This is a genomic window from Streptomyces sp. NPDC052721 (genome assembly GCF_040678315.1).
Lineage (GTDB): Bacteria > Actinomycetota > Actinomycetes > Streptomycetales > Streptomycetaceae > Streptomyces.
Genome location: NZ_JBFATL010000053.1, coordinates 1 through 50,304, shown reverse-complemented (window position 1 = coordinate 50,304; position 50,304 = coordinate 1). Strand labels below are relative to the sequence as shown.

The window sequence follows — 50,304 nt, the reverse complement described above, 5'->3', positions numbered from 1 at the left end:
ATCCAGTACGAGGGCCGGGGCCCGGCACGCCGAGAGCACGCACCTGACGCCGCGCGGCCCGCCCTCCGGGCGGACGACGGGAGTTTGACGACAGGGCCTAGGAGGCTCCGGCCGGGCGGGCCACCGTGATGATTTCCGGGGAGGTGTCCGTCAGCGGGCCCCGGTCGAAGTCGCCGTACTGCTCGACGGTCGTCAGGCCCGCCCCCGCGAGGAAGGCCTCCAGCGTCGCGGCGTCCAGGAAGCGCAGGACGCTGTGGTTGACCCGGGGGGCGGGCCAGTGGGGGCCGGCGTAGGTCTCGGTGAAGTGGACCCGGCCCCGGTCCAGGCCCTCGCCCCGCACCTCGTGCCAGACCCGTACCGGCGTGCCGTCGGCGGCGGTGATCTCGTGCACCCGGTCCGGGGTCCACCGCTCCCAGGCGCGGGCGCCCGGATTGCGGGTCTCGAACACGAAGCGGCCCCCGTTCCGCAGGGCCGCGCGGGCGGCACGCAGACAGACCCGGATCTCCTCGTCCGTCACCAGCTCCTGGAAGGCGTGCCCGGTCATGACGACGAGGTCGAACTCCCCCTGCCACCGCCGCACCCGCACATCGCCGAGCACCCACTCGACGTCCGGACGGGCCCGCCGCGCCCGGACGAGCATGGCGGCGGCCGGATCGAGGCCCATCAGCCGCCCCCGGTGCCCCTCGGCCCGGGCCCGCCGCAGTAACCGGCCGGTGCCGCACCCGATGTCCAGCACGGAGCCGGCCTCCCGCAGCAGACCGAGGTAGAAGTCGTCACCCGGTCCCCAGGGATTGAGGCTGTCGTACAGCGCGGCGAGCGAGAGATCGGCAAAGACGTGATCCACCACCGCGGCAGTCTGACACACGGTGTTGAACGGTGGGTCAGGAACCGGCACTTCTCGAAGTCCTCGTCCCGGAAGGGCCGTTGACGCAGACCGGCTCGGCAGGCGGACCCGCGGACAGCGGCCGCCCGGAACGCGGAAGAGGGCCCGTGCCTGGGGAGGCGCGGACCCTCTTCCCCCTGGAACGGACGATCAGGGGCTCGGGTCAATGGGCCGTGAAAGTCCGATCCGCGAGGGGGCGGCTGACGGAAAGGGGTGTGTCAGGCCGCCGCCTCGGGGTCCTTGGAGAGACGGGGGGCCGGGATCACGGGCACCGTCTCCGGGTAGTGGCACGCCGTCAGGTGGCCCGGCTTGTTGCCCTCCGCCTGCACCAGCGGCGGTGCCTCCGTGGCGCACTTCTCGGTCGCCTTCCAGCACCGGGTGCGGAAGCGGCACCCGGAGGGCGGGTTGATCGGCGACGGCACATCGCCGGTCAGGCGGATGCGCTCGCGCGGCTCGTCGTCCACCGTGGCCTCGGGTACGGCGGAGAGCAGGGCCCGCGTGTAGGGGTGGCGCGGGTTGTCGTACAGGTCCTCGCGGTCGGCGATCTCGACGATCTTACCGAGGTACATGACCGCGACGCGCTGGGAGAAGTGCCGGACGATCGCCAGGTCGTGGGCGATGAAGACGAACGCGATGCCCAGTTCCCGCTGCACCTTCTGGAGCAGGTTGACGACCTGGGCCTGGATGGAGACGTCCAGGGCGGAGACCGGCTCGTCCGCCACGATCAGCTTCGGCTCCAGCGCGAGCGCGCGGGCGACACCGATGCGCTGGCGCTGGCCGCCGGAGAACTCGTGCGGGAAGCGGTTGTAGTGCTCGGGGTTGAGGCCGACGATCTCCAGGAGTTCACGCACGCGCTTCTCCTGGCCGCCGGGCGGGGTGATGCCGTTGATCTCCATCGGACCGGAGATGATCTTGCCGACCGTCTGCCGCGGGTTCAGCGAGGCGTAGGGGTCCTGGAAGATCATCTGGATCTCGGAGCGGATCGGCGCGAGCTGCTTGCGGCCGGCGTGCGTGATGTCCTGGCCGCGGTAGGTGATCGTGCCGCCGGTCGGCTCCAGCAGGCGGGTGATGAGCCGGCCGGTGGTCGACTTGCCGCAGCCCGACTCGCCGACCAGGCCGAGGCTCTCGCCCTCGGCGACCTGGAAGTCCAGGCCGTCGACGGCCTGCACCGCGCCGACCGTCCGCCGGATCGGGAAGCCGCCCTTGATCGGGAAGTGCTTCGTCAGCCCGGAGACGTCCAGGAGGGGGTTCGTGTTGCTCATGATCGTGAAGTCCCGTCTCGTGACCGTCAGTTGTGCCGGGTTCCGGCGAAGTCGGCGAAAAGTTCCCGCTTCTGTTCCGCGGTGAGGTGGCAGGCGGCGCCGCGGCCGTCGGCCACCTCCAGCAGCGGGCTTTCCTTGGAGCACAGCCCGCCCGCGACCTTCTCGACGAAGGCACACCGGGGGTGGAAACGGCAGCCCGACGGCGGGTTGAGCAGCGAGGGCGGCGAACCGGGGATCGGCGTCAGCGGCACGTCCACCGGCCCGTGCAGGCTCGGCATCGAGCCCAGCAGGCCCAGCGTGTAAGGGTGCTGCGGGTCGCGCAGCACCTCCTCCTTGGTACCGCGCTCCACGCACCGGCCGCCGTACATCACCAGCACGTCGTCGGCGATGTCGGCGATCACGCCGAGGTCGTGCGTGATGAAGATGATCGCCGTGCCGAACTCCTGCTGGAGGTCCTTCAGCAGGTCCATGATCTGCGCCTGGACCGTCACGTCCAGGGCGGTCGTCGGCTCGTCCGCGATCAGCAGCTCGGGGTCGCACACCAGCGCCATGGCGATCATCGCGCGCTGGCGCATACCGCCCGAGAACTGGTGCGGATAGTCGTCCACCCGCATGTCCGGCTGCGGGATGCCGACGCGCCGCAGCATCTCGATCGCCCGCTTGCGGGCCTCGGACTTGGAGCAGCCCGTGTGCTTGCGGTAGGTCTCGCCGATCTGGGTGCCGATCGTGTGGTACGGCGACAGCGACGCCAGCGCGTCCTGGAAGATCATGGACATCTTGTTGCCGCGCAGCCGCTCCAGCTCCTTCTCGGAGGCGGTGAGCAGCTCCTTGCCGTCCAGCACGATCTCGCCCTCGATCGCGGTGCGGTCACGGTCGTGGAGGCCCAGGATCGTCAGGTTGGTGACGGACTTGCCGGAGCCCGACTCGCCGACGATGCCGAGTGTCTGGCCCTTGACGAGGTCGAAGCTGAGTCCGTCGACGGCCTTGACGATGCCGTCCTCGGTGGAGAAGTGGACCCTGAGGTCCTTGACGGAGAGGAACGGCTGCTGATCGGTGCTCGTCACGGGGACGCTCCTGGGGGGTGATGCGAGGTGGCGCCGGGTGGGGCGGGTGGAAGGGGACGGCGGGGCGGAGGTCAGGCGAGCCGGATCCGCGGGTCGATGAGGGCGTAGACGGCGTCGACGACGATGTTGAAGATCACGATGGCGCCGGCGGACAGCAGGGTGACGCCGAGCACCATGGGCAGGTCGCTCTTGTTCACGGCGTCGAGCGCGAGCCGGCCCACGCCCTGCAGACTGAAGACGGACTCGGTGATGATCGCGCCGCCGATCAGCGTGCCCAGGTCGACACCGAAGATGGTGACGATCGGGCCCATCGCACCACGCCAGGCGAAGCGGAGGAAGACGTTGCGGCGGGAGAGTCCCTTGGCGCGGGCCGTGCGGACGTAGTCCTCACTGAGCTGCTCCACGAGCTGCGAGCGGGACATACGCGTGTAGTTCGCGGTGAAGATGATGGCGAGGACCAGCCACGGCAGCAGCAGGCCGGAGAGCCACTTGACCGGGTTCTCGGTGATCGGCGTGTACGACGGGTTGTCGAGGATTCCCAGCTTGAAGACGAGGAAGTACATCGCGAGGTACCCGACGAAGTAGATCTGCAGCGAGGAGCCGAGCAGCGAGGCCGAGCTGGCCACCTTGTCCTGCCACTTGCCCTGCTTGAGGGCGGCGATCATGCCGGCGCCGACACCGATGACGAGGAAGACCACGGCCGCGCCGAAGGCGAGCGAGAGGGTCAGCGGGAGCCTGTCCATGATCGTGCCCAGGACGGGCTCGCGGTTGGCGAACGAGTAGCCCAGGCACGGAGCGCTGCAGTCACCGAAGTCGCCGTAGCTGCGCCCGACGAAGATGCCCTTCAGCCAGTACCAGTACTGGACCGGGATCGGGTGGTCGATGCCCAGGTTGTGCCGCACCTGCTTGAGCATGTCGGGCGTGCAGTTCTTGCCGCAGGACATCATGGCGGGGTCACGCGGGATGGCGTAGAAGAGCCAGAAGGTGACCGCGCTGATGATCAACAGGATGACCAGCGCGCCGAGGAGTCGGCGGACGAGGAAGCGGAACATGGGGCGTGACTTTCCGGACGGGGCGCCGTCGCCGGGGAGAGGGGTGGGCCGGAGGGGCGGCCACGACGTGGCCGCCCCCGGGGGGTCGTGCGCGCTTACTTCTTGGCGTACAGCTTGCAGAGCGCGATGCAGGTGTTGCCGGCGTCGAACACGACGTTGCCGACCTTGGACCCGTACATCCAGTTGCGGATGGAGTGGTAGTCCGGGACGACCGCCGCCAGCTCCATGATCTGGCGGTCGACGTTGCCCCAGGCCTTGTTGGCCTGCTCCGGGTCGGTGATCTTCGCCGCGGCGTCGATCGCCTTGTTGACGCTCGGGTCGTTCAGCTGGGCGTAGTTGCTGCGGCCGTCGCCGATGTTCTTGCCGCTCCAGCAGGGGTAGAAGACCGAGTAACCGTTCGGCCAGTCCGGGCTCCAGCCGGCCGCGAACAGGTCGTAGTCGTTGTCGATCTTGCCGATCTGGGTGTAGAAGGTCGACTTGTCGACCTGCTTGTTGACGACCTGGAAGCCGGCCGCCTCCAGGGCGTTCTTGATCGCGACGGCCTGCTTCACCGAGTTGTCGGAGTGCTGGTAGGCGATGACCAGCTTCTGGCCGAGCTTGCCGGCCTCCTTCAGCAGGGCCTTGGCCTTGGCCGGGTCGCCACCGGGCTTCTTGTCCGTGCCGTAGAGGTCGAACTTCTCGTAGCCGGGGGTCACCGGGCTGAGGATGGAGGTGGCCAGCTCGCTGGTGGCCTTGCCACCGCGGATGGTCTGCAGCTGCAGGTGCGGCCAGGCCCAGTTGATGGCCTGGCGCACCTTGACGTCCTTGATGCGCGTCGTGTTGATCGGCCAGTAGTAGGTGACCGTGTCGACCTGGGTGAGGACCCGCTGCTTGAGCTTCGGGTTGGTGAGAACCTGGGCGATGCGCTCCGGGGCGACCTCGTTGAAGATCGACATCGTGTACTGGTCGTTCCCCTTGTCCGCGATGTAGCGGTCGGTGGAGGCGATCAGCTCGAAGCCGAACTGGAAGACGTACTGGTCCGGGTAGGCGTTGCGGATCGGGTCCGTCTTGGCGTCCCAGTGCTCGTTGCGCACGTAGGTCAGCGACTTGCCGATCTTGCGGTCACCGATCTTGTAGGGGCCGCAGGAGAACGGGCGCTTGTCGTACTTCTCCTTGGTGTCGTGCTTCTTGGACACCAAGGAGTAGCCGCGCATGGCGAGGGTGTAGTTGAAGTCCGTGCGGGGCTCGGTCAGGTGGAAGGTGACCGTCTTGCCGGAGATCTCGATCGAGTCGAGGTGCTTGCCCTGGTACGGACCCTTGTACTTGTCGCCACCGACCAGCCACTGCTGGACGTAGCGCGGACCCTCGGTGACGAAGCTCGCGAAGAGGCGCTCGAACGTGTGACGGATGTCGTCCATGGAGACGTCGGAGCCGTCTTCCCACTTGATGCCGTCCTTGAGGGTGAACGACCAGGTCTTGCCGCCGTTCTTCATGGTTCCGGCGTCGGTGGCCGCGTCGCCGACGAGGGTGCAGCCGCCCTTCTCGTCGATCTTGTAGCCGGTCAGACCACGCATGATCGGGACGGTGATGGCGCCCTCGGTCGAGACGTAGATCTGCGCCGGGTCCATGTGGTCCATGTCGAACTGGTCGAGCGAGTAGATCGTCCCGCCCTTGACGGCGCCCGCGACCTCAGGAGCCGGACCGGTCGAGTCGGCCTTGGTGCCGACCGGGATGTTGACGGTCTTGGACTTGCTCACCGACGGCACGTCGTCATGGCCGGAGCCCTTGGAGTCACCACTGCTGCAGGCGCTCAGCACCGAGGTGGAGGCTGCCGCCACGCCAGTGGCGATCAGGAAGTTTCTACGAGAAAAGGACATGCTGAGCCTGCCTAGAAGGTTGATCGGAACAGACGGGACCAGCCGGGTGTCTCCGCCCCGGGCCGGGTGGAACTGCGTTGCTAGCGCTTCGACTTCGGGTCGAGCGCGTCGCGCACGGAGTCGCCGAGCAGATTGAAGGCGAGGACGAAGATCACCATGGCGAGGCCCGGGAAGAGCAGGAAGGTGATGTCCTCGGTGTAGAACGTGGCGCCGCGGCCGATCATCACGCCCCAGTCAGGAGTGGGGTCGGTGACGCCGACGCCGAGGAAGGCCAGTCCGGCCTCGGCGGTCACGTACGCCGGCAGCATGAGCGTGGACTGGATGATGATCGGCGTCCACAGGTTGGGCAGCAATTCCTTGAACACGATGCGCATCGGGGACGCGCCCGTGACCTTCGCCGCCTCGACGAACTCCCGCTCACGCAGGCCGAGCACCTGGCCGCGCAGCAGACGCGCGATGGACGCCCAGCCGAAGGCGGAGAGCACGACGATCAAGGAGAAGACGACCAGCCCGGTCGGGATGTTGTCGTCCGGCTTGACGAAGATGCCGTAGACGACCGGCATGAAGGCGATGAAGAAGAGCGTGGACGGGAACGACAGCAGGATGTCGATGACCCGGCCCACGAGGTAGTCCGTCTTGCCGCCCAGGTAGCCGGCCGTGACGCCCACCACGACGCCGACGATCGTGGTCAGAAGCGTGGCGGCCGTGGCGATGCCCAGCGAGTTGCGGATCGCGTAGAGCAGGAACGTGAAAACGTCCCGGCCGAGCTGGGGCTCGATGCCGAACCAGAACTCGGAGCTCATGCCGCCGTTGGGGCCCGCGGGGTAGGAGAACGCGTCGAGGAGGCTCGGGTCCTGGCTCGCGTACGTGGTGTACGGGTCCTTGCCGTACAGCTTCGCTATGAGCGGTGCCGCGACACCGATCACGAAGAAGAAGATGACGATGCATGCGGATACGACGCCTGTCCGGTCGCGCTTGAAGCGCTTCCAGGCCAGTCGTCCCGGGGAACGCCCCTCGCCGCCCTTCGGGTCGCCGGAAGTGGTTGCCTTCTCGACGGACTCGTCGGTCACCTCGAGGGGGACAGCCGCAGATGGAGTTGGGAGGGTCATGGTGCTCCTGGCCCAAGGGAGGGTCTGATGACTCCGCAGGGCGCTCCCCTACGGGCTACGCCGGACTTTTTCAACGCAATTCATTCAAGGTCAATAAATTCTCGGTCGCCTTGGTTGTCTCTTTACCTTCTTTACCCGCCCTTGATCATTCCGTAGCTACGCGGGTAGCGCGCCGTAATCAATCCGTGCTTCACATCGGACTAACTGGACTAAACGGGCAAGGAGTTCGATATGCGGACGGTGGAGTGTCGACATGCGTACATCGGCCCGTCTCAATCCAACGTTTCGGCATCGTTACTCGAAGATCTATTGCGCTCGCCACGCAAGATCATCAAGGCGGTGGAGAGGGGGGTGCCTGCATTCGGATGACGTGTCCCCCCAAAGGCCGCTCAATCGGGCGGCGGACATGCGATACGTGCCTTATGTGACGATATTGGCCGGTAATGGATCAGCGTCGCGGAGGAGGCACGCCATGCGGGGAGTCACGCATGCCCGAGGGGCCGTGTGCGCGGTCGCGCTGGCCCTCGCCGCCACCGGCTGCGGGGGCGGCGGCTCAAGCGGCGGCGGCACCGGCAGCGCGGTGCTCAGCTCCTCCTGGGGCGACCCGCAGAACCCGCTGGAGCCGGCCAACACCAACGAGGTGCAGGGCGGCAAGGTCCTCGACATGATCTTCCGGGGCCTGAAGAAGTACGACCCGAGGACCGGCAAGGCCACCGACATGCTCGCCCGGTCCATCGACACCGAGGACTCGCGGAACTTCACCGTCAGGCTGAAGCCCGGCTGGACCTTCTCCAACGGAGAGAAGGTCACCGCCAGCTCCTTCGTGGACGCCTGGAACTACGGCGCGAGCCTGAAGAACAACCAGAAGAACGCCCTTTTCTTCGGCTACATCGACGGCTACGACAAGGTCCACCCCAGCGGCGGCAGACAGACCGCCGACACGCTGTCCGGGCTGAAGGTGGTGGACGACGACACCTTCACCGTCCGGCTCAACCAGAAGTTCTCCACCTTCCCGGACACCCTGGGCTACGCGGCCTTCGCCCCGCTGCCGCGTGCCTTCTTCACGGACCACGCGGCCTGGCTGAAGAAGCCGGTCGGCAACGGTCCGTACACGGTCGCTTCCTATATGAAGGGCTCTCAGATGTCCCTGCGGAAGTGGGACCGCTACCCGGGTCCGGACAAGGCACGGAACGGCGGTGTGGATCTCAAGGTCTACACCGACAGCAACACCGCCTACACCGACCTGATGTCCGGCAACCTCGACCTCGTGGACGACGTGCCGGCCGCCCAGCTGAAGAACGTCAGGACCGACCTGGGCGACCGCTACATCAACACCCCGGCCGGCATCCTCCAGACCTTCGCCTTCCCCTACTACGACAAGGCCTGGGACAAGCCGGGCATGGAGAAGGTCCGCACCGGCCTGTCCATGGCGATCAACCGCGAGCAGATCACCGACACGATCTTCCACGGGACCCGCACCCCGGCCACCGACTGGACCTCGCCCGTCCTCGGCGTGGCCGGCGGCTTCAAGGAGGGCCTGTGCGGCAAGGCCTGCGAGTACCACCCGGAGGAGGCCAAGAAACTGATCAAGGAGGGCGGCGGCATCCCGGGCGGCCAGGTGAAGATCACGTACAACGCGGACACGGGCTCGCACAAGGAGTGGGTGGACGCGGTGTGCAACTCCGTCAACAACGCCCTCGGCAACGACAAGGCGTGCGTCGGCAACCCGGTCGGCACCTTCGCCGACTTCCGCAACCGCATCGGGCAGCACAAGATGACCGGACCGTTCCGCGCGGGCTGGCAGATGGACTACCCGCTCATCCAGAACTTCCTCCAGCCGCTGTACTACACGAACGCCTCCTCCAACGACGGCAAGTGGTCGAACGAGGAGTTCGACAAGCTGGTCGACCGGGCGAACGCCGAGAGCGACCAGACCAAGGCCGTGACGCTGTTCCAGCAGGCCGAGGGGGTCGTCCGGGACAACATGGCCGCCATCCCGCTCTGGTACCAGAACGGCAGCGCCGGCTACTCCGAGCGGCTGTCCGACGTGGCGCTCAACCCGTTCAGCGTGCCCGTCTACAACGAGATCAAGGTCAGCTGAGCCGCCATGGGACGCTATGTCGTCCGGCGACTGCTCCAGATGGTCCCGGTCTTCGTCGGGTCCACCCTGCTGATCTTCCTCATGGTCAACGTGATGGGCGATCCCGTCGCGGGCCTGTGCGGGGAGCGGGCGTGCGACCCGGCGACGGCGGCCCAGCTGAAGCGGGAGTTCGGCTTGGACAAGCCGGTCTGGCAGCAGTACCTCACCTACATGGGGAACGTCTTCACCGGCGACTTCGGTACCGCGTTCAACGGGCAGAAGGTCACCGAGCTGATGGGCACGGCGTTCCCCGTCACCATCCGGCTGACCATCGTGGCGATCCTCTTCGAGATCGTCATCGGCATCACGCTGGGCGTGCTGACCGGCCTCAGGCGCGGCCGGCCCGTCGACACCACCGTGCTGCTGCTGACCCTGGTGGTGATCTCCGTCCCCACCTTCGTCACCGGTCTGCTGCTCCAGCTGCTCCTGGGCGTGAAGTGGGCCTGGGTCAAACCGTCCGTGTCGCCGGACGCGGCCTTCGGCGAGCTGATCGTGCCGGGCCTGGTCCTGGCCTCGGTCTCCCTGGCCTACGTCACCCGGCTGACCCGGACCTCCATCGCGGAGAACAAGCGCGCGGACTACGTCCGTACGGCCGTCGCCAAGGGCCTGCCCCGGCGCCGGGTGATCACCCGGCACCTGCTGCGCAACTCGCTCATCCCCGTGGTCACGTTCATCGGCACGGACATCGGGGCGCTGATGGGCGGGGCGATCGTCACCGAGCGGATCTTCAACATCCACGGCGTCGGTTACCAGCTCTACCAGGGCATCCTGCGCCAGAACACCCAGACGGTCGTCGGCTTCGTGACCGTGCTCGTGCTGGTCTTCCTGGTCGCCAACCTCCTCGTCGACCTGCTGTACGCCGTACTCGACCCGAGGATCCGCTATGCCTGAGCAGCAGCCGTACGAGGCCGGGCGTGCCATCGCCGGTACCGGGATGGGCGGCGCGATGGACCTCGCGGCGAGCGAGGCGACCACGCTGGAGCGGACGCCGGGCGGGCCGGAGGGCACGGGGCCGGCGGGCAAGCCGCGGTCCTTGTGGTCGGACGCCTGGCGCGATCTGCGCCGCAACCCGGTCTTCCTCGTGTCGGCCCTGGTCATCCTCTTCCTGGTCTTCATCTCGATCTGGCCGTCGGCGATCGCTTCCGGGAACCCGCTCACGTGCGATCTGGCCAAGGCGCAGGACGGCTCGGCTCCCGGGCATCCCTTCGGCTACGACGGTCAGGGCTGCGACGTGTACACGCGCACGGTGTACGGGGCCCGTACGTCGGTGACGGTCGGGGTGCTGGCCACGCTCGGGGTGTCGGTGTTCGGGTCGGTGCTGGGCGGGCTGGCGGGCTACTTCGGGGGCCTGTGGGACGCGGTGCTGTCCCGGATCACGGACATCTTCTTCGCCATCCCGGTCGTCCTGGGCGGACTCGTCCTCCTCTCGGTCGTGACCTCCAATACGGTCTGGCCGGTCATCGGGTTCATGGTGCTGCTCGGCTGGCCGCAGATCTCCCGCATCGCGCGCGGCTCGGTCATCACCGCCAAGCAGAACGACTACGTCCAGGCCGCCCGCGCCTTGGGCGCCTCCGACTCCCGGATCCTGCTGCGGCACATCGCGCCGAACGCCGTCGCCCCGGTGATCGTGGTGGCGACCATCGCGCTGGGCACCTACATCGCCCTGGAGGCGACCCTGTCCTACCTCGGCGTGGGCCTCAAGCCGCCCAGCGTCTCCTGGGGCATCGACATCTCCGCCGCCTCCCCCTACATCCGCAACGCCCCCCACGCCCTGCTGTGGCCCTCGGGCGCCCTGGCGGTGACGGTGCTGGCGTTCATCATGCTCGGCGACGCGGTCCGCGACGCCCTCGACCCGAAGCTGAGGTGACGTTCGCCGTGCTGCTCGACGTCCGGGACCTGCACGTGGAGTTCCACACCCGCGACGGCGTCGCCCACGCCGTCAACGGAGTCAGCTACGCGGTCGACGCCGGGGAAACCCTGGCGGTGCTGGGGGAGTCGGGGTCGGGGAAGTCCGTCACCGCGCAGGCCGTCATGGGCATTCTCGACATGCCGCCCGGGCGGATCACCCGGGGGCGGATCCTGTTCCAGGAGCGGGATCTGCTGACGCTGAAGGGGGAGGAGCGCAGGAGGATCCGGGGCGCCGGAATGGCGATGATCTTCCAGGACGCGTTGTCCGCTCTCAACCCGGTGATGACGGTGGGGGACCAGCTGGGGGAGATGTTCGTCGTCCACCGGGGCATGTCGCGCAGAGACGCGCGGGCGAGGGCCGTGGAGCTGATGGAGCGGGTGCGGATCCCGGCCGCCGCCCAGCGTGTGCGCGACTACCCGCATCAGTTCTCCGGCGGGATGCGCCAGCGCATCATGATCGCCATGGCGCTGGCCCTGGAACCGGCCCTGATCATCGCCGACGAACCCACCACCGCCCTCGACGTCACCGTCCAGGCCCAGGTCATGGACCTCCTCGCGGACCTCCAGCGCGAGTACCGCATGGGGCTGATCCTCATCACCCACGACCTCGGCGTCGTCGCCGACGTCGCCGACCGCATCGCGGTCATGTACGCGGGCCGGATCGTGGAGTCCGCACCCGTCCACGACCTCTACAAAGCCCCCGCCCACCCCTACACCCGGGGCCTGCTCCACTCCATCCCCCGCCTCGACCACAAAGGCCAGGAGCTGTACGCCATCAAGGGCCTGCCACCGAACCTGACACACATCCCCCCAGGCTGCTCCTTCCACCCCCGCTGCCCCATGGCCAGGGACGTCTGCCGCACCGACGAACCCCCGCTCTACGAGGTGTCCGACGAGCGGGGCAGCGCCTGCCATTTCTGGAGGGAGTGTCTCGATGGCTGAACCGATTCTCGAAGTGAGCGGCCTGGTCAAGCACTACCCCCTCACCCGGGGCGTTCTGTTCAAGAAGCAGATCGGCGCGGTCAAGGCCGTCGACGGCGTCGACTTCACCCTCGCCAAGGGCGAAACCCTCGGCATCGTCGGCGAATCAGGCTGCGGCAAGTCCACCGTCGCCAAACTCCTGTGCGGCCTCGAACAACCCACCGCCGGCACCATCAGGTTCAAGGGCGAGGACATCACCCGGCTGTCCGGCAAGGCCCTCAAAGCCGTGCGCCGCAACATCCAGATGGTCTTCCAGGACCCCTACACCTCCCTCAACCCCCGCATGACGGTCGGCGACATCATCGGCGAGCCCTACGACATCCACCCCGAGGCGGTCCCCAAGGGCGACCGCCGCCGCCGGGTCCAGGAACTCCTCGACGTCGTCGGCCTCAACCCCGAGTACATCAACCGCTACCCCCACCAGTTCTCCGGCGGCCAACGCCAGCGCATCGGCATCGCACGCGGACTGGCACTGCGCCCCGAGATCATCGTCGCCGACGAACCCGTCTCCGCCCTCGACGTCTCCGTCCAGGCCCAGGTCATCAACCTCCTGGACCGCCTCCAGACCGACTTCGACCTCTCCTACGTCTTCATCGCCCACGACCTGTCCATCGTCCGGCACATCTCCGACCGCGTCGCCGTCATGTACCTCGGCCGCATCGTGGAGACCGGCCGCGACACCGAGATCTACGACCACCCCACCCACCCCTACACCCAGGCCCTGCTCTCCGCCGTCCCCGTACCCGACCCCGACGCCCGCGAACACCGCGAACGCATCATCCTCACCGGTGACGTGCCCTCACCCACCGACATCCCCTCCGGCTGCCGCTTCCGCACCCGCTGCTGGAAAGCACAGGAACGCTGCGCCGTGGAGGTCCCCGAGCTCGCCGTGCCGGCCGCTTTCCGTGACGCGGCCGGTCCCGCCGCGCACGCCTCGGCCTGTCACTTCGCGGAGGAGAAACAAGTGGTGCCGCCGGAGGAGTCCCGGCTGAACGGCAACGGGCCGGGGTGACATGGCGCACCCCGGCCCGTTCACGGCACCCGCACGGCCGTACGCTCTTCAGGCTCCCGTGTCCGTATATCGGTACCGCTTCCGTCAAGTTGCCTGCGTGTTAACGCGGTTCACTGCCCGCTGGGCTGGGGCAGGGAGCGCCGGAGGAAGTCCAGCTGGAGCAGGAGCAGGTTCTCCGCGACCGTCTCCTGCGGGGTCATGTGGGTCACCCCGGACAGGGGCAGCACCTCGTGCGGGCGGCCGGCGGCCAGCAACGCGGAGGAGAGGCGCAGGGAATGGGCGACGACCACGTTGTCGTCCGCGAGTCCATGGATGACCAGCATCGGGCGGTGCGGCTCGGCGGGGTCGACCAGGCCCGCGTCGTCGATCACCGAGTTGCGCCGGTAGACCTCCGGCTGCTCGCCCGGGTCGCCGAGATAGCGCTCCTGGTAGTGGGTGTCGTACAGCCGCAGGTCGGTGACCGGCGCGCCGACCACCGCGGCGTGGAAGACGTCCGGGCGGCGCAGCACCGCCAGGGCCGCCAGGTAGCCGCCGAAGGACCAGCCCCGGATCGCCACCCGGGTGAGGTCCAGCGGGTACCGCTCGGCGAGTGCGTGCAGGGCGTCGACCTGGTCCTGGAGGACGACGGCCGCCACGTCGTCCCGGATCGACTTCTCCCAGGCGGGCGAGCGGCCCGGGGTGCCGCGTCCGTCGGCGACGACCACCGCGAAGCCCTGGTCGGCGAACCACTGGGAGGTGAGGTGGGCGTTGTGCGCGGCGACCACCCGCTGGCCGTGCGGACCGCCGTAGGGGTCCAGGAGAACCGGCAGGGGAGTGTCATCGGGGTAGTCCCGTGGCATAAGCACGGCGCACGGAATTCGGCGTGCGCCCCCCTGTGTGAGGGTCACCCGAGGGGACAAACCAGGATCTTCGGCGTACGACCGGACAGTCGCCGTCGGTTTTCCGTCATACAGCACCTGGACCCGGGCGCCCGGCCGGTCCAGCGCGGCGGACACCAGGACGGTCACGTTCCCCGAGCGCACCGCCGTGTGCACACCGGGTTCCTGCGACAGGCGCTCCACGCCCAGTTCGTTCACCCGGTACACATGGACTTCGCCCGTTTCCGGCGCCTCGGCCTCCGGGCCGGAAGAGGCGGAAACCAGTACGTCGTCCGCACCCACGTCCAGGACCGCGCGCAGATGCAACTGGCCGCTGGTCAAGGGCCGTTCGCCGACCGCCAGCACCCGTGCGCCTCCCTCGTCCGCGATACGGACAAGCTGCCCGGACGGGCTCCAGCAGGGCACACCAGCGAACAGTTCCAGCCAAGTTGGATCTTCATCGGCGTGCACCATCCGCGTGGCCCCGGAACCCGGGTCCACCGCCAGGTACAGCTGGCTGCGCTGATCCCGCGCCTGCACCAGAACGAGCGGCGCACCCGCCTCTGACCAGTGCACACGTGCCAGATACGGGTAGCGCGCGCGGTCCCAGACCACCTCCGTGCGCGTCCCGTCCAGCCCGCACACGAACAGGCGGACGTCCGCGTTGGGGGTACCCGCGGCCGGGTACCGGATGCCGGCCGGCTCACGTTCCGGATGGGCCGGATCCGAGATCCACCACCGCCGTACCGGCGTGTCGTCCACGCGTGCCACGAGCAGCCGGTCCGACCCCGGCGCCCACCAGAAACCCCGCGAACGCGCCATCTCCTCCGCCGCGATGAACTCCGCGAGGCCGTAGGTAACGTCCGCCGACTCCGGCTCGGCCAGCGCCCGGTCGCCGTCGCCCTCGGCGCCCACGACCCGCAGCGCGCCCCGGGCGACGTACGCGATGTGCCGGCCGTCGGGGGACGGACGCGGGTCGATCACCGGCCTGGGGACGGTGAGTTCACGTGCCGTACCGGCCCGCAGCTCCGCCGTGAAAAGCCGCCCTGACAAGGCGAAAGACGCCAACTCCACGGCGCTGTCGGTGGCGTAGCCGACGATGCCGGCGCCACCCTCGCGGCTGCGTTCGCGGCGCGCCCGCTCCTCGGCCGGCAGTTCCTCGGCGGCACCCTGGAGGAGCGCGCGCGGATCGGCCGCCAGGCGCTCCGCACCCCCCGGAAGATCCAGTACCCACAGGGAGTTGGCCCGGTCGGTGCCCGAGCCGGAACGCAGGAACGCGACACGTGAACCGTCGGGTGCCACGGTGAACGCACGCGGCGCGCCGAGCGTGAACCGCTGGGTCCGGGCGTGCCGACGGGGGAAGGAGTCAGCCTCGGTCGTCATACCCCGACCATATTGGCCATGCGCCCCCTTGTGCGGCTGTGCGCCGACCGATGCGCGAGTACGGATAGTTATGATCACTACCGCAGAGTGGGTATGAACCTGCTGGCGTCTGCATGGATTTGCTCTACTGATCTGGAACCCGCGTCCCTGGGATCTTTGGAGGTGAGCCGCCGTGGCACTCTCGATTTCGGCGGTGGTGCTGCTGGCGATCATCGTCTTCCTGCTGATCAAGAAGTCAGGGCTGAAGGGCGGCCACGCCGTCGTCTGCATCCTGCTCGGCTTCTATCTCGCCTCCTCGACCGTCGCTCCCACGATCAGCGAGCTGACGACCAACGTCGCCAGCATGATCGGGAGCATCAAGTTCTGACGGCCGGTGTCGCGGGGGCGGGCGCGGGGACCTCGTAGGGTGGTGGCCATGACGGAACTGCCCTCCCGGCGTCTTCTCCTGGTGCACGCGCACCCGGACGACGAGTCGATCAACAACGGCGCGACCATGGCCAGGTACGCGGCCGAGGGCGCCCACGTGACCCTGGTCACCTGCACCCTGGGGGAGCGGGGCGAGGTCATCCCGCCCGAGCTGCGGCATCTGACGGGCGCCGCGCTGGGCGCGCACCGGCGCGGCGAGCTGGCCGCGGCCGTGTCCGCGCTCGGCGTCACCGACGCCCGGCTGCTCGGCGGCGCCGGGCGGTACGGCGACTCCGGGATGATGGGCCTCGCCGACAACGACGACCCCGGCTGCTTCTGGCAGGCCGACGTCGACGAGGCCGCCGGGAGGCTCGCCGAGGTGATCCTGGAAGTCCGCCCCCAGGTCCTCGTCACGTACGACGACGACGGCGGCTACGGCCACCCGGACCACATCCAGGCCCACCGCGTCGCCATGCGCGCGGTCGACCTCGCCGCCGAACGCGGCCACCGGATCGCCAAGGTGTACTGGAACCGCGTCCCGCGCTCCGTCGCCGAGGCCGCCTTCGCCCGCCTCCAGGACGAGCTGCCCGCGCTGCCGTTCGCCAAGGGCGCCGCCGTGGACGACGTGCCCGGCGTGGTGGCCGACGAGCGGATCACCACCACGATCGACGGCACCGCCTACGCCGCCGCCAAGGCCGCCGCGATGCGCGCCCACGCCACCCAGATCGAGGTGGCCGAGCCGTACTTCGCGCTCTCCAACGAACTCGCCCAGCCGCTGTTCACCACCGAGTACTACGAGTTGGTGCGCGGGCCGGGACAGCGCGGGGAGACCGACCTGTTCGCCGGCCTCGGCCTCGGGGAGGCGTCATGAGCGACGGCGGGAACGGTTCCCTGCTCGCCCAGCCGCTGCGCCCGCCCTCCGCCGGACGGGCCGCCGCCCTCGTCGGCCTGTTCCTGCTCGGCGCCGTCACGGGCCTCGCCGGGTCCCTTCTGCAGGCCGCCTGGTTCCCCGGCGGGCTGCTGCTGGCCCTCGCGGGGGCCGCCGGACTCTTCCTCGGCGGCGCGTACGCCACCGGGGGCCGGGGCGGGGCGGTCGCGCCGGCGGCGGGGTGGGTCGTCACCGTCATCCTGCTGACCACCACGCGCCCGGAGGGCGACTACCTGTTCGGCGCGGACGGCAGCTCGTACCTCTACCTGCTCGGCGGCATGGCCCTCGCTGTGATCTGCGCCACCATCGGCGCGGGACGGCAACCGCGCGGCGGCTCCGTCCGACTTGGCAAGTGACGTACCACTTCGCCGTCCCGCGCACGTGCGAGTCCGGTGTGGGTTTCCTCGGCGGTCATGGGATACGCGCCAGAAGTGGCCAGTATGGTGGTGCGCGCCGCCGAGCCTCCCCCAAGTTCTCGACTGCGCTCGAACAGGGGGTGCCCCCAGCTGAGGTCGAAACGGGCGGCGGAGCCAACCGGGAGAACCTGCCTTGAGTCGTGAAACTGACACTCCGTCCTCCGGGCCCAACGGGCGCGGCGGAGCCGCATACCCCTCCGGCACGCCGCCGTACGGGACCCCCATGGCTTCCGACGACGGTACGGGCGCGGGCCGTTCGGGCACGCGGCCGGAGGAGAAGAAGACCGAGACCACGCTGACGACCCGGATCCGGATCAACATCCCCGGGTCCCGGCCCATCCCGCCGGTCGTCGTGCGCACGCCCGTCGGGGACGGCGAGGGCGCCGGGGAGGAGGCGCCGGCCGCCGAGCCGCGGCCCGTGGCCGACCGGCCGTCCGCCGGCACCGCCGAGCCCCAGGCCGAGCCCGCCGCCCAGGCGGACGAGAAGACCAGCGACTGGTTCGCGCCGCGCAAGTCCGGCGCGCCCAAGGGTGGTCCGGGCGGCGGCGCCACGAACGACGCCGGGATGTCCGGCGGTTCCGCCGCCTCCAGCGCCTCCACCGGCGTGTCGGGCGCCCGTTCGAGTGGTCCGGGAGCTTCCGGTGCGGCCGGTACCACCGGCGCGCGCCCCGGTGGCGGCCGTCCCGGTGGTGTGGTCGGCGCCATGAGCGTGCCGGGCGGTCCCCGCTCCGGCGGTACGAACGGCAAGGGCCTGCCCGGCGCCACCGGCGGCCCGGTCGCACCGGGACACGGCGGCGGCACCGGCTCCTTCGACGTGACCGAGGCCCTGACCGCGGGCCCCCGGGGCGGCGGCTCCCGCCCCGGCCCCACCGGCTCCGACGAGCCCCGCCGTGACGACCTGCCGTACTTCTCGGAGAACGGCGGCCAGGACGACTTCGGCACGGGCACGGCGGGCGCCGGCGGGCACGACGGCTTCGGCGGCGGTGCCGCGGGGGCGAACGGGCACGACGGCTTCGGTGCGGGTGCGGCCGGGGCCGGCAGCCACGGCGGTTTCGCCAACGGGCACGACGGCTACGGCGGTGCCGCGGGCGGTGCCCGCGGGAACGGCGGTCCCGGCGGCGCCAGCGGCTTCGACGGACCCGGTGGCCATGGCGGACCCGGCGGTCCGCAGGGCGGGCCGGCCGGTCCCACCAGCGGTCCGGTCACCGGCGACGGCACCCTCGTCCCGCCGGCCGCCCGTGGCGTCGGCATGGGGGCGGGCGAGCCCTTCGACGGCCCGGCGGGCGCCGGCTTCGGCGGCCAGGGCACCCCGTCCGCGCGCAGTGCCCTCTCCGACATCGCCGATCTCGACGCGCCCGGCGCCGCGGGCGGCCCCGGTGGTCCCGGCGGCTACAACGGACCCGGCGGTGCCGGCCGGCCCGGCGGTCCGGGTCACCCTGGCGGTCCCGGTGCTCCGGGGGTCAGCCCCGCCGGCGGCCCGGCGGGCCGTGGCCCCGGTGGCGGACTCAGCGACGACACCGCGATCCTCACCCCGCAGAAGCCCGCCCCGGAGCCGGGCACGCCCGGATACCGCTCCCCGTCCGCCGACAACGTCTCCGGACACACCGTCACCAGCGGCATCCCGGTCGTCCCGAACGCCGGCAAGCCCTCGTTCGGCACCCACCCCGACGGCCCGGCGGCGCCCACGGCGCCCCAGCCGGAGCCGGCCGCCGCGCCCAAGGCGGCGGGCAAGCCGAAGAAGAAGGGCCGCAGCAAGCTGATGCTGCTCGTCGTCGGCGTGTTCGTCGTGGCGGGCGGTGCCTACGGCGCCGGACTGCTGATGAACCACACCGACGTGCCCAAGGGCACGACCGTGCTCGGTGTCGACATCGGCGGCGGCACCCGCGACGACGCCGTCAAGAAGCTGGACGACGCCTTCGGCAGCCGGGTGAACAAGCCGCTGAAGCTGGCCGTGGGCGGCAGGACGGTCACCCTCACGCCGGAGAACGCCGGTCTCCAGTTCGACTACCAGGCCACGGTGAGCGAGGCCGCGACGAGCGACTACAACCCGGTCCACGTCGTCGGCTCCCTCTTCGGGCAGAAGCGCGTGGTCCAGCCGGTCATGCCGGTGGACGAGGAGAAGCTGCAGGCGGCGCTCCAGCAGGCCGGCGGCGGCTCGGGCTCGGCCACGGACGGCACCATCAAGTTCGAGTCCGGCGGCAAGGCCGTGGCGGTCTACGGCAAGGCGGGCAAGGCCATCGACGCCGGCCGCTCGACCACGGCGGTCGAACAGGCGTACCGCACGCTCGTCGAGACGGGCAGCACGTCCCCGGTCGACGTGCCGACCACCATCAAGCAGCCGACGGTGTCGAACGCCGAGGTGGACCGGGTGATGAAGGACTTCGCGAAGCCCGCGATGTCCGGCATCGTCCGGGTCCAGACCGACGCCGCGCACAGCATCCGGTTCGGCCCGCTGTCACTGCCGAAGATCCTCGGCTTCAAGGCCGTGGACGGCAAGCTCGTGGACACGTACGACCTCAACGCGCTCAAGGAGGCCTACGGCAGCACCTTCGACGGCGTGCAGATCCAGACCGCGACCGGGAAGCGTGGCGTCCTGCCGCAGGACGTGGTCGGCGCGTTGCGCCAGGCCCTGCGGGGCAGGACGGAGGCGGAGCGGGTCGGGGTCATCGACACCGACCCGAGCTAGCCGGCCGTTCCCCGGGGGCGCCCTCGTCCAGGGGGCGCCCCCTCGCCGTGTCCGTCACCTGAGCCGCATGACATCCGTCATGCGGCTCTCAGGACCCCCGACACTGCCCGTCCCCGGGCCTTCGCCGCCAGCATGGACGGCATGACGACGACAGCGGCACCGGCCACCACCCCGGTGGTCGGGTTCGACCAGGTGACCAAGACGTACGGGAGCGTGCGGGCCGTCGACGGCCTCTCGCTCCGGCTGTACCCGGGCGAGACCGTCGCCCTCCTCGGCCCGAACGGCGCCGGCAAGTCCACCACCCTGGACCTGCTCCTCGGGCTCAAGCACGCCGACAGCGGCACGGTGAGCCTGTTCGGCACCAGCCCGCGCGAGGCGATCGTCGCCGGCCGGGTCGGGGCGATGCTGCAGAGCGGCGGCCTGATGGACGGGGTCACCGTCGCCGAACTGGTGAAGCTGGCCTGCTCCCTGCACCCGCGGCCGTACCCGGTCTCCGAGGTGCTGGCCCGCGCGGGCATCGCCCAGATCGCCGACCGCAAGGTGGAGAAGCTCTCCGGCGGCCAGGCCCAGCGGGTCCGGTTCGCCCTCGCCACCGCCGGCGACAGCGATCTGATCATCCTGGACGAGCCGACCACCGGCATGGACGTCGCCGCCCGCCAGGCCTTCTGGGCCACCATGCGCGAACAGGCCGACCAGGGCCGTACGGTCCTCTTCGCCACCCACTACCTGGAAGAGGCCGACACCATCGCGGACCGGGTCCTGGTGCTGCACCGGGGCCGGCTCCTCGCCGACGGCACGGCCGCCGAGATCAAGGCCAGGGCGGGCGCGCGCCGGATCTCCTTCGACCTGACCGGTGAGATCGACGAGAGCGCCCTGCGCGGGCTGCCGTTCCTCACCTCGATCGACGTAGCGGGCCAGACCGTCCGCATCCAGTCCGCCGACGCCGACGCGACCGTGCACGCGCTGTACGGCCTCGGTGTGCGCCCCCGCAACCTCGAAGTCGCCGGGCTCGGTCTGGAGCAGGCCTTCGTCGCCATCACGGAGGCCGAGGAGGCCAAGCAGTCGTGAACGCCCTCATCAAGCTGGAACTGGCCCGCGCCCTGCGGAACAGGAAGTTTCTGTTCTTCTCGGTGCTCTACCCCTCGATCATCTACCTGATCTTCTCCAGCAGCGCCGGCCCGGCCGAGCGGGTCGACGGCAGCGGCCTGACCGTCGCCACCTACCTCATGGTCTCCATGGCCTCCTTCGGCGCCCTGACCGCCGTCCTGATGGGCAACAGCGAGCGCATCGCCAAGGAACGCGAGAGCGGCTGGGTACGGCAGCTGCGGCTGACCCCGCTGCCCGGGCGCGGCTACGTCCTCGCCAAGACCGCGAGCGCCGCCGTGGTGAGCCTGCCGGCCATCGTCGTCGTGTTCGCCGTCGCCGCCGGCGTCAAGCACGTACGCCTGGACGCCTGGCAGTGGCTCGCGCTCACCGGGGTCATCTGGGCCGGCAGCCTCGTCTTCGCCGCGCTCGGCGTCGCGATCGGCTACCTCGCCTCCGGGGACGCGGTCCGCCCGATCACCATGATCGTCTACTTCGGTCTGTCGATCCTCGGCGGCCTGTGGATGCCGTCCACGACCTTCCCGCACGTCCTCCAGGACATCGCCAAGTGGCTGCCCACACACGCGTACGCTGCCCTGGGACGGGCGATCGAGCAGAGCCAGGCCCCGCACGCGGCGGACATCGCCGTCCTCGCCGTCTACTTCGTCCTCTTCGCGGGCGGCGCGGCCTGGCTGTACCGGAAGGACACGCTGAAGGCGTGAGCGCCATGACGGAAGACCCCCTGACCCGCGAGAAGCGGCCGGAACACCAGGTGCGGCCGGGCCAGGGCCCCCGCACCCGGCGTGACGTGATGGCCAAGGTGCTGTGGATCGGCGTGTGGCTGGTCTTCCTCAGCTCACCGGTCGACGACCTGGTCAGCGGGCACCACACCGCGCGCGCCACCCTCGCCGGCTCCCTCGGCCTGGCCGCGTTCGTCGGGGTCTACCTGGCGCTGGTCTTCCGCAACATGGGCCGGCCCTTCGCGCCCCGCACCGTCGTCGGCCTCATCGCGGTCCTGGCCGTCCTGGCCCCCGTCCTCGCCTCCACCCTCGGCAGCGCCTGGCTCGGCCTGTTCGTCTACCTGTCGGTGGCCTGCGGGGCCACCCTGCCGGCCCGGGCGTCGTACTGGGCCATCCCGGCGACGGCCGCGCTGATGTACCTCGTCGGGCTCCACTCGAACGAGAAGGAGGCCCGTGGCCTGCTGCTCCTCGTCGTGCTCATCGGGTTCGCGATGGTCGGCGTCGGGCAACTGGTGCGCACCACCGTCGAGTTGCGCAAGGCGCGCGCCACCGTCGCCCAGCTCGCCGCCAACGAGGAGCGGCTCCGCCTCGCCCGCGACCTGCACGACCTGCTCGGCCACTCGCTGTCGCTGATCACGCTGAAGAGCGAGCTGGCCGGCCGGATGCTGCCCGACCACCCCGACAAGGCGGCCCAGCAGGTCGCCGACATCGAACAGGTCAGCCGGCAGGCCCTGGTCGACGTCCGGGAGGCCGTCACCGGCTACCGGCGGCCCCGGCTCGCCGCCGAACTCGCCGGCGCCCAGGCCGCCCTGACCGCCGCCGGGGTCGTCGCCGAGGTGCCCGCCGAACCCGACCTCGCCGGCGTGCCCGAGGAGGCCGAGTCCGCGCTGGCCTGGGCGCTGCGCGAGGCGGTCACCAACGTGGTCCGGCACAGCGGCGCCGACCGCTGCGTCGTACAGCTGCTGCGCCGTCAGACCCTGGACGGACCGGTGCTCGAACTCTCCGTCGAGGACAGCGGGAGCGGGGGCTCCGGGAAGGGCCCCGGCAACGGACTGACCGGGCTGACCGAACGCCTGGAGAAGGCCGGCGGCACCCTGGAGGCGGGCCGGGTCAAGCACGGCTTCCGGCTCGTCGCCCGCGTGCCCACGGCCGCCGGGCCGGACATAGGATCCGGGGCATGACGAGCATGATCAAGGTCCTCCTCGCCGAGGACCAGTCGATGGTCCGCGAGGCGCTGGCCGCACTGCTCGGCCTGGAGGACGACATCGAGGTCGTCGCCCAGGTGGCGCGCGGCGACGAGGTGCTCGCGGCCGTCGGCGCGCACGGCGTGGACGTCGCACTGCTCGACATCGAGATGCCCGGCTGCACCGGCATCGAGGCCGCGGCCCGGGTGCACCAGGAGTATCCGCAGGTCAAGCTGGTCGTCCTGACCACCTTCGGACGCCCCGGCTATCTGCGCAGCGCCATGGAGGCGGGCGCCGACGCCTTCCTCGTCAAGGACGCCCCGGCCGCGCAGCTCGCCGAGGCGATCCGCAAGGTGCTGGCCGGCGAGCGGGTCATCGACCCCACGCTGGCCGCCGCCGCGCTCGCCGAGGGCGCCAACCCGCTCACCGAGCGCGAACGCGAGGTGCTCCGCGCGGCGGCCGACGGCTCCACCAACGCCGAACTCGCCCAGGCCCTCCACCTCTCCCAGGGCACGGTCCGCAACTACCTGTCGACCGCCATCCAGAAACTGGCCGCGCGCAACCGGGCGGAGGCGGTACGGATCGCCCGGGACAAGGGGTGGCTGTGAGGGGCCGTCAGTTGAGCTTGGACCTCGCCGTGCGCGCCTCCTGCCGGACCTTCCGGGCCGCCGACTCGTCCACCACCTCGATCAGATCGGCGTAGTGCTGCAGCTCCTCGGCGCCCGCGACGAACTGTCCGCGCTGCACCAGAAGTTGCCCGCGCTCGTAGCGCAGCCGCGCCGGATGCGAGGGGATGAGCAGCGCCAGCTCCACGGCCCGCAGCGCGACGTCCGACCGTTCCGGCCGGGCCGCCGCCCACGCCCGGATGTTGTTCAGGATCCGCTGGACGACCTCCAGGGGCGGCGCCGGCTCCAGCATCGAGGGGTCCGGCGGGGTGCCCGTGGCGCCCACGACCAGCAGCTCGGCGTCCGTCCCGGTCAGCACCCGGCCACCGTCGAACGGATCGGCCAGCACCTGCTCCGCCGCCGCCCCGAACCCGACCACGAAGTGCCCCGGCAGCGCGACCCCGTACACCGGGGCGCCCGCCCGGCGCGCGACCTCCAGCCACACCACCGACAGCAGGATCGGCAGCCCGCGCCGTCGCCGCAGCACCTCGTGCAGCAGGGAGGACTCCAGCCGCTGGTAGTCGCCCGGCGTCCCGTGGAACGCGTAGCGGGTCCCGAGCAGCCGTCGTACGGCCTCCGCCCACGCCCGCGGCCCGCCCGGCCGGTACGGCAGCTCGCCCGCCAGCCGGTCCAGCTCCGCCTGCGCGGCGTCGATGCCGGCCTCGTCCAGCGAGCCGTCCGTCTCCGCGCCGATCAGCAGACACAGCGCCGACAGGTCCGGCCGCTCGGACCGGGCCTCCTCGGCGAACCGCCGCCGCACCTCGGCGGAGCGGTCCGGAGGGGGCGGATACGGGGGCGGCAGATACGGATGACTCATGGCAGCCTCATGCCCTTCCAGGACGGTTTCTACGGCCGCCCGGAGCGGAATGCCTGCGGCGCTCGGGGCGCCGGGTACGAGGCGCTGCCCAGACCGGCCGCCTCGCACGGGCGGCTGGGCTTGTCGTTCCCCCCGAACCGCCCACCGGGACCGCCGCTCGCCTGAGCCCGGCTGCCGGCCCAGTCGCTGGGCCGGGTCCGGTCGCCGGGCGCGGTGCTCACCCGGCTCTGGCTGCGGGGCCCGACGCCCGTCCGGGTGCGGCCACTGGGCCTGTCGGGGGTGCTGTGTGCCCGGGCTGCGACGCTGGCTGCTTCGCCGACCGGGGTCAGGTCGCCGGGTGTGACGCTGCGGTGGGGCTGGTCGCCGGGCGCGTCACCCGCCTGGGCCAGGCCGTCGGGAGTGTTTCCTGCCCGGGACCGGTCGGCGGGCCGGCCGGTTGCCTCGGAGCGGGTGTCGGGGGTGCCCTCCGGCCGGAACCGGGTCTCGGTGGTGACTTCCGGCTGGGACCGGGGCTGGGGGCTGGCCTCCGGCCGGGACCTGGTTTCCGGGTTGCCCTCCGGCCGGGGGCGCGTCTCAGGTGTGTTCCCCGGCGACCGCCGGTCGGCGGAGGTGGGGGTCTGCTCCGGTCGGTCCTGCTCCTCGGGGGCCCGGTAATGGTGGTAGGCGTGGTGGGGGGCGAAGCCCAGGGTGCGGTAGAGGGCTCGGGCGGACTCGTTGTCCGTCTCGACCTGGAGCCAGGCCGCCGAGGCGCCCTCCTCCAGTGCGCGCCGGGCCAGCGCGGCCATGATCTCGGTGGCCAGCCCCTGCCGCCGCCGGCCGGGGTCCACCTCGACGGCGGCGAACCCGGCCCACCGCCCGTCCACGACACACCGCCCGATCGCAGCCGGCGGCTCGCCCTCCCCGGCGCCGGGCACGGAGGCGAACCACACCGACGGTCCGGACCCGAGCACCCGCAGCGCCACCTCGCTCACCCCCTTGCGCCGGTACCGCGCGAGCCACGCCTCGTCGGCCGACCGGGACAGCACCACCCCCGCGCCCGCGGCCCGGTCCGCGACCGGCGCCAGGGCCCCGGTCCACAGCTCGGCGGTCACCTCCCGCACCCACCCGCGCCGCTCCAGCTCCGCGCACAGCAGCTCCTGCGTGCCCTCGGCGCCGGTCGCTGTCTGCACGTAGGCGGGCAGGCCACGCTCGCCGTACCAGCGTCGTACGGCCTCCAGGGCCGCGTCGAGCGGAAGTCCGGGGTCCCCCAGCGGCAGCACACTGTTGGCGCGCCGGGTGAACCCGCCGGCCGCCCGCAGCTCCCACTCACCCAGCCGCTCGCTCTCCACCGGCAGCCACGCCCGCGAGGAGACCCGCGCGAGTTCCGGGTACGTGGCGGCGGGCCCCCTGCGCCGCGCCGGCGCGGCGGGCACGACCTTCCCGGCGACCAGCGCGGATTGCGGGATCCGGACACGTTCGCCGTCCCGGCGTGTGATCATGAGCACGCCGCTGTCCCATGATGTGAGAACACCCACCGTGTCGGTGAACTTCTCCCCTCCGGCACCGGGTTCGCCCAACCGCCGTACAGAGACCCGTTTCCCCACGTCAGCAGGGGTGATTCGGACCTCCAGGCGTCCTTTCGCCGAGATTTCCACTGGTCAGTTCACCCCTCCTGTTCGGATCATGCTCCGGAACGGAGATACTAGGGGCGGGCATCGACGACGCCGCGCTCCCGCGCGCCAGGCGGCGGAGCCTGAGGAGGCCCGCCAGCGCCCTATCGAGGAGGAACGACAGCGTGACCTACGTCATCGCGCAGCCTTGTGTCGACGTCAAGGACAAGGCGTGCATCGAGGAGTGCCCGGTCGACTGCATCTACGAGGGCCAGCGGTCCTTGTACATCCACCCGGACGAATGCGTCGACTGTGGTGCCTGTGAGCCGGTCTGCCCGGTCGAGGCGATCTTCTACGAGGACGACGTCCCGGAGGAGTGGAAGGACTACTACAAGGCGAACGTCGAGTTCTTCGACGAGCTGGGCTCGCCCGGCGGCGCCAGCAAGCTGGGGCTGATCGAGCGCGACCACCCCTTCGTCGCCGCGCTGCCGCCGCAGGGCGAGTGACCGTCTGAGCGCCAAGCGGCCGCCATACCGCGCCGCCTCGGTCCCGTACGGCCCGATCACCCTGATCACCGCCGCACGGGACCGAGGCGTTTGCCGCACCGTACGAAAGTGAGCCTGATTCCCGTGTCCGCAGTCTCCGACCGGCTTCCCACCTTCCCCTGGGACAAGCTGGAGCCGTACAAGAAGACGGCCGCGGCCCACCCGGACGGCATCGTCGACCTCTCCGTCGGCACCCCGGTCGACCCGGTCCCCGAGCTGGTCCAGAAGGCCCTGATCGACGCGGCCGACTCCCCGGGCTACCCGACCGTCTGGGGCACCCCCGCCCTGCGCGACGCGATCACCGGCTGGCTGGAGCGCCGCCTGGGCGCCCGCGGGGTCACCCACCGCCACGTCCTGCCGGTCGTCGGCTCCAAGGAGCTGGTGGCGTGGCTGCCGACCCAGCTCGGCCTCGGCCCCGGCGACAAGGTCGCCCACCCGCGCCTCGCCTACCCCACGTACGAGGTCGGCGCCCGCCTGGCCCGCGCCGAGTACGAGGTCTACGACGACCCGCGCGACCTGGACCCGGCCCGCCTGAAGCTGCTCTGGCTGAACTCGCCGTCCAACCCCACGGGCAAGGTCCTCTCCCGGCAGGAGCTGACGGACATCGTCGCCTGGGCCCGCGCCCACGACGTCCTCGTCTTCTCCGACGAGTGCTACCTGGAGCTGGGCTGGGAGGCCGATCCGGTTTCGGTCCTGCACCCGGACGTCAACGGCGGCTCCTACGACGGCATCGTCGCCGTCCACTCCCTCTCCAAGCGCTCCAACCTGGCGGGCTACCGCGCGGCCTTCGTCGCCGGCGACCCGGCCGTCCTGGGCCCTCTCCTGGAGATCCGCAAGCACGGCGGCATGATGACCTCCGCACCGACGCAGGCGGCGGTCGTGGCCGCGCTCGGCGACGACACCCACGTCCACGAGCAGCGTGAGCGCTACGCCGCCCGCCGAGAGGCCCTCCGCGCGGCGCTCCTCGCCAACGGCTTCCGCATCGAACACAGCGAGGCGAGCCTCTACCTCTGGGCCACCCGCGACGAGTCCTGCTGGACCACGGTCGCCCACCTGGCCGACCGGGGCGTCCTGGTGGCCCCGGGCGACTTCTACGGCGAGGCGGGGAAGAACCACGTCCGCGTGGCGTTCACGGCGACGGACGAACGAGTACGGGCAGCGGTGTCCCGCCTGACCGCATAGCCCGCCCCGCCGGTGAGCGCGGCCCGGCCCCTGCCGACGTGGACGAGAAAGCCGACGGGGCCCAGGAAGGTGACCTGGGCCCCGTCGGCGTTCAGAGCCGGCCGCTCAGCCGCCCAGCGGCGACCCCTTGACCGGCAGAGAGGACGTCGGCAGCCCACCCTTGGTGAGGGAATCCGTCGGCAGCCCACCCTTCGTCGCACCGGAGGCCGCGTCCCCCAGGACACCGCCCGCCGTCCCGGCCACGTCGCCCGCGGCCTTCTGCGCCGCCGGCGCCGCCTTCTTCACGGCGCCGCCGCCGGCCTTGCCCGCGGTCGGCACCGCCTGCTCGACCGCCTTGCCGCCCGTGTGGCCCGCGACCGTGGTGACGCTCCGCGCGGCACCGTCGGCGGTGTTGCCGACCTGCGCGCCGTCCAGGGCGGTCAGACCGCCCAGGTTGGGGGTGGCCGCCGGCAGATTCGTGGCCGCTCCGGCGGAGCCGGCCGCACCGACCCCGGCAGCCGCTCCCGCTGCGACGAGCAGCGCGGCACGGGCGATCCGGCGGGTCAGGGGGAGGGACATGATGCTCCATTCGACGGGAGAGAACGGTGTCTGTGTCCAAGCCCGTCTACGGCTCGGACGCCGTGATTACCGCTCGAAGCCCGCGAAGGTTGCGGACACACCAGGTAAAGAATGGATAACGCATCGCATTATCAGGTGTGGATAAAAACGGGCAAAGAACGTCCGCCGAGTAGCGTGCAGAATCCTTCCCGCCCTTGATTTCCAAGGGTTCCGGAGACGGTACGCGCCCCACCCGGACCGCCGTACGGCCCGGCGCCGCACAACCCGCCGGAGTGATCGTCCGTACTACTGTCCGGCCACGATCCGCACCGAGCCCACGGACGTCTCCACGGACTTCCCCTCAGAGCTCTGCGCGCCCCCGGCCCCGTCGGGCTCGGCCGTCCGCCACTCGCCGCCGCTCCCCGCGGTCCACACCCGGCCCGCGTACGACACCCGCTCGATGTGCAGCGCCGAGGAGTTGGCCACCGCCCACTGCGCCAGCTGCCAGCCCCGCTCCCGCTCGCCACGCCCGGTCGCGTCCGTCTTCGCACCCTCCGGCACCGGAACCGTCACCGTCCGCCCGTGCGCGGTCGCGGTCACGCTCGGCGACGGGGACGGCGACGGCACGGGCGTCCCGCCCACCACCGCGCCGGTCTCCTGGAGCGCGTCCCGCCCGAAGTCCCGTACCAGCGCGGCCCGCACCGCGTCGGGACCGGTCGCCGAGGTCGTGCGCTGCGGGCGTCCGTCGCAGGTCAGCGTGGCCGCCGCCCGCCCGGTCAGGGCCGCCGCCAGCAGCGTGGCGTCCTGCTCGTGCTTGGCGTACGCCTCCGGGTAGCCGCTGCGCTGCACCCGCTGCGCGGCCACCGTCAGCGGCAGGTCGGTGTAGTCCGGCACCCTGGCCAGGTGCGCGTAGAAGATGCCCGCCGCGTAGGCCGGGTCCATGATCTGCCGCTCGGTGCCCCAGCCCTGCGAGGGCCGCTGCTGGAACAGGCCCAGCGAGTCCCGGTCGCCGTGCCCGATGTTCCGCAGCCCCGACTCCTGCAGGGCGGTCGCCAGCGCGATCGTCACGGCCCGCTCGGGCATCCCGCGTCCGGTGCCGACGGCGGCGATCGTCGCCGCGTTCGCCGCCTGCTCGGGCGTGAACTCGTACGACGCCCCGTCGTCCGAGGCCGAGACCACCGTGCAGCCGCGCGGACCGCCGCCTCCGGTGACGTACTGCACCACGAGGTACGCGGCGACGCCGCACAGGACCAACAGGGCTGCGGAGAAACGGAAGAGGCGCCCGCGGCGCTCGGGACGGGTGGGGGACGGCTCTGACACGCGTACAAGGTACTGGAGCCCCCCGGGACCCTTACGCGGGGTCGGCGAGTCCCCGCCGTCCTTCGCGCCCCGGGCCCCGGCGGGCGGCGCGCTAGGGTCGTGACCATGGCCGACACCTCGCTTGACCTCACGCTGGACGCCGCCGCGCTCACCGCGCAGCTCGTGGACTTCCCCTCCGAGAGCGGCACCGAGAAGCCGCTCGCGGACGCCATCGAGGCCGCGCTGCGCGCCCTGCCGCACCTGACGGTGGACCGTTACGGCAACAACGTGATCGCGCGGACGGACCTGGGCCGCGCCGAGCGCGTCATCCTGGCCGGGCACATCGACACCGTGCCGATCGCCGGCAACGTGCCCTCGCGGCTCGACGCGGACGGGGTGCTGTGGGGCTGCGGCACGTGTGACATGAAGTCGGGCGTGGCGGTGCAGCTGCGCATCGCGGCCACCGTCCCCGCTTCCAACCGCGACCTGACCTTCGTCTTCTACGACAACGAGGAGGTCGCCGCCGACCTCAACGGCCTGAAGCACGTCGCCGAGGCCCACCCGGAGTGGCTGGCGGGCGATTTCGCGGTCCTGCTGGAGCCCTCCGACGGTGAGGTGGAGGGCGGCTGCCAGGGCACGCTGCGGGTGCTGCTCAGGACGAAGGGCGAGCGGGCCCACTCGGCGCGCGGCTGGATGGGCTCCAACGCCATCCACGCGGCGGCCCCCGTCCTGGCCCGGCTGGCCTCCTACGAGGCGCGCCGGCCGGTCATCGACGGGCTGGAGTACCGCGAGGGCCTGAACGCGGTGCGGATCAGCGGGGGAGTGGCCGGGAACGTCATCCCGGACGAGTGCGTGGTCACGGTCAACTTCCGGTACGCCCCCGACCGCACCGAGCAGGAGGCCATCGCGCACGTCCACGAGGTGTTCGCGGACTGCGGGGTGGAGGAGTTCGTGGTGGACGACCACAGCCCCGGCGCGCTGCCCGGCCTCTCCCAGCCGGCCGCCGCGGCCTTCATCGAGGCGGTGGGCGGCACCCCCCGGCCCAAGTACGGCTGGACGGACGTGTCCCGCTTCTCCGCGCTCGGCATTCCCGCGGTCAACTACGGCCCCGGCAACCCGCACTTGGCGCACAAGCGGGACGAGCGCGTGGAGACCGCGAAGATCCTGGCCGGTGAGGAACGGCTGCGGACCTGGCTCACCGCGTAGCCCGTGCGGGACGCGCCGCTGCACGCCGGACACGCTCAGGTCCCCGCGCCGTAACCCGCGTAGATCTACTCTGAGATCGAACTACCGGCAAGCGGAGGGAGCGCACATGCCTACCGGCAATCCCGAGGGGAAGAAGCAGCCGCCGGACGAGCAGCGGCTCGGACCGGTCCTCCGACGGCGGGGCCAGGTGACGGCCAGCACCACCGACCAGCGGCTGCTGGACGAGCGCGCCCCCACGGACTGGGTCCACACCGACCCCTGGCGGGTCCTGCGGATCCAGTCGGAGTTCATCGAGGGCTTCGGCACGCTCGCCGAACTCCCGCCCGCCATCAGCGTCTTCGGCTCGGCGCGGACCCCGGTGGACTCGGCGGAGTACGACGCGGGCGTGCGGCTCGGCCGGGGGCTGGTGGAGGCCGGCTGGGCGGTCATCACGGGCGGCGGTCCGGGAGCGATGGAGGCGGCCAACAAGGGCGCGTGCGAGGCGGGCGGCATCTCGGTCGGCCTCGGTATCGAACTTCCCTTCGAACAGGGGCTCAATCCCTACGTCGACATCGGCCTGAACTTCCGCTACTTCTTCGTCCGCAAGATGATGTTCGTGAAGTACGCGCAGGGCTTCGTGGTCCTCCCCGGCGGCCTCGGCACCCTCGACGAACTCTTCGAGGCCCTGACCCTGGTCCAGACCCAGAAGGTCACCCGGTTCCCGATCGTCCTGTTCGGCAGCGAGTACTGGGGCGGCCTGGTGTCCTGGCTGAAGAACACCCTGGTGGCCCAGGGCAAGGCATCGGAGAAGGACCTCCTCCTGTTCCACGTGACGGACGAGGTGGACGAGGCGGTGGCCCTGGTGTCCAAGGAGGCGGCCCGCTAGCGCGGGGCTCCGACCCGTCAGGCCAGACCCCGCCGGGCGACCGCAGGGGGACGGTGGCCGGCGATGGACGCCACCATCTCCAGCACCTGACGGGTCTCGGCCACCTCGTGCACCCGGTACACCTGCGCCCCCAGCCACGCGGAGACGGCGGTCGTCGCCAACGTACCGATCAGCCGTTCCTTCACCGGCCGGTCCAGCGTCTCCCCGACGAAATCCTTGTTGGACAGCGACACCAGCACCGGCCACCCCGTGGCCACCATCTCGTCCAGCCGTCGCGTCGCCTCCAGGCTGTGCCGTGTGTTCTTCCCGAAATCGTGCCCGGGATCGATCAGCACCGACTCGCGCGGCACACCGAGCGCGACCGCCCGCTCGGCCAGCCCGACGGTCACGTCCAGGACGTCGGCCATGACGTCGTCGTACGTGACCCGGTGGGGACGCGTCCGCGGCTCCACGCCCCCGGCGTGCGTGCACACCAGCCCCACCCCGTACCGCGCGGCGACCTCCGCGAGCCCCGGGTCGACCCCGCCCCACGCGTCGTTCAGCAGATCCGCGCCGGCCTCGCACACGGCCTCGCCGACCTCGGCCCGCCAGGTGTCCACGCTGATGACCACATCGGGGAACCGGCGCCGTACCTCCGCGACGAAACCGACCGTCCGGCGCACCTCCTCCTGAGCCGTGACCTCTTCCCCGGGCCCGGCCTTGACCCCGCCGATGTCGATGATCGCGGCGCCCTCGGCCACCGCCTGCTCCACACGTGCCAGGGCCGGCTCGTCGCGGAAGGTGGCTCCTCGGTCGTAGAAGGAATCCGGCGTCCGGTTCACGATCGCCATGATCACCGGCTCGTGCGGCCCGAATTCCCGCCTGCCCAGCCTGAGCATCCGCTGTGACCTCTCCTAGTACGTTCCGCAGTACGGCCGCCTGCGACCCTAACTGTCAGACTCGCATGGCACGATCGGACCCTGACAGATTCAGCTTCCGGCACAGCGTCCGGTAACGAGCGTGGGGACCCCTAAGGCGATGGTGATGTTCTTGTTCCTGGTCGTCGCGCTGGCCGTCGTGGTCGCCGCGGTGACACTGGCCGTGGTGGGCGGCGGGGAGAGCGCCCCGCTGCCCGAGGTGGCGCCCGAGCGGCTCCAGGACCCCCTCCCCGCGGACCGCCCGGTGGGCCGCGCGGACGTGGAGAGCCTGCGCTTCCCTCTCGCCCCGCGCGGCTACCGCATGGCCGACGTCGACGACGCGCTCGGCCGGCTCGCCGCGGAACTGGCGGAGCGGGACGCCCGTATCGCCGGCCTGGAGTCCGCGCTGGCCGGCGCAAGAGCCGCCGCCGCGCACGTGCACCACGCGCAGCCGGACAAGAGCGAGGGCCCGGAGGAGCAGCGATGACCACCGGAGCGGCCGTCCCCGGGCCGGACGGCGGCCTGCGCTGCCCCTGGGCCCTGTCCACCGTCGACTACGTGTCGTACCACGACGAGGAGTGGGGCCGCCCGGTCCACGGCGACGACGCCCTCTTCGAGCGGCTCAGCCTGGAGGCCTTCCAGTCGGGCCTGTCCTGGATCACGATCCTGCGCCGCCGCCCGGGCTTCCGCGCGGCCTTCGCCGGCTTCCGCATCGAGAAGGTCGCCGCCTTCACCGAGACCGACCGCGACCGCCTGCTCGCCGACCCCGGCATCATCCGCAACCGGGCCAAGATCGACGCCACCCTCGCCAACGCCCGTGTACTGGCCGGCTGGCCGGAGGGCGAGCTGGAGGAGGTGATCTGGTCCCACGCCCCCGACCCGACGACCCGCCCGGCCCCGAAGACCCTCGCGGACGTCCCGGCGGTGACTGAGGAGTCGACGGCCCTCTCCAAGGCCCTGAAGAAGCGGGGGCTCCGATTCGTGGGTCCGACGACGGCGTACGCGCTGATGCAGGCGTGCGGCCTGGTCAACGATCACTTGGAAGCCTGCGTGGCCAGAAGCGCCCCGTGAGCTACCGCCCCAGGTACTTCGGCTTCTCCTTGTTCACAAACGCCTGCACGGCGATCGCGTGGTCCTCGGACTGCCCCGCCCGGGTCTGCAGCTCGTCCTCCTTCTCCAGCGTCTCGGCGAGCGAGTGCGTCAGCCCGAAGGCAACCGCCTCCTTGATCGCCGCGTACGCCACCGTCGGCCCCGAGGCCAGCGCCCGCGCCACCTTCTCGGCCTCCGCGCACAGCTCGGCCAAGGGGACGACCCGGTTGGCGATGCCCAGCTCCAGCGCGTCCTGTGCGCCGATGCCGCGCGGGAAGAGCAGCAGGTCGGCGGCGCGGCTCGGGCCGATCACCCGGGGCAGCGTCCAGGAGATCCCGGAGTCGGCGGTGAGGGCCACCCCGGCGAACGAGGTGTTGAAGGAGGCGCTGTCGGCCACCAGCCGGTAGTCCGCGGCGAGCGCGAAGCCGAACCCGGCCCCCGCCGCCACGCCGTTCACCGCCGCGACCACCGGCTTCGGCGCCCCGGCGAGCGCCCGCACGATCGGGTTGTAGTGCTCCTTGACCGTGGTCATCGTCTGCCCGGACCCGGTCTCCCGGTCCCTGGCCAGCAGCCCGATGTGCTCCTTGAGGTCCTGGCCCACGCAGAACGCCCGGTCCCCGGCGGCGGTCAGCAGGATCGCCCGTACGGCCGTGTCGCCGGCCGCCGATTCCGCCGCCTCGCGGAGGGCGACCTTGGTCGCGATGTTCAGCGCGTTCATCGCCTCCGGGCGGTTCAGCGTGATCGTCGCGAGTCCGTCGCTCACCTCGTAGAGCACGGTGTCGGCCATGGCGCATCCCCTCCGGTTCGCGGCTGGTGACGTACCGCTCAGTACGTCCCTGTCTGAGGACAGCATGGCGGAGATCGCGGGCCAAGGGCCGGACCGGACGTGTGACCTGCGTCAAAGAAAACCGGAGCGGAAGCGGGCGGCGGATCTTCGTGCGGGGGCGCAGTATCGCAGCCACATCGCCGAATTGGGTGGTTTTGCTCGCGCGCGTTGCCCAAGCGATGCCGACCGATGTTGGTCATCGGGTCCTGCGATGCGGGATAATGGCTTGGAAGCAATGTGTTCGATGCCGGTGTCGCGTGTCCGTTTCGGATTGTCCGTTTCGGATGGCGGGGTGCCCCGTGGGGCCGTCGGCAGACGATGAGCTGGTTTCAGGAAGGGGAACGAGCATGGCGGCCATGAAGCCGCGGACGGGTGATGGCCCGCTCGAGGTGACCAAGGAGGGGCGGGGCATCGTCATGCGCGTTCCGCTCGAAGGCGGCGGTCGACTCGTCGTCGAGCTGACCCCTGACGAGGCCGAGGCGCTCGGCGACGCCCTCAAGAAGGTCGTCGTCTGACGCCCCAGCGATCAGTCCTTCCGGCTGCCCCGGCATCGTACGCGGTGCCGGGGCAGCCGCGTTCCTCCACCCCCACCCGCGCCTTCAGCGTTTGACGGCGCACAGCAGGCCGTCGCCCACCGGCAGCAGCGACGGGACCAGCTCCTGGCTCTCCCGCACGGTGCGCAGCAGCTCGCGCAGCCGCAGCACCTCGGTCGGCTGCGGCCCGGAGTCGACCGTACGGCCGTTGGCGAACACGCCCTCGAAGACCACCAGGCCGCCCGGCCGCAGCAGACGCAACGATTCAGCGAGGTAGTCCGGGTACTCCAGGCGGTCCCCGTCGCAGAAGACGAGGTCGTAGCCGGCGTCCGCCAGACGCGGGAGCACGTCCAGCGCGCGGCCGGGGATGAACCGGGCCCGGTTGCTGGCGAAGCCGCACACGCGGAAGGCCTGCCGGGCGAACTGCTGGTGCTCCGGCTCCGGATCCACCGTGGTGAGCACCCCGTCCGGCCGCATCCCGTGCAGCAGATGGATTCCCGACACCCCGCAGCCCGTGCCGATCTCCGCGACCGCCTTCGCGTCCACGGAGGCGGCGAGCAGTCGCAGCGCGGCGCCCGTGCTGGGCGACACCGAGCGCAGCCCTGCCTCGCGGGCCCGGTCGCGGGCCCAGCGCAGCGCTTCGTCCTCGGCGACAAAGGCGTCGGCGAACGCCCAGCTCGTCTGCCGGTTGCCGGTAATGACCCTCTCCTGTCCCCGTGGTTGCCTGGGCGTGACTGTATCCGTTGGCGGCGGGAACCCGCAGATGGGACCGGGCGTTTACAGGGATGAGCCGGTGACCGGGGACGCGACGGGGGGCGAGAGGTGGATCAGGACGCCGAGCAACTGCTGCCGCAGGCGCATGAGCCGTATCAGCGTGTATCAAATTCTCGTAAAACCGCTTATCCGGAGCTAACGGGCGAGGTGGCTATGGTAGGGGCTCCACTGGACACCACCAGAGCCGACAGGGGAGGTGCGGCTGCGCCCGGGGATCGGGGTGGAGTGCTGCGGCGCTTCCTCGGGTCGGCGGGCAGGCCGAAATCCGTGACCGACACCGCTGCCGACAGCCACGCCGCCGGTCCCGCCGCAGGCGAGACCCAGACCGCGACCTTCGCCACCGACGCGGACGGGCAGGCGTGGACTCCGCCCGCGTGGGAGGAGATCGTCAGCACGCACAGCGGCCGGGTCTACCGACTCGCCTACCGCCTGACGGGCAACCAGCACGACGCCGAGGACCTCACCCAGGAGGTCTTCGTCCGTGTCTTCCGTTCCCTGTCGACGTACTCGCCGGGCACCTTCGAGGGCTGGCTGCACCGCATCACCACGAACCTCTTCCTGGACATGGTCCGGCGCAAGCAGCGCATCCGCTTCGACGCCCTCGGCGAGGACGCGGCCGAGCGCCTGGCCAGCCGCGAGCCCACCCCGCAGCAGCTCTTCAACGACGCCCACTTCGACGCCGACGTCCAGCAGGCCCTCGACACCCTCGCGCCCGAGTTCCGCGCCGCCGTCGTCCTGTGCGACATCGAAGGACTGTCGTACGAGGAGATCGCCGCGACCCTCGGCGTGAAGCTCGGCACGGTCCGCTCCCGCATCCACCGCGGCCGGTCCCAGCTCCGCAAGGCCCTCGCGCACCGCTCCCCGGAGGCCCGCGCGGCCGAGCGGCGCTCCTTCCTGGCCCCCCGTGTCCCCGCTCTGGGGGGAGGGGGCGCGACCGCGTGAGTGGATCTCGGCCGAAACCTGTCGAGGAGGCGCGCCTCGCAGAGCAGCACCTGGGAGACCGGCTCTCCGCCCTCGTGGACGGAGAGCTCGGTCATGAGACGCGTGAGCGCGTCCTCGCGCACCTGGCCACCTGTGCCCGGTGCAAGGCGGAGGCGGACGCCCAGCGCGCGCTGAAGAACGTGTTCGCGGAGGCCGCCCCGCCCCCGCCCTCGGCGAGCTTCCTGGCCCGCCTCCAGGGCCTCCCCGGGGGAGGTGACCTGGACGGCGGCGGTACGCCGTCGCCCGGGGGCGGATTCCTCGGCCACGGCCCCGCCCCGGGACCCACCGGCGCCTCCGGGCCGTTCGGAGTGAGGCGCGGCGAGCGCCTCCCGTTCGGGTACGTCCCCGCCCGCGCACCCGGCTTCCTCCCGGCCCGCGCGGACCGTGCCGTCGCACCCGAGGACCGCGGCTTCCGCATCCATCCCGTCGGGCGCCCGGACGACGGACGCTCCGCCTCGCGCGGGCTGCGGTTCGCGTTCGCCGCCGCCGGCGCGGTGTCGCTGGCCGCGGTCGCTCTCGGCGGCGTCACCACCACCCTCCCCGGCGACCTGACCACGGACGCCCGCGGCGGCTCCGGCACCGGCAGCAATGTGACCCCGGCCCGCTCGGCCGGAACCGGCGCGGGCGGAGGCGCGGCCACGCCGGACAGCCAGCGCCGCCGCCCGGTGGGACCACTGCTCGCCCAGGGCGGTGCGCTGCTCGGACCGGCCCCGGCGGCGCCGACCACCCTGGCCGCGCCGCTCATGCCCGGCGTGCCGTCCCCCGCCGCCGGGCAGGACCGGACAGAGCCGGTGCGCTCCGTGACCGCGCCGATGCTGGTCGGTGTGGCCGCCGTCTCCCCGCTGATACGCCCGCTCGACGAGACCGTGGCCCTGCCGCTCGCCGACTGGTCCACCACCCCCGGAGTCGCCGGCTCCGGCCTGCTGTCCGCCCCCGTCCCCGACACCACCCCCGCTGCCCCCGCTGCCTCGGCCCCTCCTGTCGCTCCGGCTTCCCCGGCCGCTCCTGCCGTGCCCCACCAGTCGCCCTGACCGGCCACTGCGCCCCTGCCCGCGAACCTGGTTGAATCCAGTGAGACCGCTCCCGCGGCGACGACCCGGGGCGGTGGACGACGTTCCATGGCCGCGGCAGCGCGCGGTCGCGGCCCAGCCGTGGGGAGAGCATGAACGAGGGGAACCGTGTCCGGTCGGCGGACGGATCGGAGGGGGCGGCGAAGGTGACACCGGCCGACCGGATCCGAGCCGCCGAGGCTGCCGCACCGGAAGCCACCGGATCGGACGGCGACTTCGAGCTGGCCAAGCCGACGCGGCGTCCGGCCGACGCGGACGGAGGGCAGACGCACGGGGAAGGTATGGGCGCAGACACCGGGGGAGATGCCTCGGGAGGCGCCGTAGCGACCGGGGAGACCACCTGGGCGGCTTCCGCGGAGCGGCCCAAGCCGCTGCACGACCCCGACCCGTACGGCACCCCGCCGTACGGCGAACCCGGTCCCTGGGCGCCCGCACCGCCGGTGCAGCATCCGGCGGCGACCCCGGCACACGGGACGGCCGTATCCGCGCCGGCGGCTCCACCGATGGCCGCGCCCACGGCGCCCGTGCCTTCCGCGCCCGCGCCGCAGGTACCCGGCCCCGCACCGGCGCCGACCGCCTCCGTCCCTCCGGGCACCGCCCCCGCACCACAGGCCGCCGACCCCTGGAGCCGCTACGACCCCTGGGCCGCCGGTTCCGCCGAGGAGCAGGCGCCGGCCCGGGGGCCACTGCAGCAGACCGGTGCGGGCGTGCCGACGGAGCAGCAGCGCAAGAAGAGCGCGCGGCGGATCCTGTTCGCGTGGACCCTGGTCGTCGCCCTGTTCTCCGCGGGCGTCGGCGGAGTCGTCGGCGCCTATGTCCAGCGCGAGGGCCTCGGCGACGACGTACGGCTGCCGCAGGCCGGGAGCGTGCCGGCCGGCCGGGCGCCGGACAGTGTGGCCGGGATCGCCGCCCGCGCCCTGCCCAGCGTGGTCACGCTGCACGTCCGAGGGGCCGACGAGGCGGGTACCGGCACCGGCTTCGTGCTCGACACCGAGGGGCACATCCTCACCAACAACCACGTGGTCGAGCCCGCCGGGACGGGCGGCGAGATATCCGTGACGTTCAGCAGCGGCGACACCGTCAAGGCCGAGGTCGTCGGCCGGGACAGCGGCTACGACCTCGCCGTGGTCCAGGTGCACGGCGTCCACGGACTCACCCCGCTGCCCCTCGGCAACTCCGACAACGTCAAGGTCGGCGACCCGGTCGTCGCCATCGGCGCCCCCTTCGACCTCGCCAACACGGTCACCTCCGGCATCATCAGCGCCAAGGAACGGCCGATCACCGCCGGTGGGGAGACGAGCGACGGCAGCGATGTGTCGTACGTCGACGCCCTCCAGACCGACGCCCCCATCAACCCGGGCAACTCCGGCGGTCCGCTGCTCGACTCCCGGGCCCAGGTCATCGGCATCAACTCCGCCATCCGCTCCGCAGGCAGCGGCTCCGACGCCGACGGCGGCCAGGCCGGGTCCATCGGCCTCGGCTTCGCCATACCCGTCAACCAGGCCAAGCGCGTCGCCGAGGAACTGATCAACGACGGCCGCGCCACGCACCCGGTGATCGGCGTCACCCTCGACATGGGATTCACCGGTGACGGCGCCCGTATCGACAGCAAGAGCGCGAGCGGCGGTCCCGCCGTCACCCGGAGCGGCCCCGGCGAGCGGGCCGGGCTCAAGGCGGGCGACGTCATCACCGAGGTCGGGGGTGAGCGCGTCCACACCGGTGAGGAGCTGATCGTCAAGATCCGCGCCCATCGGCCGGGGGACCGGCTGCGGCTGACGGTCGAGCGTGACGGTACCGAGCGGGAGGTGTCACTCGTGCTGGGCGCGTCGGAGCGGAACTGACACAAGTCTCACCTCGGGACGGTACCGGTCGGACAGGAACGCCGGGTACCGTTGAGCGACCGAGGACATCGCAAGGAGCGTCAGGTGTTCAATGACATAGGACCACTGGAGCTGGTGACGATCATCGTGCTCGCCGTGCTCGTCTTCGGTCCGGACAAGCTCCCGAAGGTCATCCAGGACGTGATGCGCACGATCCGGAAGATCCGCGAGTTCTCGGAGAGTGCGAAGCAGGACATCCGTAACGAACTGGGTCCCGAGTTCAAGGACTTCGAGTTCGAGGATCTCAACCCCAAGACGTTCATCCGCAAGCAGCTGGACAACGACGAGCTGGGGCTCAAGGAGATCCGCAACGGCTTCGACCTGAAGAAGGAGATGGCGGAGGTCACGGACGCGGTCCACGGCCGTGACGGTTCGTCCCCCTCGTCTTCCTCCTCGGCCTCTTCCTCGTCGTCCGCGCCGTCCTCCGGCGGACGCGTCGACATGACCAAGAAGCCGGAGACGCCCGGGGACGACGAGCGCCCGCCCTTCGACGCGGACGCCACGTAAGCGCGTCCGCCGGGCGCTCCTCCCCGCCGACACGCGGACGCACGCCGCGCACGTGACGCGTTTCATAACGCGCACCCCTCGTACACCACCTGGACTGGCCGTTCGCGCGACCCACGCATCCAGCGCCTGCCCTGCTGCCTTCACCGGTGTGGATATGCTGCCGAGTTGTTGTGCGGACCGGACGCGTACGCCCGAATGGGGGGCGGGCCACCCCGGTCCGACGAGAGCGAGGAGGCGTCCGGGCAGATGGAGACGACGAGTCGGGTGGGCGCGCAGGTGCCGGCCGCGGAGGGCGGACAGCAACTCCCCTCCGCCCGGCGTACGGTCGACGGTTACCTGCGGGCGCCCTTCCCGTGGTACGGGCTCGACGAGGCGTTCACGGGGCCGCGCTGGCTGATGCAGGTCGGCACGGCCGCCGACGGCGCCGTCGAGCACGGTTCGATCGGGCACGGCGACGAGCCCTCGGTGCGGGGTGAGACCGCCTCCGCCGGCGAGCCCCGGGAGAAGTTCGCGGTCGTGGTCACCGTCGCCGCGCAGCCGTCCCGGCGGAGCGCCGACGGCACGGGGCTGCTGGAGGCGACGTCGGTGTCCTCGGCGGCGTGGCTGGCCGGGGTGGGGCTGCTGTCGTTCACCTGGCCCGGGCAGATGGACCACAGCCTGCGGGACGACTGGCTGGACCAGCAGACGGAAACGGCGTGGGCCCTGGCCGACGACCTGGAGGGCCCGGAGTGGTCCCGGCTCTCCCTGCCCGTCGACGGGGTGTCCGCCTCGTTCCACTACCGGGAGTCCGAGTACGGCTGGGTGCTGGCCGGCACCACGGAGGCGGGGGTCCACCTGGGCGCGTACGGGCGGGGGATGAGCGCGTACGGGCTGGGCTTCGCCGCGATCAAGGACATCGCCGCCTACGCCTGACGGGCCGGGCCCGGCGTGCCCGCGGTGACCAGCCACTGATGCGGCCGGCGCGGCTCGCTTTCCCACTGGCGCGTCCCGGTCCCTGCCGGGGCGCGCGGACGACCGGGACGGCCGTCGAGCGCGCCGGGTACGACGCAGGGGCGCCGTCCGTGAAGACGGCGCCCCTGCGTCGTGGCAGACCTAGAACTTGTTCTTCGGCGTGATCCCCAGCGACAGCCCCGCAAGCCCCCGCTGCCGCCCGCCCAGCTTGCCGGCGATCGCGCGCAGCGCGGAACCCGCCGGGGAGTCCGGGTCGGTCAGCACGACCGGCTTGCCCTCGTCGCCGCCCTCGCGGAGGCGGACGTCGATCGGGATGTTGCCGAGGACGGGAACGGAAGCGCCCGTGGTGCGGGTGAGGCCGTCGGCGACCAGCTGGCCGCCGCCCGTGCCGAAGACGTCGACCATCTCGCCGCAGTGCGGGCAGGGCAGGCCGGACATGTTCTCGACCACGCCGACGATCTTCTGGTGGGTCTGTACGGCGATGGAGCCGGCCCGTTCGGCCACCTCGGCCGCCGCCTGCTGCGGGGTCGTCACGACCAGGATCTCGGCGTTCGGGACCAGCTGTGCGACGGAGATCGCGATGTCGCCGGTGCCGGGCGGGAGGTCCAGCAGCAGGACGTCCAGGTCGCCCCAGTAGACGTCCGCGAGGAACTGCTGCAGGGCGCGGTGCAGCATCGGGCCGCGCCACACGACCGGCGCGTTGCCCGGCGTGAACATGCCGATGGAGATGACCTTCACGCCGTTCGCGGACGGCGGCATGATCATGTTCTCGACCTGGGTGGGCCGGCCGTCGGCGCCCAGCATGCGCGGCACGCTGTGGCCGTAGATGTCCGCGTCGACGACGCCGACCTTCAGGCCGTCGGCGGCCATCGCCGCCGCCAGGTTCACCGTCACCGAGGACTTGCCGACGCCGCCCTTGCCGGACGCGACCGCGTAGACCCGGGTGAGGTTGCCCGGCTTGGCGAAGGGGACCTCGCGCTCGGCCTGGCCGCCGCGCAGGGCCGCCGCCAGCTCCTTGCGCTGCTCGTCGCTCATCACGTCCAGGGTGACGTCGACGCGGGTGACGCCCTCGACCCGGGACACCGCCTCGGTGACGCGCTGCGTGATGGTGTCGCGCATCGGGCAGCCGGACACCGTCAGGTACACGGTGACCGCGACCGCTCCGTCCGCGCCGATGTCCACCGACTTGACCATCCCGAGTTCGGTGATCGGGCGGTTGATCTCGGGGTCGTTCACCGTCGCCAGTGCCTCGCGCACCGCGTCTTCCGTAGCCATAAGGACGATGGTACGGCGCGCCGAGGGGCGTCCGGGATGCCCCTCAGCGGTCGTCTGTGTCACGTCCCGGCGGTAGTTCTGCCCGTTCCGCCGGGAATACGACGTGACCTGGGTGCCCGTCGTGGCGGCGGCGCTCCTCCAGCTCCTTGACCAGGTCCTGGAGCTCCGAGCGGATCCAGTCACGGGTGGCCACCTCGCCCAGGCCCGTGCGCAGGGCGGCGACCTCCCGGGTCAGGTACTCGGTGTCGGCGATGGACCGCTCGTTCTGCTTGCGGTCCTGTTCCAGGTTGACCCGGTCGCGGTCGTCCTGCCTGTTCTGCGCGAGAAGGATCAGCGGGGCCGCGTAGGACGCCTGCAGGGACAGCATCAGGGTCAGGAAGATGAACGGGTACTCGTCGAAGCGCAGATGGCGGGGCGCGGCGACGTTCCACACCACCCACACGATGATGACGACCGTCATCCAGACGATGAAGCGCCCGGTGCCCAGGAACCGGGCGATCTTCTCCGACAGCCGGCCGAAGGCCTCCGGGTCCCACTCGGGCAGGATCCGGCGGCGCGGCGCGCGCGGCTGGTCCAGCCGGATGGTCCGGGGCCGGCCGGCGGCCGTGGCGCCCACCGGATGCCGCTCGCGGGTCGCGGTCTCGCGCTCAGGAGCCATGCGTGGCCGCCCCCTCTCCTTGATCGAGTCCCTCTTCGAGGTGGAACTCCGTCTCCCGCCAGTCCTCGGGCAGCATGTGGTCCAGTACGTCGTCCACGGTCACCGCGCCGAGCAGCGACCCGGACTCGTCCACCACGGGCGCCGCCACCATGTCGTACGTAGCGAAGAACCCGGCGATGATCGGCAGGGACGCGTCCGGGGACAGCGGCTGCAGATCGTCGTCCACGAGCGAGCTGACCAGCGTGTACGGCGGGTCGCGCAGCAGCCGCTGGAAGTGGACGGTGCCCAGGTACTTGCCGGTGGGTGTCTCGTCGGGCGGGCGGCAGACGTAGACCTGGGCGGCGAGGGCGGGGGACAGGTCCGGGTTGCGGACCCGGGCGAGCGCGTCGGCGACGGTGGCGTCGGGCCGCAGCACGATCGGCTCCGTCGTCATCAGACCGCCGGCCGTGTGCTCCTCGTACGACATCAGGCGGCGCATCTCGGCCGCGTCGGCGGGCTGCATCAGGCTCAGCAGCCGCTCCTTGTCCGCCTCGGGCAGTTCGGCGAGCAGGTCGGCCGCGTCGTCCGGGTCCATCGCCTCCAGCACGTCCGCCGCGCGCTCCTCCTTCAGCTTGCCGAGGATCTCGATCTGGTCGTCCTCCGGCAGCTCTTCGAGCACGTCGGCGAGGCGGTCGTCGTCCAGGGCGGCGGCGACCTCGGCCCGCCGTTTCGGGGAGAGGTGGTGCAGGACGTTGGCGAGGTCGGCGGGGCGCAGCTGCTCGAAGGTGGCGAGCAGGCTCTCGGCGCCCTGCCCGTGCTCCTCCAGGGAGAACCCGGTGACGGCGGACCACTCGGCGGTCAGCGTCTCCCCCTTGGCCCGCCGGAAGGCGCCGCCCTTGCGCCCCTTGCGCAGGAAGACGCGGTCGACCTCCCAGTCCCGGCGGGCGGGCAGCTGCTGCACGGACACGTCGAGGACGGTGACCTCCTCGCCGGTCTCCACCAGCGTCACGCGCCGGTCCAGCAGCTCGCCGAAGACCAGCCGCTCGGTGGGCCGCTGCTCGAAGCGGCGGACGTTGACCACGCCGGTGGTGATGACCTGGCCGGACTCGATGCCGGTGACCCGGGTCATGGGCAGGAAGATACGGCGCCGGGTGGACAGCTCGACGACCAGCCCGAGGACGCGCGGGGGACGTCGCCCGACGCGCAGCATGACGACCAGATCGCGGACGCGACCCACCTGGTCGCCGGTCGGATCGAAGACGGGAACCCCGGCGAGATGCGAGACGAAGATCCGGGGGGCGCCGGCTGCCATGGCTCTGCTTCCTTTGCCTGGGAATCGCTGGGAGTCTGCGGGGGAGTCGCTGAGGACTGCTGTGGGTGGAATTTGCTCGGTTTTGCCCGCACGGGTGCGCTTCAGGCTAGCCCGTACCGCTCGGATACGCCCTGGTGGGGGGTCCGGACGGACTGGCTCCGCCGGGCGGGCAGCGCACCGGTACGCTGCGGTACGCCGCTCAGGAACCGTCAGAAAGGCGACCTCACCTGTGACTGCGATGCCCCGGGTCCGTACCCGCCGGACCGCGCTGCTGACCGGGACCTGCGCACTGGCCGTGACGGGAGCGATGGCGCTGTCGGGGTGCGGCGGCGACGATCCGGACGCGGGCACCAACGGCGTGGGCAAGCTGCCCGCCGGCAGGATCCAGGCGAAGACGCGGGCGGCGGCGGAGGCGGCGTCGGCCGTACGGCTGGCCGGGACCGTGGTCGTCGGTGGCCGTACGTACCGGCTGGACATGCGGCTCAAGGACGCGGGCGGCACCGGGTCGGTGACCTCGCAGGGGGCGACCTTCAAGCTGCTGCGGGTCGGCAAGGAGCTGTACCTCAAGGCCGACGCGGACTTCTGGAACCACGCCGACGGCAACGACGGCGCCGCGGGCAAGCTGGACGGCAAGTACGTGAAGGTGCCGCAGGGGGATCCCTCGTACAAGAAGTTCAGCGGTTTCACGGACAAGGACGTCCTCCTCGACGGTCTGCTCACGCTGCACGGCACGCTGGCGACGGACGGCCACCACACCGACGGGGCGGGTACCCGCACGATCCGCATCACCGGCGACAAGGGCTCCGGCGGCACGCTGGACGTGTCCCTCCAGGGCACGCCCTATCCCCTGCGCCTGGTCCGCGCCGGCGACGCGGGGACGCTCCGCTTCTCCGACTGGGGCAAGAACTTCACCGTCGAGGAACCGGCCAGGTCGGAAACGGTGGACTACGGCAGACAGCTGCCGACGTCCTAGGGGAGGGCTGACGCCGTAGGACGGTTGCCGCAGGTGCGGCCGGTCACTTCCTCTTCCGGCGTTTGAGCAACAGTTTCGGCAGGCCCGCCGGTGCCGGTCTGCGGGTGGTCGCCGGGGTCGGGACCGGGCGTTCCGCCAGGTTGCCGTCCGGCAGCGGGGCCACTGACCCCGTCGGTGTCAGGCGGAGCACCCGGCACTCGCGGGCCCAGCGGGCCGGCATCCGCTCGGCGTCGGGGGCGTTCAGCCGCTTGCCCTTCAGCTCGGCGACGGCGGCCTCCCACTCCGGTGAGCCCGACGGCAGCTCGGACACGGTCACCGCGAACGTCACCAGCCGGCCGCCCTTGTCCTTGCTGCGCACGCTCACCTCGGCGGAGCCCGCGTCGGCCAGCCCTTCCAGCGGCTGCTCACCGGGCCCGTCACCGACCACGCAGACCGCGCCCTCGTGCCACACGTGCCACAGCGCACGCGCGGCCGGCACCCCGGCGCCCCTGACCCAGATCAGGCCGGACTTCTTCGCGGCCTCCTCGATGAGGGCCCGGTCGAGCAGCTCGCTTGTCATGTGCCCCAGCCTAACCAGGCCGTACCGGCCCGCTCACAGCCAGCCGTTGCGCTTCAGCGTGCGGTGGATGCCCAGACACAGCGCGGCCGTGATGCCCATGATCACCGGGTAGCCGTACTTCCAGTGCAGCTCGGGCATGTACTGGAAGTTCATGCCGTACACCCCGCACACCATCGTCGGTACGGCGATGATGGCCGCCCACGCGGTGATCTTGCGCATGTCCTCGTTCTGCGCGACGGAGGCCTGCGCGAGGTTGGCCTGGAGGATGGAGTTGAGCAGTTCGTCGAAGCCCAGCACCTGCTCCTGGACCCGGGCGAGGTGGTCGGCGACGTCCCGGAAGTACTTCTGGATGTCCGGGTCGATCAGCCGCATCGGCCGCTCGCTCAGCAGCTGCATCGGCCGCAGCAGCGGCGCAACCGCCCGCTTGAACTCCAGTACCTCCCGCTTGAGCTGGTAGATCCGCGCCGAGTCCACACCGCGCGAGACCCCGCCCCGTCGGCCGGGTGAGAACACCTCGGTCTCCACCTCGTCGATGTCGTCCTGCACCGCGTCGGCGACCGCGATGTAGCCGTCCACGACATGGTCGGCGATGGCGTGCAGCACGGCGGAGGGGCCCTTGGCGAGCAGCTCGGGGTCGTCCTGGAGGCGGTGCCGCAGGGCGCGCAGCGAACCCTGGCCGCCGTGCCGGACGGTGATGAAGAAGTCCCGGCCGGTGAAGCACATCACCTCGCCGGTCTCCACGACCTCGCTGTTGGCGGTGAGCCGGTCGTGCTCGACGTAGTGGATGGTCTTGAAGACGGTGAACAGCGAGTCGTCGTACCGCTCCAGCTTCGGCCGCTGGTGCGCCTGCACCGCGTCCTCGACGGCCAGCGGGTGCAGTCCGAACTCGCTCGCGATACCGGCGAATTCCGCCTCGGTCGGCTCGTGCAGCCCGATCCAGACGAAGCCGCCGTCGCGGCGCACCAGCCGCATGGCCTCCTGCGGGCTGAGCGGCCCCGGGCTCTGCACGCGGGCGCCGTCGCGGTAGACGGCGCAGTCGACGACGGCCGAGGGCGTGCCGGGGGCGCGCGTGGCGTCGTACGACGTGCTGGTGTCCTTGCGCAGCGAGACACGGGACGACGGGCGGACCACGGCGCGCAGGTCGCGGATCATCGACATGGGCAGGCTCCTTCGCGGGCGGGCAGCGAGGGCACGCGGCGACGGGTGGAACTACCCGGAATGGGGACGTCCTGAGTGCGTGTGTTTGGCACGTCCACAAAGCGGGGAGCACCGCACCGTCATGGTGGCGAGTTCGCTGCTGACGCAGAACTGATTCAGGTCAGACAGATCAGGCAAAGCGAAACGAAGTGCTCTTCCGAACGACGAAGCGCAAGGGAAGGCGGCGGCCAGCCGGTAACTACATCAGCAGCCGGAAGAGCGAGTGGTACTGCACGGTCGACTTCGATCCATGACAGCCCCACCTCCTCCGGCCGGTCCCTCGTAAGGGAGTCCCATCGGCGTCCGGACCCGATGGCACGCTTCGGCGTGCCGGGCCCCGAACCACCGGCTCAGAGTACCAGCCGCCCGTGCTGTCAAGGCGCCGCTTTGCCCGCTGGTGACGAGTTCTATGCTCAGCGCATGGCTGATGTTCTTCCTCTGGTCGAGGCCCGGTTGACCACCGCGCTGGGTGAACCGGACGCCCGCGCCGCGGTCACCTTCCTCGGCACGGACCGCATCGAGGTGTTCCGCTTCCAGGAGGGGGACGTCGTCCGGTACGCCACCCTCGGCATGTCCCAGCACCCCATGACGGATCCCGCGGCGATGCTCGCCGACCCGGTCAAGGGCCCCCGCGCCGAACTCGTGCTGTCGGTCCGCGCGGGCCTCGCCGACACCGACAAGGTGCTCCGCCCGCTCGCCGTGCTGGCCGCGACTCCGCAGGTGGAGGGCCTGGTGGTGACCCCGGGCGCCTCGCTCGACGTGGGCGAGCCGCTGTGGCCCGGCGCCCCCTTCACCTCCGTGCTGGTGGGCGAGCCCGGCGGGCTGGTTCAGGACCTGGAGCTGGACGCCCCGATGGACCCCGTACGGTTCCTGCCGCTGCTGCCGATGACCCCGAACGAGGCCGCCTGGAAGCGGGTGCACGGCGCCCAGGCCCTCCAGGAACGCTGGCTCGCGAACGGGACGGATCTGAGGGACCCCGCCCGCGGATCCGTCCCGCTGGACTGACCCGGCACCGGCCACCGAGTGACCGATCTCACCAACACAAGGCAGGATCCGGTCAGTTGGCGAAGACGCCGACCCCGTCCTCGGTGGCGTGCTGCGGCTCCCGCTCCTCGGCTCGGTGTGTCAGGGCCTGGCGCCGTACGACGACCACGAGCGCGCCCAGCACCGCCGTGACGGCCGCGACCACGAACGGGACGTGCGTGTCGGTCCACTCCTCGATCTTCGGCGCGAAGTAGGGCGCCGCCGCGGCGGCGAACCAGCGGACGAAGTTGTAGCCCGCGCTCGCCACCGGGCGCGGGGCGTCCGACACCCCGAGCGCCAGCTCGGTGTAGACGGTGTTGTTCACGCCGATGAAGGCGCCGGACAGGATCGTGCAGACGACGGCCGCGGTGTGACCGCCGTAGCCGAGCACGAGCACGTCCGCCGCCAGCAGCACCAGCGAGCCGCCGAGCACCTTCAGCGAGCCGAACCGGGCCTGCATGCGCGGGGCGACGATCACCGAGAAGACGGCGAGCAGCACACCCCAGGCGAAGAAGACCGCGCCCGAGCGGTACGGCGTCATGTTCAGCACGAACGGCGTGAAGGCCAGCACGGTGAAGAACGTGTAGTTGTAGAAGAACGCCGAGACCGCCGCCGAGGCCAGGCCGCCGTGGCCGAGCGCCTTGAGCGGGTCCAGGACCGAGGTCTTCCGGGCCGGCTTCGGCTGCTCCTTCAGGAACGCCGTGATGCACAGGAAGCCGATCGCCATCAGCGTGGCCGTGCCGAAGAAGGGGTAGCGCCAGCTGACGTTGCCGAGGACGGCGCCGAGCAGCGGGCCGCAGGCCATGCCGAGGCCGAGCGCGGACTCGTAGAGCAGGATCGCCGCCGCGCTGCCCCCGGCCGCCGCGCCGACGATCACCGCGAGGGCGGTGGAGACGAAGAGCGCGTTGCCGAGCCCCCAGCCGGCCCGGAACCCGACGAGCTGGCCGACCGAGCCGGAGGTGCCGGCCAGGCCCGCGAAGACGACCACGAAGGCGAGACCGAGCAGCAGGGTCCGGCGCCCGCCGATGCGGCTGGAGACGAAGCCGGTCAGCAGCATCGCGACGGCGGTGATCAGGAAGTACGAGGTGAAGAGCAGGGACACCTGGCTCGCGGTGGCGTGCAGGCCCTGCGCGATCGACGGCAGGATCGGGTCGACGAGGCCGATGCCCATGAAGGCGACGACGGAGGCGCCGGCCGTGGCCCAGACCGCCTTGGGCTGCCGCAGGAGGCCGCCGGCTCCCGCATCGAAGGGGTCCATGTGCTTCTCCCGTCCTCACATAGATAGTTGGGTTACGCACATAGTAAGTTAGCTCGGCTAATTAATGCAAAGTGCATCTATCATGGCCGGCGGGGCATCGGGACGGCTCTTCGGTCCGGACGGGTGATCGTCCTTGACGTGGGCGGGCAGGGGTAGGACCGTGGAGCCCTATGAGGGGCGAACCCAGTTGCCCGAGGTGCGGTGGCCGCGTCAGGGCTCCCGGACTCTTCGCCGATGCGTGGCAGTGCGATGCACACGGCACGGTGTATCCGCTGCAGCCCGTGATCCCGCCCAGCGTCGAGGCGCTCAACGTCGTGGTCCACCGCACGCAGGTGCCGGTGTGGATGCCGTGGCCGCTGCCGGTCGGCTGGCTGTTCACGGGTGTGGCGTACGCCGGCGACGACCGCAGCGGCGGCCGGGCGACCGCGGTCGCCTGCTCGGGACCCGGACCGCTCGGCGGCCCGGGTGAGCTGATCCTGATCGCCGAGGAGCTGGGCGTCGGCCTCGGCGCGCACTACGCCGGCATCGACGGCCCGGACCCGGGGTCGTACATGAACGTGGAGAAGCCCCCGGAGGCCAAGGTGCTGGCCGCGGGCCGCCCCACCCCGCTCTGGCACGTCTACCGCACCCCTGACGACCGCGCCGTCTTCGCCGGTGAGGCGCTCGGGATGTGGCTGTGGGCGGTGATGTGGCCCGAGCAGTCCGGTCTGCTGATGTACGACGAACTGGTGCTGACCGACTTGCGGGAGGCGGGGGCGGAGCTGGATCTGGTGCCCTGCGGAGCGTTGTCGCCGCGCTTGCTTCGGCCGTGACGCCTAAAGGGTGTTGCAGAAGGCTGGGTGGCGGCGTGTCGGGGTGATGGCTGACCTGCTGTTTCACCTTGCCATGGCGAGGTTGTGCATGGTGGCG

47 protein-coding genes and 1 pseudogene are annotated in these 50,304 nt (G+C 71.4%); 28 read left to right on the top strand and 20 right to left on the bottom strand.

From position 1 onward, the window contains the following. Positions 1-97: 97 nt before the first annotated feature. From AB0L21_RS34915 to AB0L21_RS34890, 6 genes are all read right to left on the bottom strand, one after another. A complete protein-coding gene (locus AB0L21_RS34915) occupies positions 98-847 on the bottom strand; it encodes a class I SAM-dependent methyltransferase (protein ID WP_365706717.1) in 750 nt (249 codons plus the stop codon). 254 nt (positions 848-1,101) lie between these two features. Further along, positions 1,102-2,145: a dipeptide ABC transporter ATP-binding protein gene (locus tag AB0L21_RS34910; RefSeq protein ID WP_365706719.1), complete on the bottom strand. Its 1,044-nt coding sequence runs from the start codon at positions 2,143-2,145 to the stop codon at positions 1,102-1,104. 26 nt (positions 2,146-2,171) lie between these two features. Beyond that, positions 2,172-3,209 (bottom strand): ABC transporter ATP-binding protein, encoded by a 1,038-nt coding sequence (locus tag AB0L21_RS34905; protein ID WP_365788253.1) that lies wholly within the window; start codon positions 3,207-3,209, stop codon positions 2,172-2,174. A 71-nt stretch (positions 3,210-3,280) separates the two neighbouring features. Next, a complete protein-coding gene (locus tag AB0L21_RS34900; RefSeq protein ID WP_365706723.1) occupies positions 3,281-4,261 on the bottom strand; it encodes an ABC transporter permease in 981 nt (326 codons plus the stop codon). A 95-nt stretch (positions 4,262-4,356) separates the two neighbouring features. After that, a complete protein-coding gene (locus AB0L21_RS34895; RefSeq protein ID WP_365706725.1) occupies positions 4,357-6,117 on the bottom strand; it encodes an ABC transporter substrate-binding protein in 1,761 nt (586 codons plus the stop codon). 80 nt (positions 6,118-6,197) lie between these two features. Further along, positions 6,198-7,187, bottom strand: coding sequence for an ABC transporter permease (locus AB0L21_RS34890; RefSeq protein ID WP_365706727.1), 990 nt, complete (start codon positions 7,185-7,187; stop codon positions 6,198-6,200). 511 nt (positions 7,188-7,698) lie between these two features. Between AB0L21_RS34890 and AB0L21_RS34885 the strand changes: the two genes are divergently transcribed. The 5 genes from AB0L21_RS34885 to AB0L21_RS34865 are packed head-to-tail and all read left to right on the top strand — an operon-like array spanning position 7,699 to position 13,267. Then, positions 7,699-9,327, top strand: a complete 1,629-nt coding sequence (locus AB0L21_RS34885) for an ABC transporter substrate-binding protein (RefSeq protein ID WP_365788252.1) — start codon at positions 7,699-7,701, stop codon at positions 9,325-9,327. Positions 9,328-9,333: 6 nt separating this feature from the next. Continuing rightward, complete coding sequence (locus AB0L21_RS34880) at positions 9,334-10,257, top strand: ABC transporter permease (RefSeq protein WP_365788251.1); 924 nt, start codon at positions 9,334-9,336, stop codon at positions 10,255-10,257. Continuing rightward, complete coding sequence (locus AB0L21_RS34875; RefSeq protein ID WP_365788250.1) at positions 10,250-11,233, top strand: ABC transporter permease; 984 nt, start codon at positions 10,250-10,252, stop codon at positions 11,231-11,233. The genes AB0L21_RS34880 and AB0L21_RS34875 overlap by 8 nt, the downstream gene beginning before the upstream one ends. An 8-nt stretch (positions 11,234-11,241) precedes the next feature. Further along, a complete protein-coding gene (locus tag AB0L21_RS34870) occupies positions 11,242-12,216 on the top strand; it encodes an ABC transporter ATP-binding protein (RefSeq protein WP_365706735.1) in 975 nt (324 codons plus the stop codon). Then, complete coding sequence (locus tag AB0L21_RS34865) at positions 12,209-13,267, top strand: dipeptide ABC transporter ATP-binding protein (RefSeq protein ID WP_365706737.1); 1,059 nt, start codon at positions 12,209-12,211, stop codon at positions 13,265-13,267. Before AB0L21_RS34870 ends, AB0L21_RS34865 begins: the two co-directional genes overlap by 8 nt. Before the next feature lie 110 nt (positions 13,268-13,377). On the opposite strand, the gene AB0L21_RS34860 is transcribed toward AB0L21_RS34865, so the two are convergent. Continuing rightward, positions 13,378-15,507, bottom strand: coding sequence for a prolyl oligopeptidase family serine peptidase (locus AB0L21_RS34860; RefSeq protein ID WP_365788249.1), 2,130 nt, complete (start codon positions 15,505-15,507; stop codon positions 13,378-13,380). A gap of 172 nt (positions 15,508-15,679) precedes the next feature. Between AB0L21_RS34860 and AB0L21_RS34855 the strand changes: the two genes are divergently transcribed. The 8 genes from AB0L21_RS34855 (at position 15,680) to AB0L21_RS34820 (ending at position 23,557) form a co-directional block, all read left to right on the top strand. Next, positions 15,680-15,874 carry a hypothetical protein gene (locus tag AB0L21_RS34855; protein WP_030649813.1) on the top strand — a complete coding sequence of 65 codons (195 nt, stop codon included), beginning with the start codon at positions 15,680-15,682 and terminating at the stop codon, positions 15,872-15,874. 48 nt (positions 15,875-15,922) lie between these two features. Then, positions 15,923-16,783 (top strand): N-acetyl-1-D-myo-inositol-2-amino-2-deoxy-alpha-D-glucopyranoside deacetylase, encoded by an 861-nt coding sequence (gene mshB, locus AB0L21_RS34850; RefSeq protein WP_365788248.1) that lies wholly within the window; start codon positions 15,923-15,925, stop codon positions 16,781-16,783. Beyond that, positions 16,780-17,196 carry a DUF6113 family protein gene (locus AB0L21_RS34845; protein ID WP_365788247.1) on the top strand — a complete coding sequence of 139 codons (417 nt, stop codon included), beginning with the start codon at positions 16,780-16,782 and terminating at the stop codon, positions 17,194-17,196. The genes mshB and AB0L21_RS34845 overlap by 4 nt, the downstream gene beginning before the upstream one ends. A gap of 193 nt (positions 17,197-17,389) precedes the next feature. Then, positions 17,390-19,942: a hypothetical protein gene (locus AB0L21_RS34840; RefSeq protein ID WP_365788246.1), complete on the top strand. Its 2,553-nt coding sequence runs from the start codon at positions 17,390-17,392 to the stop codon at positions 19,940-19,942. 141 nt (positions 19,943-20,083) lie between these two features. Further along, complete coding sequence (locus AB0L21_RS34835; RefSeq protein WP_365788245.1) at positions 20,084-21,010, top strand: ABC transporter ATP-binding protein; 927 nt, start codon at positions 20,084-20,086, stop codon at positions 21,008-21,010. Then, entirely contained in the window at positions 21,007-21,747 is a 741-nt protein-coding gene (locus AB0L21_RS34830) for an ABC transporter permease (protein WP_365788244.1), read from the top strand. Before AB0L21_RS34835 ends, AB0L21_RS34830 begins: the two co-directional genes overlap by 4 nt. Before the next feature lie 5 nt (positions 21,748-21,752). Beyond that, complete coding sequence (locus AB0L21_RS34825; protein WP_365706751.1) at positions 21,753-22,946, top strand: histidine kinase; 1,194 nt, start codon at positions 21,753-21,755, stop codon at positions 22,944-22,946. Next, positions 22,943-23,557, top strand: coding sequence for a response regulator transcription factor (locus AB0L21_RS34820; RefSeq protein ID WP_365788243.1), 615 nt, complete (start codon positions 22,943-22,945; stop codon positions 23,555-23,557). Before AB0L21_RS34825 ends, AB0L21_RS34820 begins: the two co-directional genes overlap by 4 nt. A gap of 7 nt (positions 23,558-23,564) precedes the next feature. Here the strand turns inward: AB0L21_RS34820 and AB0L21_RS34815 are convergent, their stop codons facing one another. Together AB0L21_RS34815 and AB0L21_RS34810 are read right to left on the bottom strand one after the other, a co-directional pair. Next, on the bottom strand, positions 23,565-24,431 hold the full coding sequence (locus tag AB0L21_RS34815) for a transglutaminase-like domain-containing protein (protein ID WP_365788242.1): 867 nt from the start codon (positions 24,429-24,431) through the stop codon (positions 23,565-23,567). 638 nt (positions 24,432-25,069) lie between these two features. After that, positions 25,070-26,065 (bottom strand): annotated as a pseudogene (locus AB0L21_RS34810) (GNAT family N-acetyltransferase); the annotation flags it as partial. A gap of 140 nt (positions 26,066-26,205) precedes the next feature. On the opposite strand from AB0L21_RS34810, the gene fdxA reads away from it, so the two are divergent. Both fdxA and AB0L21_RS34800 read left to right on the top strand, forming a co-directional pair. Beyond that, positions 26,206-26,526, top strand: coding sequence for a ferredoxin (gene fdxA, locus AB0L21_RS34805; RefSeq protein WP_014674796.1), 321 nt, complete (start codon positions 26,206-26,208; stop codon positions 26,524-26,526). Between the two features lie 123 nt (positions 26,527-26,649). Beyond that, positions 26,650-27,747: a bifunctional succinyldiaminopimelate transaminase/glutamate-prephenate aminotransferase gene (locus tag AB0L21_RS34800; RefSeq protein WP_365706757.1), complete on the top strand. Its 1,098-nt coding sequence runs from the start codon at positions 26,650-26,652 to the stop codon at positions 27,745-27,747. Between the two features lie 105 nt (positions 27,748-27,852). On the opposite strand, the gene AB0L21_RS34795 is transcribed toward AB0L21_RS34800, so the two are convergent. After that, on the bottom strand, positions 27,853-28,305 hold the full coding sequence (locus AB0L21_RS34795; protein WP_365706759.1) for an ATP-binding protein: 453 nt from the start codon (positions 28,303-28,305) through the stop codon (positions 27,853-27,855). A gap of 285 nt (positions 28,306-28,590) precedes the next feature. After that, positions 28,591-29,604, bottom strand: a complete 1,014-nt coding sequence (locus AB0L21_RS34790) for a heavy metal transporter (RefSeq protein ID WP_365788241.1) — start codon at positions 29,602-29,604, stop codon at positions 28,591-28,593. Between the two features lie 105 nt (positions 29,605-29,709). On the opposite strand from AB0L21_RS34790, the gene dapE reads away from it, so the two are divergent. Then, on the top strand, positions 29,710-30,789 hold the full coding sequence (dapE, locus tag AB0L21_RS34785; protein ID WP_365788240.1) for a succinyl-diaminopimelate desuccinylase: 1,080 nt from the start codon (positions 29,710-29,712) through the stop codon (positions 30,787-30,789). 106 nt (positions 30,790-30,895) lie between these two features. Continuing rightward, positions 30,896-31,654: a TIGR00730 family Rossman fold protein gene (locus AB0L21_RS34780; protein ID WP_365706765.1), complete on the top strand. Its 759-nt coding sequence runs from the start codon at positions 30,896-30,898 to the stop codon at positions 31,652-31,654. Between the two features lie 17 nt (positions 31,655-31,671). On the opposite strand, the gene folP is transcribed toward AB0L21_RS34780, so the two are convergent. Beyond that, positions 31,672-32,532, bottom strand: coding sequence for a dihydropteroate synthase (gene folP, locus AB0L21_RS34775; RefSeq protein ID WP_365706767.1), 861 nt, complete (start codon positions 32,530-32,532; stop codon positions 31,672-31,674). Between the two features lie 139 nt (positions 32,533-32,671). Here folP and AB0L21_RS34770 point away from each other — a divergent pair, with 139 nt between their 5' ends. After that, on the top strand, positions 32,672-33,037 hold the full coding sequence (locus AB0L21_RS34770; RefSeq protein ID WP_365706769.1) for a DivIVA domain-containing protein: 366 nt from the start codon (positions 32,672-32,674) through the stop codon (positions 33,035-33,037). Continuing rightward, on the top strand, positions 33,034-33,621 hold the full coding sequence (locus AB0L21_RS34765; protein ID WP_365706771.1) for a DNA-3-methyladenine glycosylase I: 588 nt from the start codon (positions 33,034-33,036) through the stop codon (positions 33,619-33,621). The genes AB0L21_RS34770 and AB0L21_RS34765 overlap by 4 nt, the downstream gene beginning before the upstream one ends. 1 nt (position 33,622) lies before the next feature. Here the strand turns inward: AB0L21_RS34765 and AB0L21_RS34760 are convergent, their stop codons facing one another. Beyond that, entirely contained in the window at positions 33,623-34,426 is an 804-nt protein-coding gene (locus AB0L21_RS34760; RefSeq protein WP_365788239.1) for an enoyl-CoA hydratase-related protein, read from the bottom strand. A gap of 386 nt (positions 34,427-34,812) precedes the next feature. Here AB0L21_RS34760 and AB0L21_RS34755 point away from each other — a divergent pair, with 386 nt between their 5' ends. After that, on the top strand, positions 34,813-34,980 hold the full coding sequence (locus tag AB0L21_RS34755; protein ID WP_018544333.1) for a DUF3117 domain-containing protein: 168 nt from the start codon (positions 34,813-34,815) through the stop codon (positions 34,978-34,980). A gap of 84 nt (positions 34,981-35,064) precedes the next feature. Here the strand turns inward: AB0L21_RS34755 and AB0L21_RS34750 are convergent, their stop codons facing one another. Beyond that, a complete protein-coding gene (locus AB0L21_RS34750) occupies positions 35,065-35,763 on the bottom strand; it encodes an O-methyltransferase (protein WP_103817595.1) in 699 nt (232 codons plus the stop codon). A 234-nt stretch (positions 35,764-35,997) separates the two neighbouring features. Between AB0L21_RS34750 and sigE the strand changes: the two genes are divergently transcribed. The 5 genes from sigE to AB0L21_RS34725 all read left to right on the top strand — a co-directional run bounded on the left by sigE (position 35,998) and on the right by AB0L21_RS34725 (position 41,122). Then, on the top strand, positions 35,998-36,714 hold the full coding sequence (gene sigE, locus AB0L21_RS34745; RefSeq protein WP_365706775.1) for an RNA polymerase sigma factor SigE: 717 nt from the start codon (positions 35,998-36,000) through the stop codon (positions 36,712-36,714). Further along, positions 36,711-37,784: a zf-HC2 domain-containing protein gene (locus AB0L21_RS34740; protein WP_365788238.1), complete on the top strand. Its 1,074-nt coding sequence runs from the start codon at positions 36,711-36,713 to the stop codon at positions 37,782-37,784. The genes sigE and AB0L21_RS34740 overlap by 4 nt, the downstream gene beginning before the upstream one ends. Positions 37,785-38,104: 320 nt before the next feature. After that, complete coding sequence (locus tag AB0L21_RS34735) at positions 38,105-39,664, top strand: trypsin-like peptidase domain-containing protein (RefSeq protein WP_365788254.1); 1,560 nt, start codon at positions 38,105-38,107, stop codon at positions 39,662-39,664. An 84-nt stretch (positions 39,665-39,748) separates the two neighbouring features. Beyond that, positions 39,749-40,210, top strand: coding sequence for a sec-independent translocase (locus AB0L21_RS34730; protein ID WP_365788237.1), 462 nt, complete (start codon positions 39,749-39,751; stop codon positions 40,208-40,210). A 246-nt stretch (positions 40,211-40,456) separates the two neighbouring features. Beyond that, positions 40,457-41,122 (top strand): hypothetical protein, encoded by a 666-nt coding sequence (locus AB0L21_RS34725; RefSeq protein ID WP_365788236.1) that lies wholly within the window; start codon positions 40,457-40,459, stop codon positions 41,120-41,122. A gap of 180 nt (positions 41,123-41,302) precedes the next feature. Here the strand turns inward: AB0L21_RS34725 and AB0L21_RS34720 are convergent, their stop codons facing one another. Genes AB0L21_RS34720 through AB0L21_RS34710 form a run of 3 tightly spaced genes read right to left on the bottom strand, consistent with a single transcriptional unit; the run spans position 41,303 to position 44,385 of the window. Then, complete coding sequence (locus AB0L21_RS34720) at positions 41,303-42,436, bottom strand: Mrp/NBP35 family ATP-binding protein (RefSeq protein WP_365706785.1); 1,134 nt, start codon at positions 42,434-42,436, stop codon at positions 41,303-41,305. A 43-nt stretch (positions 42,437-42,479) separates the two neighbouring features. Beyond that, positions 42,480-43,094 (bottom strand): DUF1003 domain-containing protein, encoded by a 615-nt coding sequence (locus AB0L21_RS34715; RefSeq protein ID WP_365706787.1) that lies wholly within the window; start codon positions 43,092-43,094, stop codon positions 42,480-42,482. After that, positions 43,084-44,385, bottom strand: a complete 1,302-nt coding sequence (locus tag AB0L21_RS34710; protein ID WP_365706789.1) for a CBS domain-containing protein — start codon at positions 44,383-44,385, stop codon at positions 43,084-43,086. The genes AB0L21_RS34715 and AB0L21_RS34710 overlap by 11 nt, the downstream gene beginning before the upstream one ends. Positions 44,386-44,623: 238 nt before the next feature. Here AB0L21_RS34710 and AB0L21_RS34705 point away from each other — a divergent pair, with 238 nt between their 5' ends. Continuing rightward, positions 44,624-45,358, top strand: coding sequence for a hypothetical protein (locus tag AB0L21_RS34705; protein WP_365706854.1), 735 nt, complete (start codon positions 44,624-44,626; stop codon positions 45,356-45,358). A 43-nt stretch (positions 45,359-45,401) separates the two neighbouring features. On the opposite strand, the gene AB0L21_RS34700 is transcribed toward AB0L21_RS34705, so the two are convergent. Together AB0L21_RS34700 and AB0L21_RS34695 are read right to left on the bottom strand one after the other, a co-directional pair. Then, a complete protein-coding gene (locus AB0L21_RS34700) occupies positions 45,402-45,917 on the bottom strand; it encodes a hypothetical protein (protein ID WP_365706791.1) in 516 nt (171 codons plus the stop codon). Positions 45,918-45,950: 33 nt separating this feature from the next. Next, on the bottom strand, positions 45,951-47,075 hold the full coding sequence (locus AB0L21_RS34695) for a magnesium and cobalt transport protein CorA (RefSeq protein WP_365706793.1): 1,125 nt from the start codon (positions 47,073-47,075) through the stop codon (positions 45,951-45,953). Between the two features lie 459 nt (positions 47,076-47,534). Between AB0L21_RS34695 and AB0L21_RS34690 the strand changes: the two genes are divergently transcribed. Beyond that, a complete protein-coding gene (locus tag AB0L21_RS34690) occupies positions 47,535-48,119 on the top strand; it encodes a suppressor of fused domain protein (RefSeq protein ID WP_365788235.1) in 585 nt (194 codons plus the stop codon). Between the two features lie 52 nt (positions 48,120-48,171). Here AB0L21_RS34690 and AB0L21_RS34685 read toward each other — a convergent pair whose 3' ends face one another. After that, positions 48,172-49,395: an MFS transporter gene (locus AB0L21_RS34685; RefSeq protein WP_365788234.1), complete on the bottom strand. Its 1,224-nt coding sequence runs from the start codon at positions 49,393-49,395 to the stop codon at positions 48,172-48,174. 170 nt (positions 49,396-49,565) lie between these two features. Here AB0L21_RS34685 and AB0L21_RS34680 point away from each other — a divergent pair, with 170 nt between their 5' ends. Beyond that, the gene (locus AB0L21_RS34680; protein ID WP_365706799.1) at positions 49,566-50,207 is read left to right on the top strand and encodes a DUF6758 family protein; all 642 of its coding nucleotides are present in this window, start codon (positions 49,566-49,568) and stop codon (positions 50,205-50,207) included. Positions 50,208-50,304: the final 97 nt, after the last annotated feature.

What these genes read in the sequence shown, in the direction of transcription:
- AB0L21_RS34910 (WP_365706719.1), bottom strand. Translation starts at nt 2,145, where the DNA reads ATGAGCAACACGAACCCCCTCCTGGACGTCTCCGGGCTGACGAAGCAC.
- AB0L21_RS34900 (WP_365706723.1), bottom strand. Translation starts at nt 4,261, where the DNA reads ATGTTCCGCTTCCTCGTCCGCCGACTCCTCGGCGCGCTGGTCATCCTG.
- AB0L21_RS34895 (WP_365706725.1), bottom strand. Translation starts at nt 6,117, where the DNA reads ATGTCCTTTTCTCGTAGAAACTTCCTGATCGCCACTGGCGTGGCGGCA.
- AB0L21_RS34885 (WP_365788252.1), top strand. Translation starts at nt 7,699, where the DNA reads ATGCGGGGAGTCACGCATGCCCGAGGGGCCGTGTGCGCGGTCGCGCTG.
- AB0L21_RS34880 (WP_365788251.1), top strand. Translation starts at nt 9,334, where the DNA reads ATGGGACGCTATGTCGTCCGGCGACTGCTCCAGATGGTCCCGGTCTTC.
- AB0L21_RS34875 (WP_365788250.1), top strand. Translation starts at nt 10,250, where the DNA reads ATGCCTGAGCAGCAGCCGTACGAGGCCGGGCGTGCCATCGCCGGTACC.
- AB0L21_RS34865 (WP_365706737.1), top strand. Translation starts at nt 12,209, where the DNA reads ATGGCTGAACCGATTCTCGAAGTGAGCGGCCTGGTCAAGCACTACCCC.
- AB0L21_RS34860 (WP_365788249.1), bottom strand. Translation starts at nt 15,507, where the DNA reads ATGACGACCGAGGCTGACTCCTTCCCCCGTCGGCACGCCCGGACCCAG.
- mshB (WP_365788248.1), top strand. Translation starts at nt 15,923, where the DNA reads ATGACGGAACTGCCCTCCCGGCGTCTTCTCCTGGTGCACGCGCACCCG.
- AB0L21_RS34845 (WP_365788247.1), top strand. Translation starts at nt 16,780, where the DNA reads ATGAGCGACGGCGGGAACGGTTCCCTGCTCGCCCAGCCGCTGCGCCCG.
- AB0L21_RS34835 (WP_365788245.1), top strand. Translation starts at nt 20,084, where the DNA reads ATGACGACGACAGCGGCACCGGCCACCACCCCGGTGGTCGGGTTCGAC.
- AB0L21_RS34825 (WP_365706751.1), top strand. Translation starts at nt 21,753, where the DNA reads ATGACGGAAGACCCCCTGACCCGCGAGAAGCGGCCGGAACACCAGGTG.
- AB0L21_RS34820 (WP_365788243.1), top strand. Translation starts at nt 22,943, where the DNA reads ATGACGAGCATGATCAAGGTCCTCCTCGCCGAGGACCAGTCGATGGTC.
- AB0L21_RS34815 (WP_365788242.1), bottom strand. Translation starts at nt 24,431, where the DNA reads ATGAGTCATCCGTATCTGCCGCCCCCGTATCCGCCCCCTCCGGACCGC.
- AB0L21_RS34795 (WP_365706759.1), bottom strand. Translation starts at nt 28,305, where the DNA reads ATGTCCCTCCCCCTGACCCGCCGGATCGCCCGTGCCGCGCTGCTCGTC.
- dapE (WP_365788240.1), top strand. Translation starts at nt 29,710, where the DNA reads ATGGCCGACACCTCGCTTGACCTCACGCTGGACGCCGCCGCGCTCACC.
- AB0L21_RS34780 (WP_365706765.1), top strand. Translation starts at nt 30,896, where the DNA reads ATGCCTACCGGCAATCCCGAGGGGAAGAAGCAGCCGCCGGACGAGCAG.
- folP (WP_365706767.1), bottom strand. Translation starts at nt 32,532, where the DNA reads ATGCTCAGGCTGGGCAGGCGGGAATTCGGGCCGCACGAGCCGGTGATC.
- AB0L21_RS34770 (WP_365706769.1), top strand. Translation starts at nt 32,672, where the DNA reads ATGGTGATGTTCTTGTTCCTGGTCGTCGCGCTGGCCGTCGTGGTCGCC.
- AB0L21_RS34765 (WP_365706771.1), top strand. Translation starts at nt 33,034, where the DNA reads ATGACCACCGGAGCGGCCGTCCCCGGGCCGGACGGCGGCCTGCGCTGC.
- AB0L21_RS34760 (WP_365788239.1), bottom strand. Translation starts at nt 34,426, where the DNA reads ATGGCCGACACCGTGCTCTACGAGGTGAGCGACGGACTCGCGACGATC.
- AB0L21_RS34755 (WP_018544333.1), top strand. Translation starts at nt 34,813, where the DNA reads ATGGCGGCCATGAAGCCGCGGACGGGTGATGGCCCGCTCGAGGTGACC.
- AB0L21_RS34735 (WP_365788254.1), top strand. Translation starts at nt 38,105, where the DNA reads ATGGGCGCAGACACCGGGGGAGATGCCTCGGGAGGCGCCGTAGCGACC.
- AB0L21_RS34725 (WP_365788236.1), top strand. Translation starts at nt 40,457, where the DNA reads ATGGAGACGACGAGTCGGGTGGGCGCGCAGGTGCCGGCCGCGGAGGGC.
- AB0L21_RS34720 (WP_365706785.1), bottom strand. Translation starts at nt 42,436, where the DNA reads ATGGCTACGGAAGACGCGGTGCGCGAGGCACTGGCGACGGTGAACGAC.
- AB0L21_RS34715 (WP_365706787.1), bottom strand. Translation starts at nt 43,094, where the DNA reads ATGGCTCCTGAGCGCGAGACCGCGACCCGCGAGCGGCATCCGGTGGGC.
- AB0L21_RS34710 (WP_365706789.1), bottom strand. Translation starts at nt 44,385, where the DNA reads ATGGCAGCCGGCGCCCCCCGGATCTTCGTCTCGCATCTCGCCGGGGTT.
- AB0L21_RS34705 (WP_365706854.1), top strand. Translation starts at nt 44,624, where the DNA reads ATGCCCCGGGTCCGTACCCGCCGGACCGCGCTGCTGACCGGGACCTGC.
- AB0L21_RS34700 (WP_365706791.1), bottom strand. Translation starts at nt 45,917, where the DNA reads ATGACAAGCGAGCTGCTCGACCGGGCCCTCATCGAGGAGGCCGCGAAG.
- AB0L21_RS34695 (WP_365706793.1), bottom strand. Translation starts at nt 47,075, where the DNA reads ATGTCGATGATCCGCGACCTGCGCGCCGTGGTCCGCCCGTCGTCCCGT.
- AB0L21_RS34690 (WP_365788235.1), top strand. Translation starts at nt 47,535, where the DNA reads ATGGCTGATGTTCTTCCTCTGGTCGAGGCCCGGTTGACCACCGCGCTG.
- AB0L21_RS34685 (WP_365788234.1), bottom strand. Translation starts at nt 49,395, where the DNA reads ATGGACCCCTTCGATGCGGGAGCCGGCGGCCTCCTGCGGCAGCCCAAG.
- AB0L21_RS34680 (WP_365706799.1), top strand. Translation starts at nt 49,566, where the DNA reads ATGAGGGGCGAACCCAGTTGCCCGAGGTGCGGTGGCCGCGTCAGGGCT.